General features: G+C 61.3%; 57 protein-coding genes and 3 tRNA genes (1 of these 60 only partly in view). 36 read left to right on the forward strand and 24 right to left on the reverse strand.

The genetic code is table 11. The features are described 5' to 3' along the window. The 3 genes from QMG56_RS17055 to QMG56_RS17065 all read right to left on the reverse strand — a co-directional run. Nucleotides 1–766: UTP--glucose-1-phosphate uridylyltransferase (locus tag QMG56_RS17055; protein ID WP_281823594.1), on the reverse strand; the 766-nt coding region annotated here is incomplete at its 3' end. 114 nt (nt 767–880) lie between these two features. Next, entirely contained in the window at nt 881–2,554 is a 1,674-nt protein-coding gene (locus QMG56_RS17060) for an MFS transporter (RefSeq protein ID WP_281823595.1), read from the reverse strand. A 50-nt stretch (nt 2,555–2,604) separates the two neighbouring features. Then, complete coding sequence (locus tag QMG56_RS17065) at nt 2,605–3,507, reverse strand: LysR family transcriptional regulator (RefSeq protein ID WP_281823596.1); 903 nt, start codon at nt 3,505–3,507, stop codon at nt 2,605–2,607. 113 nt (nt 3,508–3,620) lie between these two features. Here QMG56_RS17065 and QMG56_RS17070 point away from each other — a divergent pair, with 113 nt between their 5' ends. The 19 genes from QMG56_RS17070 to QMG56_RS17160 all read left to right on the forward strand — a co-directional run bounded on the left by QMG56_RS17070 (nt 3,621) and on the right by QMG56_RS17160 (nt 19,467). Next, entirely contained in the window at nt 3,621–5,720 is a 2,100-nt protein-coding gene (locus QMG56_RS17070) for a malate synthase G (RefSeq protein ID WP_281823597.1), read from the forward strand. A 109-nt stretch (nt 5,721–5,829) separates the two neighbouring features. Then, nucleotides 5,830–6,012: a CsbD family protein gene (locus tag QMG56_RS17075; protein WP_230187538.1), complete on the forward strand. Its 183-nt coding sequence runs from the start codon at nt 5,830–5,832 to the stop codon at nt 6,010–6,012. 298 nt (nt 6,013–6,310) lie between these two features. Then, nucleotides 6,311–7,021, forward strand: a complete 711-nt coding sequence (locus tag QMG56_RS17080) for a CoA transferase subunit A (protein WP_281823598.1) — start codon at nt 6,311–6,313, stop codon at nt 7,019–7,021. After that, nucleotides 7,018–7,653: a CoA transferase subunit B gene (locus QMG56_RS17085; RefSeq protein WP_281823599.1), complete on the forward strand. Its 636-nt coding sequence runs from the start codon at nt 7,018–7,020 to the stop codon at nt 7,651–7,653. The genes QMG56_RS17080 and QMG56_RS17085 overlap by 4 nt, the downstream gene beginning before the upstream one ends. Before the next feature lie 31 nt (nt 7,654–7,684). Continuing rightward, nucleotides 7,685–8,956, forward strand: coding sequence for a serine hydrolase (locus tag QMG56_RS17090; RefSeq protein ID WP_281823600.1), 1,272 nt, complete (start codon nt 7,685–7,687; stop codon nt 8,954–8,956). 10 nt (nt 8,957–8,966) lie between these two features. Continuing rightward, on the forward strand, nt 8,967–9,653 hold the full coding sequence (locus QMG56_RS17095) for a glutathione S-transferase family protein (protein WP_281823601.1): 687 nt from the start codon (nt 8,967–8,969) through the stop codon (nt 9,651–9,653). Nucleotides 9,654–9,718: 65 nt separating this feature from the next. Continuing rightward, nucleotides 9,719–11,155, forward strand: coding sequence for a 3-isopropylmalate dehydratase large subunit (leuC, locus tag QMG56_RS17100; RefSeq protein WP_281823602.1), 1,437 nt, complete (start codon nt 9,719–9,721; stop codon nt 11,153–11,155). A 31-nt stretch (nt 11,156–11,186) separates the two neighbouring features. After that, nucleotides 11,187–11,318 (forward strand): hypothetical protein, encoded by a 132-nt coding sequence (locus tag QMG56_RS17105; protein WP_281823603.1) that lies wholly within the window; start codon nt 11,187–11,189, stop codon nt 11,316–11,318. Further along, nucleotides 11,318–11,911 carry a 3-isopropylmalate dehydratase small subunit gene (gene leuD / locus QMG56_RS17110; protein WP_281823604.1) on the forward strand — a complete coding sequence of 198 codons (594 nt, stop codon included), beginning with the start codon at nt 11,318–11,320 and terminating at the stop codon, nt 11,909–11,911. The genes QMG56_RS17105 and leuD overlap by 1 nt, the downstream gene beginning before the upstream one ends. Before the next feature lie 171 nt (nt 11,912–12,082). Beyond that, nucleotides 12,083–12,406 carry a DUF1476 domain-containing protein gene (locus tag QMG56_RS17115; protein ID WP_230187545.1) on the forward strand — a complete coding sequence of 108 codons (324 nt, stop codon included), beginning with the start codon at nt 12,083–12,085 and terminating at the stop codon, nt 12,404–12,406. Nucleotides 12,407–12,416: 10 nt separating this feature from the next. Beyond that, a complete protein-coding gene (locus QMG56_RS17120; protein WP_281823605.1) occupies nt 12,417–12,650 on the forward strand; it encodes a BolA family protein in 234 nt (77 codons plus the stop codon). Nucleotides 12,651–12,686: 36 nt separating this feature from the next. After that, nucleotides 12,687–13,019 carry a Grx4 family monothiol glutaredoxin gene (gene grxD / locus QMG56_RS17125; protein WP_230187547.1) on the forward strand — a complete coding sequence of 111 codons (333 nt, stop codon included), beginning with the start codon at nt 12,687–12,689 and terminating at the stop codon, nt 13,017–13,019. 332 nt (nt 13,020–13,351) lie between these two features. After that, nucleotides 13,352–13,720: a BlaI/MecI/CopY family transcriptional regulator gene (locus QMG56_RS17130; RefSeq protein WP_230187548.1), complete on the forward strand. Its 369-nt coding sequence runs from the start codon at nt 13,352–13,354 to the stop codon at nt 13,718–13,720. Beyond that, on the forward strand, nt 13,717–15,336 hold the full coding sequence (locus tag QMG56_RS17135; RefSeq protein ID WP_281823606.1) for a M56 family metallopeptidase: 1,620 nt from the start codon (nt 13,717–13,719) through the stop codon (nt 15,334–15,336). Before QMG56_RS17130 ends, QMG56_RS17135 begins: the two co-directional genes overlap by 4 nt. Before the next feature lie 72 nt (nt 15,337–15,408). Continuing rightward, complete coding sequence (locus tag QMG56_RS17140) at nt 15,409–16,290, forward strand: MBL fold metallo-hydrolase (protein ID WP_281823607.1); 882 nt, start codon at nt 15,409–15,411, stop codon at nt 16,288–16,290. Then, nucleotides 16,287–16,901, forward strand: a complete 615-nt coding sequence (locus QMG56_RS17145) for a DUF4230 domain-containing protein (RefSeq protein WP_281823608.1) — start codon at nt 16,287–16,289, stop codon at nt 16,899–16,901. Before QMG56_RS17140 ends, QMG56_RS17145 begins: the two co-directional genes overlap by 4 nt. Before the next feature lie 16 nt (nt 16,902–16,917). Next, nucleotides 16,918–17,913 (forward strand): quinolinate synthase NadA, encoded by a 996-nt coding sequence (gene nadA / locus QMG56_RS17150; protein ID WP_281823609.1) that lies wholly within the window; start codon nt 16,918–16,920, stop codon nt 17,911–17,913. Next, complete coding sequence (gene nadC / locus QMG56_RS17155) at nt 17,910–18,755, forward strand: carboxylating nicotinate-nucleotide diphosphorylase (protein WP_281823610.1); 846 nt, start codon at nt 17,910–17,912, stop codon at nt 18,753–18,755. The genes nadA and nadC overlap by 4 nt, the downstream gene beginning before the upstream one ends. Beyond that, nucleotides 18,748–19,467 (forward strand): ribonuclease T, encoded by a 720-nt coding sequence (locus QMG56_RS17160; RefSeq protein ID WP_281823611.1) that lies wholly within the window; start codon nt 18,748–18,750, stop codon nt 19,465–19,467. The genes nadC and QMG56_RS17160 overlap by 8 nt, the downstream gene beginning before the upstream one ends. A 4-nt stretch (nt 19,468–19,471) precedes the next feature. Here QMG56_RS17160 and QMG56_RS17165 read toward each other — a convergent pair whose 3' ends face one another. From QMG56_RS17165 to aroA, 9 genes are all read right to left on the reverse strand, one after another. Beyond that, the gene (locus tag QMG56_RS17165) at nt 19,472–19,894 is read right to left on the reverse strand and encodes a DUF4112 domain-containing protein (RefSeq protein WP_230187555.1); all 423 of its coding nucleotides are present in this window, start codon (nt 19,892–19,894) and stop codon (nt 19,472–19,474) included. A 20-nt stretch (nt 19,895–19,914) separates the two neighbouring features. Continuing rightward, nucleotides 19,915–21,393 (reverse strand): ABC transporter substrate-binding protein, encoded by a 1,479-nt coding sequence (locus tag QMG56_RS17170; protein ID WP_281823612.1) that lies wholly within the window; start codon nt 21,391–21,393, stop codon nt 19,915–19,917. Between the two features lie 77 nt (nt 21,394–21,470). Then, nucleotides 21,471–22,400, reverse strand: a complete 930-nt coding sequence (locus QMG56_RS17175; RefSeq protein ID WP_281823613.1) for a DUF808 domain-containing protein — start codon at nt 22,398–22,400, stop codon at nt 21,471–21,473. 96 nt (nt 22,401–22,496) lie between these two features. After that, nucleotides 22,497–22,580 (reverse strand) — tRNA-Leu (locus QMG56_RS17180). Nucleotides 22,581–22,731: 151 nt separating this feature from the next. Beyond that, complete coding sequence (locus tag QMG56_RS17185) at nt 22,732–23,013, reverse strand: integration host factor subunit beta (protein ID WP_230187558.1); 282 nt, start codon at nt 23,011–23,013, stop codon at nt 22,732–22,734. Between the two features lie 251 nt (nt 23,014–23,264). Next, a complete protein-coding gene (gene rpsA, locus QMG56_RS17190; protein WP_281823614.1) occupies nt 23,265–24,983 on the reverse strand; it encodes a 30S ribosomal protein S1 in 1,719 nt (572 codons plus the stop codon). Nucleotides 24,984–25,155: 172 nt separating this feature from the next. Further along, complete coding sequence (gene cmk, locus QMG56_RS17195) at nt 25,156–25,791, reverse strand: (d)CMP kinase (protein WP_230187560.1); 636 nt, start codon at nt 25,789–25,791, stop codon at nt 25,156–25,158. Next, entirely contained in the window at nt 25,788–26,048 is a 261-nt protein-coding gene (locus tag QMG56_RS17200; protein ID WP_281823615.1) for a hypothetical protein, read from the reverse strand. The genes cmk and QMG56_RS17200 overlap by 4 nt, the downstream gene beginning before the upstream one ends. A gap of 148 nt (nt 26,049–26,196) precedes the next feature. Beyond that, nucleotides 26,197–27,537, reverse strand: coding sequence for a 3-phosphoshikimate 1-carboxyvinyltransferase (gene aroA, locus QMG56_RS17205; protein ID WP_281823616.1), 1,341 nt, complete (start codon nt 27,535–27,537; stop codon nt 26,197–26,199). 149 nt (nt 27,538–27,686) lie between these two features. On the opposite strand from aroA, the gene QMG56_RS17210 reads away from it, so the two are divergent. Next, nucleotides 27,687–28,025, forward strand: a complete 339-nt coding sequence (locus tag QMG56_RS17210; protein WP_230187563.1) for a TIGR02300 family protein — start codon at nt 27,687–27,689, stop codon at nt 28,023–28,025. Nucleotides 28,026–28,147: 122 nt separating this feature from the next. Then, nucleotides 28,148–28,223: transfer RNA gene (locus QMG56_RS17215), tRNA-Ala, on the forward strand. A 121-nt stretch (nt 28,224–28,344) separates the two neighbouring features. Here the strand turns inward: QMG56_RS17215 and bktB are convergent. From bktB to QMG56_RS17230, 3 genes are all read right to left on the reverse strand, one after another. Continuing rightward, nucleotides 28,345–29,523 carry a beta-ketothiolase BktB gene (gene bktB / locus QMG56_RS17220; RefSeq protein ID WP_281823617.1) on the reverse strand — a complete coding sequence of 393 codons (1,179 nt, stop codon included), beginning with the start codon at nt 29,521–29,523 and terminating at the stop codon, nt 28,345–28,347. Nucleotides 29,524–29,558: 35 nt separating this feature from the next. After that, a complete protein-coding gene (gene rimO / locus QMG56_RS17225; protein ID WP_281823619.1) occupies nt 29,559–30,935 on the reverse strand; it encodes a 30S ribosomal protein S12 methylthiotransferase RimO in 1,377 nt (458 codons plus the stop codon). A gap of 103 nt (nt 30,936–31,038) precedes the next feature. Then, nucleotides 31,039–32,049, reverse strand: a complete 1,011-nt coding sequence (locus QMG56_RS17230; protein WP_281823621.1) for an SPOR domain-containing protein — start codon at nt 32,047–32,049, stop codon at nt 31,039–31,041. A 197-nt stretch (nt 32,050–32,246) separates the two neighbouring features. On the opposite strand from QMG56_RS17230, the gene QMG56_RS17235 reads away from it, so the two are divergent. The 3 genes from QMG56_RS17235 to QMG56_RS17245 are packed head-to-tail and all read left to right on the forward strand — an operon-like array spanning nt 32,247 to nt 34,906. Next, complete coding sequence (locus QMG56_RS17235) at nt 32,247–32,966, forward strand: ParA family protein (RefSeq protein ID WP_230187567.1); 720 nt, start codon at nt 32,247–32,249, stop codon at nt 32,964–32,966. Between the two features lie 12 nt (nt 32,967–32,978). After that, the gene (locus QMG56_RS17240; RefSeq protein WP_281823624.1) at nt 32,979–33,569 is read left to right on the forward strand and encodes a hypothetical protein; all 591 of its coding nucleotides are present in this window, start codon (nt 32,979–32,981) and stop codon (nt 33,567–33,569) included. A gap of 17 nt (nt 33,570–33,586) precedes the next feature. Continuing rightward, nucleotides 33,587–34,906 (forward strand): SPOR domain-containing protein, encoded by a 1,320-nt coding sequence (locus QMG56_RS17245; protein ID WP_281823625.1) that lies wholly within the window; start codon nt 33,587–33,589, stop codon nt 34,904–34,906. 108 nt (nt 34,907–35,014) lie between these two features. Here the strand turns inward: QMG56_RS17245 and QMG56_RS17250 are convergent, their stop codons facing one another. The 4 genes from QMG56_RS17250 to QMG56_RS17265 form a co-directional block, all read right to left on the reverse strand. Then, on the reverse strand, nt 35,015–36,241 hold the full coding sequence (locus QMG56_RS17250; protein WP_281823627.1) for a dihydroorotase family protein: 1,227 nt from the start codon (nt 36,239–36,241) through the stop codon (nt 35,015–35,017). 112 nt (nt 36,242–36,353) lie between these two features. Then, on the reverse strand, nt 36,354–37,349 hold the full coding sequence (locus QMG56_RS17255) for an aspartate carbamoyltransferase catalytic subunit (protein ID WP_281823629.1): 996 nt from the start codon (nt 37,347–37,349) through the stop codon (nt 36,354–36,356). 48 nt (nt 37,350–37,397) lie between these two features. Further along, a complete protein-coding gene (ruvX, locus tag QMG56_RS17260; RefSeq protein ID WP_375713721.1) occupies nt 37,398–37,853 on the reverse strand; it encodes a RuvX/YqgF family protein in 456 nt (151 codons plus the stop codon). After that, the gene (locus QMG56_RS17265) at nt 37,853–38,974 is read right to left on the reverse strand and encodes a DUF3089 domain-containing protein (RefSeq protein ID WP_281823630.1); all 1,122 of its coding nucleotides are present in this window, start codon (nt 38,972–38,974) and stop codon (nt 37,853–37,855) included. Before QMG56_RS17265 ends, ruvX begins: the two co-directional genes overlap by 1 nt. 101 nt (nt 38,975–39,075) lie before the next feature. On the opposite strand from QMG56_RS17265, the gene gatC reads away from it, so the two are divergent. The 3 genes from gatC to gatB are packed head-to-tail and all read left to right on the forward strand — an operon-like array spanning nt 39,076 to nt 42,348. Beyond that, complete coding sequence (gatC, locus tag QMG56_RS17270) at nt 39,076–39,363, forward strand: Asp-tRNA(Asn)/Glu-tRNA(Gln) amidotransferase subunit GatC (protein WP_281823632.1); 288 nt, start codon at nt 39,076–39,078, stop codon at nt 39,361–39,363. After that, nucleotides 39,363–40,844: an Asp-tRNA(Asn)/Glu-tRNA(Gln) amidotransferase subunit GatA gene (gene gatA / locus QMG56_RS17275; RefSeq protein WP_281823634.1), complete on the forward strand. Its 1,482-nt coding sequence runs from the start codon at nt 39,363–39,365 to the stop codon at nt 40,842–40,844. Before gatC ends, gatA begins: the two co-directional genes overlap by 1 nt. Nucleotide 40,845: 1 nt before the next feature. Then, nucleotides 40,846–42,348 (forward strand): Asp-tRNA(Asn)/Glu-tRNA(Gln) amidotransferase subunit GatB, encoded by a 1,503-nt coding sequence (gene gatB, locus QMG56_RS17280; protein ID WP_281823636.1) that lies wholly within the window; start codon nt 40,846–40,848, stop codon nt 42,346–42,348. A gap of 43 nt (nt 42,349–42,391) precedes the next feature. On the opposite strand, the gene QMG56_RS17285 is transcribed toward gatB, so the two are convergent. Beyond that, nucleotides 42,392–42,784 (reverse strand): hypothetical protein, encoded by a 393-nt coding sequence (locus QMG56_RS17285; protein WP_281823638.1) that lies wholly within the window; start codon nt 42,782–42,784, stop codon nt 42,392–42,394. A gap of 242 nt (nt 42,785–43,026) precedes the next feature. Between QMG56_RS17285 and QMG56_RS17290 the strand changes: the two genes are divergently transcribed. Then, nucleotides 43,027–43,404 (forward strand): hypothetical protein, encoded by a 378-nt coding sequence (locus QMG56_RS17290; protein ID WP_281823640.1) that lies wholly within the window; start codon nt 43,027–43,029, stop codon nt 43,402–43,404. On the opposite strand, the gene QMG56_RS17295 is transcribed toward QMG56_RS17290, so the two are convergent. Next, on the reverse strand, nt 43,401–43,583 hold the full coding sequence (locus QMG56_RS17295) for a hypothetical protein (RefSeq protein ID WP_281823642.1): 183 nt from the start codon (nt 43,581–43,583) through the stop codon (nt 43,401–43,403). The two genes, QMG56_RS17290 and QMG56_RS17295, sit on opposite strands and share 4 nt — an antisense overlap. A gap of 126 nt (nt 43,584–43,709) precedes the next feature. On the opposite strand from QMG56_RS17295, the gene QMG56_RS17300 reads away from it, so the two are divergent. The 6 genes from QMG56_RS17300 to QMG56_RS17325 all read left to right on the forward strand — a co-directional run bounded on the left by QMG56_RS17300 (nt 43,710) and on the right by QMG56_RS17325 (nt 52,342). Next, a tRNA-Leu gene (locus QMG56_RS17300) sits at nt 43,710–43,794 on the forward strand. 78 nt (nt 43,795–43,872) lie between these two features. Further along, nucleotides 43,873–45,456, forward strand: coding sequence for a trigger factor (gene tig, locus QMG56_RS17305; RefSeq protein WP_281823644.1), 1,584 nt, complete (start codon nt 43,873–43,875; stop codon nt 45,454–45,456). Between the two features lie 24 nt (nt 45,457–45,480). After that, a complete protein-coding gene (locus QMG56_RS17310) occupies nt 45,481–46,452 on the forward strand; it encodes a glycosyltransferase family 2 protein (protein ID WP_281823646.1) in 972 nt (323 codons plus the stop codon). A 92-nt stretch (nt 46,453–46,544) separates the two neighbouring features. Next, nucleotides 46,545–47,189, forward strand: a complete 645-nt coding sequence (gene clpP / locus QMG56_RS17315) for an ATP-dependent Clp endopeptidase proteolytic subunit ClpP (protein ID WP_281823648.1) — start codon at nt 46,545–46,547, stop codon at nt 47,187–47,189. A 171-nt stretch (nt 47,190–47,360) separates the two neighbouring features. Further along, nucleotides 47,361–48,626 carry an ATP-dependent Clp protease ATP-binding subunit ClpX gene (gene clpX, locus QMG56_RS17320; protein ID WP_281823650.1) on the forward strand — a complete coding sequence of 422 codons (1,266 nt, stop codon included), beginning with the start codon at nt 47,361–47,363 and terminating at the stop codon, nt 48,624–48,626. A gap of 410 nt (nt 48,627–49,036) precedes the next feature. After that, the gene (locus QMG56_RS17325) at nt 49,037–52,342 is read left to right on the forward strand and encodes a TonB-dependent receptor (protein WP_281823652.1); all 3,306 of its coding nucleotides are present in this window, start codon (nt 49,037–49,039) and stop codon (nt 52,340–52,342) included. A 124-nt stretch (nt 52,343–52,466) separates the two neighbouring features. On the opposite strand, the gene mtgA is transcribed toward QMG56_RS17325, so the two are convergent. The 3 genes from mtgA to QMG56_RS17340 form a co-directional block, all read right to left on the reverse strand. Beyond that, entirely contained in the window at nt 52,467–53,114 is a 648-nt protein-coding gene (mtgA, locus tag QMG56_RS17330; protein ID WP_375713722.1) for a monofunctional biosynthetic peptidoglycan transglycosylase, read from the reverse strand. 173 nt (nt 53,115–53,287) lie between these two features. Beyond that, nucleotides 53,288–54,193 carry an RNA polymerase sigma factor RpoH gene (gene rpoH / locus QMG56_RS17335; protein ID WP_230187584.1) on the reverse strand — a complete coding sequence of 302 codons (906 nt, stop codon included), beginning with the start codon at nt 54,191–54,193 and terminating at the stop codon, nt 53,288–53,290. A gap of 65 nt (nt 54,194–54,258) precedes the next feature. Further along, complete coding sequence (locus QMG56_RS17340) at nt 54,259–55,218, reverse strand: RluA family pseudouridine synthase (RefSeq protein ID WP_281823657.1); 960 nt, start codon at nt 55,216–55,218, stop codon at nt 54,259–54,261. Here QMG56_RS17340 and QMG56_RS17345 point away from each other — a divergent pair. After that, on the forward strand, nt 55,212–55,643 hold the full coding sequence (locus QMG56_RS17345; protein WP_281823659.1) for a M67 family metallopeptidase: 432 nt from the start codon (nt 55,212–55,214) through the stop codon (nt 55,641–55,643). The two genes, QMG56_RS17340 and QMG56_RS17345, sit on opposite strands and share 7 nt — an antisense overlap. Nucleotides 55,644–55,754: 111 nt before the next feature. Continuing rightward, nucleotides 55,755–56,268, forward strand: the 5' portion of a protein-coding gene (locus QMG56_RS17350; RefSeq protein ID WP_281823661.1) for a histidine phosphotransferase family protein. 155 nt of this gene lie beyond the right edge of the window; 514 of the gene's 669 nt are visible here — the first part of the coding sequence; it begins with the start codon at nt 55,755–55,757; its stop codon lies beyond the right edge, outside the window.

A 56,268-nucleotide genomic window follows, 5' to 3' on the forward strand; every position in this document is an offset into this window, starting at 1 on the left:
ACCCGCAATCGTAGCGGTCGCCCTTGAACGTCATGCCGTGGAACGGCTGCGTGTCGATCAGCCTTGCCATCGAATCGGTGAGCTGGATTTCGCCGCCCGCGCCCTTGCCCTGCGTTTCGAGCAGCTTCATCACTTCAGGCTGCAATATGTAGCGGCCCGCGATGATGAGGTTGGACGGCGCGGTGCCGGCGGCGGGCTTTTCCACCAGACCCTTGACGACGGTCAGGTCGCCATTGGTGCCGGACGGATCGAGCACGCCATAGCTGGGCGTCTGTTCCATCGGCACTTCGAGCGCACAGATGAGGTTGCCGCCGACCTGCTCATAGGCGTCGACCATCTGTTTGAGGCAGCCGGGTTTGCCGTGCATGAATTCGTCGGGAAGGATGATGGCGAAAGGTTCGTCACCCACGATGTCGCGCGCGCACCAGATTGCGTGGCCGAGGCCCAAAGGCTCCTGCTGGCGAATGAAGACGGCGTTGCCGGGGGCGAGGCGCGTGCCTTCGAGCGCCGACATATCCTTGCCGCGTTCGCGCTGCGTCGATTCGAGTTCGAACGCCATGTCGAAATGGTCCTCGATCGCATTCTTCCCGCGACCGGTGACGAAGATCATCTGCTCGATGCCTGCTTCGATGGCTTCATCGACGGCATATTGGATCAGGGGGCGGTCGACGACCGCCAGCAATTCCTTGGGCACTGCCTTGGTAGCGGGCAGGAAGCGGGTGCCGAGACCGGCGACCGGGAAAACAGCCTTGCGTATCCGTTTCATACTATGTCCGTTTTTATGGAGAGCAGGACGATCGGGTGTGCCCATGTGCCGACTGAAATGCCGACAGCATGGCCGATTTCGTACCTAGGTCAAGATTTGCGATGCCGCGACTTGCTATTTCGCAACTGCGGTAGAAACCGCCCGGATCGGGGCAGGGCGTTGAAATTCCTGATTTGTCTCGATCACGCGGCCGCAATGCCGGGCATCGAGATGGTTTCGCAACACCTGCGTATTGCCATTTTGCCAGCGGGCCAGCGGGATGCCGAGCGGACGGAAGGCCGTCCGGTCGAAGATCGCGACGTCATAGCGGGCGCAGAGGCGATCCAGCTTCGCCGGATCCAGCAGAGGCAGCGACAGGACGATGGGGCGGGTAAAGACGCCGTGTTGCGGGCGGACGAGATCGGTCGCGAACACGCCGCCGCGCGGGTCCACCAAGACTGTATCGGCATCGGTCGCGCGGATCAGGCGGTCGCTTTGGGCATAAGGCGCGACATAGACATGCGCGCGCCATGAGAAGAAGCCGGTGGTGAACAGCGCGAGGACGCAGGCGACTAGTATCGGGCGGAGCAACAGGGCGCGCCTGCGCGTAACGGCGATCCAGCCATAACCCGCAAGCAGGCAGAAGCTGCCGATATAGCCATGCATATAGCGGAAGCCCCAGCCTGCGCCGATCACTGCGGCGACGGCGAGAGGCACGAGGAGCAGATTGTTCCAGACGATGAAGCGGACCGAATAGGCCAGCGGATACCATTTTTTGAGGACGCGAGTCGCGAGGCTGGACACCTTGTCAGCAACGCCAGCCGACGGGCGGATGTCACTGGCGGGGCCGAACAGGTCGATCAGCAGGCTGGGCCAGAGTTTCTGCCAGACCACGACGATCATCACGCAGACCGAAGCATGGAACGCCAGCGCCCACCAGCGGCGCTGCAGCGCGAACCAGATGAGAAAGCCGATGAGGAAGATCAGGATGAAATGCCATTGATGCATCCCGCCGGTAAGCAGCGCGATGGCAGCGGCGGCGATATGCCCGCGCCAGTCGCCCCGCAGCATGAAGGCCAGCCACAGCATGTTGAACGCGAAATGCCCCGTCATCGCATAAGGCGTCATCGCGGTGACGGTGAGCTGCGCTGAGGTGAGCCCCATCAGCATCGCGACCCACACGGCATCGGGGCGGTCGGGGAACAGGCGGCGCGCGCTGTGCCATAGGGCGCCGAGGCCGATGGCGAGCAAGGCAGGCGGCGCGAGATTGGCGTCGCCGATCCACGCGAAGGCAGCGCGGATCGCGCTGTTCACGGGCAGATAGTTGGCGGCCCAATAATGCGCTGCGCCGAAGGGGGAGTAGAATTCCGGCACCATCGCGCGGCGATAATCCAGCCATTCGGGCGGGATCGGCCAGGCGAGCCTGCCTGCGCCGAGATAAGCTGCGCCCAGTTCGGCCATTTCCTCGTCGCGGGAGAGGCTGTAATTCTGAAACACCAGATAGCGGCCTGCCCAGGCGACAAGCAGGGCAAGGAGGATGAGGCCGCCGATGCGCTTCCAGTCAGGGTCGGGCCAGGCATAAGCCGATGCGCGATTGGCCCATGGCGATAGCAGGGCGAGCACGGCAAGGCCGATCAGCAGCGCGGGAAAATCCTGATCGAGAAAGAAGATCTCCGTGATCCCGTGCCCAATGGCATAGGTGACATGCGCAAGAAACGCGCCGCCCGCGAGCAGCGCGAAGGCGAAGGTCCAGCCCAGCGTCCAGCGGGCAAACCCTCGTTGCTGCGATACTGTCGATGCCCCGGTCATGCGGGGCCTCTTTGCCGGGGGGGAGGGGGCGAGGCAAGAGGCGATGCGACTCAGTGCGCATCGACCTCCCACGGTGGGACGGGGCCGTAGGTCTCGCGCAGAAAGCCGATGAGGGCGGCGACGGTTGGCGGGATCGTGGGGACGGGGGGATGGACAGCGTAGATGGCGATGTCCGACGAACCCGACACGTCCGGCAGCACGCGCTGCAAGGTGCCATCGGCCAGTTCGCGGTTCACGTCCCACAGGGAGCGCAAGGCTATGCCGACTCCGCCGATGGTCAGTTCACGCACGACTTCGCTGGAATTGGTCCGCACGTGGCTGATGCCATCCCAGCTTGTCGTGCCCTTGGGGCCGGTCAGACGCCAGGGGAGCTGGCCGGTGGCGGCGAGCAGGCGATGGGCAGCAAGGTCAGGGATCGTCTCAGGCGTACCATGCGCGGCAATATAGTCCGGCGCGGCGCACAGGACGCGGGCGCTGCGGGCGAGGCGATGGGCGGTCAGGCTTGGCGGAACGTCGGCGGTGATTCGGATGGCGATGTCGATGTCGCCGGAGAAGAGATCGACGAAGCCGTCCGACAGATCGAGCGACAGGTCGACGCGCGGGTGGACGCGCAGGAATGCCGCGATATGCGGGGCAAGGTGCAGGCGGCCGAAGGAGGTGGGGGCGGAAACGCGCAGCGCGCCGCTGGGGACGTCCGTCTGGCCTTGCACCCGGCTTTCCGCTTCCTTGAGCGCGACAACGATTGCCTTGAGATCGGCGTGGAGGCGTTGGCCTTGCGGCGTGAGCGCCATCTTGCGGGTGGAGCGGTGGAGGAGGCGGGTGCCGAGGCGATTTTCCAGACGAAGCAGGCGTTTGGATACCATTGCTGGGGACGTGTTGAGGGTGCGTCCTGCGGCGGACAGGCTGCCCGCGGTGACGATCGCCATGAACAGGTCATAGTCGGGGTCCATCATGCGCCTGCCCCCATTATTGCATAAAAGGAAAAACTGTTGCTGATGTTTATCATCTACCGGCTGTAATGGCGATGGTCTATAGCGGCGGCATAGTGCAAGATCAGGAGTGTGACATGGGCATCGTTCAGAAGGCAGGCATCGGCGTCTCAACGGAGCTGGCGACCTTCGTCGAGACGCAGGCGTTGCCGGGCACCGGTATTGCGGCGGAGGCTTTCTGGCAGGGTGTGTCAGATATTTTCGCCAAGTTTGCGCCGAAGAACGTGGCTTTGCTGGCCAAGCGCGATGATATGCAGGCGCAGATTGACGCATGGCATCAGGCACGCGCAGGCAAGCCCCTCGACATGGCCGAGTATCAGGCGTTTCTGCGCGAGATCGGCTATCTGGTGCCGGAGCCTGCGCCGTTCGCGATTACTTCGACCAAGGTGGACGATGAACTGGCGACGCTGGCGGGGCCGCAACTGGTCGTGCCCATCCTGAATGCGCGCTTTCTGCTGAATGCCGCCAATGCGCGCTGGGGCAGCCTGTACGATGCACTGTATGGTACGGATGCTTTGCCGGGCAAGGCAGAAGGCAAGGGCTATGAGGCCGCGCGCGGGGCGCAGGTCATTGCGTGGGCGAAGGCGTTTCTGGACAAGGCTGTGCCGCTTGCGGCGGGGTCATGGGCGGACTGGACTGGCGGGGAACCGGCATTGCGCAATCCGGCGCAGATGGTCGGGCATAACGGCGACAATCTCGTGTTGCAAAACAATGGGCTGCACATCGAAGTTGTGATCGATGCTGCGCACCCCATCGGCAAGACCGATCCGGCGGGCATTGCCGACGTCATCCTCGAATCCGCGCTGTCGACGATCTGCGATCTGGAGGATTCGGTCGCGGCGGTCGATGCGGCGGACAAGGTTGCGGCCTACACCAACTGGCTGGGGCTGATGAAAGGCGATCTGGAGGACACGTTCGAAAAGGGCGGGGCGATGATGACGCGCCGGCTGAACGCGGATCGCAGCTATACGGCAGCCGATGGCAGCACCGTCACGTTGCCGGGACGCAGCCTTCTGTTCGTGCGCAATGTCGGGCATCTTATGACCAACCCTGCGGTGCAACTGGCCGATGGCAGCGAAGCGCCCGAAGGGATTCTGGATGGAATCATGACCAGCCTGATCGCGTTGCATGACCTGAAGCGCGCGGGCAACTTCGTGAACAGCCGCGCGGGTAGCATCTATATCGTGAAGCCCAAGATGCACGGGCCGGAGGAAGTCGCGTTCACCAACGACCTGTTCGATGCGATCGAGGATCTACTGGGGCTGGAACGTTACACGATCAAGGTCGGCGTGATGGACGAGGAACGGCGGACATCGGCGAACCTCGCCGCGTGCATCCATGCCGTGAAGGACCGGATCGTCTTCATCAACACCGGCTTCCTCGACCGGACCGGCGACGAGATGCACACGTCGATGCAGGCCGGGCCGATGATCCGCAAGGGCGACATGAAGACGTCTTCGTGGATCAAGTCCTACGAGGATCGCAATGTGCAGATCGGGCTGGCTTGCGGCTTGTCGGGCAAGGCGCAGATCGGCAAGGGCATGTGGGCCGCACCGGATCGGATGGCCGACATGCTGGAGCAGAAGATCGGGCATCCGATGACGGGCGCGAACACCGCATGGGTGCCTTCGCCGACCGCCGCTACTCTGCACGCGACGCATTATCACAGCGTCGACGTCTTCGCGCGGCAGGAAGAGCGCAAGGCGGAGCCGGTTGCCAGCCTCGACGCGCTGCTGACCATCCCGGTTGCTGCGGGCGTCAACTGGTCGGAACAGGACGTGCGCGACGAGCTGGACAATAATGCGCAGGGCATATTGGGTTATGTGGTGCGCTGGATCGATCAGGGCGTTGGCTGTTCCAAGGTACCGGACATTCACGACATCGGCCTGATGGAAGATCGCGCAACGCTGCGCATTTCATCGCAACATATGGCGAACTGGCTGCTGCATGGGGTGTGTTCGGCGGAGCAGGCCGATGCTGCGCTGGAGCGGATGGCGGCGAAGGTCGATGCGCAGAATGCAGGCGATCTGCTGTACCGCCCAATGGCCGGCAATGCAGAGACCAGCCTGGCCTATCAGGCGGCGCGCGCGCTGGTGTTCGAGGGGCTGACGCAGCCCAACGGCTATACCGAACCGCTGCTCCATGCCTATCGCGCGCGGGTCAAGTCGGCGGCGTAACGACCACTCAACTCGGCGCATTTCGAAAACTGCGCCGGGAACCGTCCCTAACCTCGATCATTCTTTATGCAGCAGGTCGATAACGACCTATACATGAAGGAGAATTCTCATGGGTGAACTGACCGACAAGGCCAAGGGTCTGGCGAACGAAGCGGCTGGCAATGTGAAGCAAGCCGTCGGCGACGCACGCAACGATCCGGGCCAGGTGGCCGAAGGCAAAGCCCAGGAAAAGAAGGGCGAGGCCCAGAACCTTAAAGGCTCTGTAAAGGGTGCGCTTGGCGACAAGGTCTGAGGATAGCAATCCTCGCCTGACGCAGAGTTAGGAAAGGGTCGCACCGGCTATGCTGGTGCGACCCTTTTTCTATGGCTCTCACCCTACGGGAGATGTACGTACAAACATGTATGTACATCATAGCGGATTTTACGTGTCGACTTATTGGCGACCGTATGGCGACGCCTGCAAACGGACGTCGTTTGGTCCGGAATAGCAACCCTGTTCAACGCGTTCGGCATTAGCCAAATTGACCCGCGCGTTTGTGCCGCTTATGGGCGTTTCATCTTCGCGATCTTTGAACAAAGGGGCCATGCCTATGAAGAAGCTGTATCCTGACGCCGCCGCTGCTCTGGAAGGTCTTTTGTTCGATGGCATGCACGTCTGCGCAGGCGGTTTCGGCCTGTGCGGTATCCCTGAGCGCCTGATCGATGCGATCCGCGACGCCGGGACGAAGGACCTGACCATCGCGTCCAATAATGCCGGGATCGACGGCGAAGGGCTTGGCAAGCTGCTGCGCACGCGGCAGGTGAAAAAGATGATCTCCAGCTATGTCGGCGAGAACAAGGAGTTCGAGCGGCAGTATCTGGCAGGCGAACTGGAAGTGGAGTTCTGTCCGCAGGGCACTTTGGCCGAGCGTTGTCGTGCTGGCGGCGCGGGCATCCCCGGTTTTTACACCAAGACGGGCGTCGGTACGCAGGTGGCCGAAGGCAAGGAAGTGAAGAATTTCGACGGTCAGGATTATATTCTTGAGCGCGGCATCTTCGCCGATCTGGCCATCGTCAAGGCGTGGAAAGCAGACGAGAGCGGCAATCTGATTTTCCGCAAGACGGCGCGCAATTTCAATCAGCCGATGGCGACCGCCGCGAAAATCTGCGTCGCGGAAGTCGAGGAAGTGGTGCCGGTCGGCAGCCTCGATCCGGACGGCATTCACCTGCCCGGTGTCTATGTGAAGCGCATGATTATCGGCGCGCCGTATGACAAGAAGATAGAGTTCCGTACCGTTCGCCAGAAGGAAGTTGCCGCATGAGCTGGACCCGTGACGAAATGGCGGCGCGCGCCGCAAGGGAATTGCAGGACGGTTTCTATGTGAACCTGGGCATCGGCATTCCGACGCTGGTCGCCAATCACATTCCTGAAGGCGTCGAAGTGACGTTGCAGTCCGAAAACGGGATGCTGGGCATCGGGCCTTTCCCGTTCGAGGGCGAGGAAGACGCGGACCTGATCAATGCCGGCAAACAGACGATCAGCGAATTGCCCAACACCGCCTATTTTTCCAGCGCGGATAGCTTTGCGATGATCCGTGGCGGGCATATCGATTTGACCGTGCTTGGCGCGATGGAAGTCGCGGAAAATGGCGACATCGCCAACTGGATGATTCCGGGCAAGATGATCAAGGGCATGGGCGGCGCGATGGATCTGGTCGCGGGCGTCAAGAAGATCATCGTGGTGATGGAACACAGCAGCAAGAATGGCGATCCCAAGTTCATTCCCGCTTGCACACTGCCGCTGACAGGCAAGAATGTGGTGGATATGATCATCACAGACATTGCCGTGTTCCAGCGCCCTGACCATGACAGCCCGTTCAAGCTGATCGAGATGGCGCCGGGCATCACGGCGGAAGACGTGAAGGCGAGGACGACGGCCCATTACATCGTATAAGATCAAACGTAAGGCCCCGAAACGGGGCATATTGTCCGGCGCACGTATCAAGATTGTCGCCGGGGTGTTGGCCGGTGGCGTCGTTCTGGGGCTGGCGGCGTGGCCATGGCGCGGGCCGATGGCTCCAGCAGTGCGGTGGCCGATTGAAGCCTTTGCCGCGCAACCCAAATTGCCGCTCAAGCCATCCGAGTGGCATGGCAAGATCGATTACCGAGCTTTCGACAGCCGGATCAGGGCCTTGATGCACGACCCGTCGATGACCGGGCTCACCGCTGCCGTGGTCGAGGACGGGCGGCTGTCCTTCGTGCAGGGCTATGGCCTCGCCTCCACCGAGACGGGCGAGCCAGTCGATGAGCGGACGACGTTCCGTTGGGCGTCGCTGTCCAAGGGAGTGGCAGGCACGCTGAGTGCGCGGCTGGCGGAGGACGGCGTTTTCTCGTTGTCCGATCCGGTCGGGAAATTCCCGACGAGCCTGCGTCTGCCCGGCGATGCGCAGCGCCGCCTGACGCTGGAGCAATTGCTGTCGCAGCGCACGGGCCTGCCCAAAAATGCGTATGACGACCGGCTGGAGGCTGGTCAGGAGCCGGTGGCGATCCGGCAGAGTCTGGCGAAGGTCGCCGATATGTGTCCGCCGGGGACCTGCCACAGCTATCAGAATGTCGCATATGACACGATCAGCGAAGTGATCGGCGCGTCGATGGGCAAGCCCTATGGTGCCGTCGCCAATGCGCGCCTGTTCCAGCCGCTCGGCATGTTCGGCGCGAGCGTGGGCCTGGATGGGCTGGTCAAATCGAAAAACTGGGCGCGGCCGCATCGGGGTCGGCGGATATTGCCGGTGCTCGATTATTATTACCGCGTTCCGGCGGCGGCGGGGGTCAATTCGACCATCGTCGATCTGGCGCGCTGGATGCAGGCGCAAATGGGTCTGGCGAGCGATGTGCTGCCTTCCGACGTGCTGGCGACGATCCAGGCGCCGCGGGTCAACACGCCGCGCCCTTATGGTAGTTCGGCTTTGGGCCGCGAGCTCAAAAGCCCCGGCTATGGCCTTGGAATGCGCAGCTTTACCTATAAGGAGCACCGCCTTGTTGGGCATAGCGGGGCGGTGGCTGGCTATCGGTCGGCGATGATGTTCGATCCGACGACGAAGACGGGTATCGTGCTGCTGTGGAACAGTGAGTCGTCCATTCCGTGGCGGTTGCAGCCGGAATTGTTCGACATGGCCTATGGATTGCCCTTCCATGACTGGCTGGATCTGAAGCCCGGTCTGGCGGACAAGGATGTGGCGCAGGTACAAACGCGGTAGGGGGACGCCGATGACATATACGCTGATTACTGCAAACCGGAATTATTCGAGCTGGTCGCTGCGTCCGTGGGTGCTGATGAAGGCGCTGGACATTCCCTTTGCCGACCGGATCGAACCGTTCACGGCGGATAGCAATTACGAAGCGTTTCGCGCCTTTTCCCCGACCGGGGCGGTGCCGTGCCTGATCGACGGCGCGCGGACGGTGTGGGATTCGCTGGGCATAGCGCTGTATCTGGCGGACCGGCACGCCGGCGTGTGGCCTGTCGATGAGGGCGCGCGGGCATGGGCGCAGTCTGCGGTTGCCGAGATGCACAGCGGCTTTTCAGCCTTGCGGAACGATTGCACGATGAATGTCGGCGTCCGCGTCGCGCCCAAGCCGATGTCGGCGGCGCTGCAGAAGGACATCGCGCGGATCGCAGAATTGTGGGGGCAGGGGTTAGCCGACTTTGGTGGACCATGGCTTGCAGGGCCAGCTTTCACGGTGGTCGATGCCTTCTTCGCGCCGGTCGCGTTCCGCGTGCGGACCTATGGGCTGGACGTGGGTGCGGCGGGGCAGGCGTGGGTCGACCGCATCATCGCCCATCCGGCCATGCAGCAGTGGGAGGCCGAAGCACTGGCCGAAAGCTGGCGTGAGGTCGGGCATGAGGCGGAGTTGGCCGCTTGCGGTACGATTACGGCGGACTATCGGACGGCGTAGAAATATTGTTACGCGCGGTGCCCCATCCTCTTTAACCATCGCAAAGTTGGCGCTAGAGGGACGGCATGACACAGCCTCGCACTCTTTATGACAAAATCTGGGACGCACATGTCGTCGAGCAACGTGACGATGGCACGGCCCTTATCTATATCGACCGGCATCTCGTCCATGAAGTGACCAGCCCGCAGGCGTTCGAGGCGCTGCGGATCGCGGGGCGCAAAGTGCGTCGCCCGGATCTGACGCTGGCCGTGCCGGACCATAACCTGCCGACCACCGCGCGCGTGGACGCGGCGGGCAACCGCATCCCCATCGCCGACATCGAAAGCGCGCAGCAGCTTGCCGCGCTGGAGCGTAATGCGCCGGAGTTCGGCATTCGGTATATCGGCGCGACTGACGTCAATCAGGGCATCGTGCATGTCGTGGGGCCGGAGCAAGGCTTCACGCTGCCCGGCATGACATTAGTGTGTGGCGACAGCCATACCGCGGCGCATGGCGCGCTGGGCGCGCTGGCGTTCGGTATCGGCACCAGCGAAGTCGAACATGTGCTGGCGACGCAGACGCTGTTGCTCAAGAAATCGAAGAGCATGGAAGTGCGCGTTGAAGGGACGCTGGGTTTTGGCGTGACGCCCAAGGACGTGATTCTGGCGATCATCGGCAAGATCGGCACGGCGGGCGGCACCGGGCATGTGATCGAATATCGCGGTTCCACCTTCGACGCGATGAGTGTCGAGGGGCGGCTGACCGTTTCCAATATGTCGATCGAAGGCGGCGCGCGAGCGGGATTGTTCGCGCCTGACGAAGCGACGTTCGCCTACATCAAGGGGCGTCCGATGGCCCCGAGCGCTGCCGATTGGGACGCTGCGGTTGCCTATTGGCGGACACTGCGCAGCCACGAAGGCGCTACATTCGATATGTCGGTCTATCTGGATGCGGCCGACATCGTGCCCAACGTCACCTGGGGGACCAGTCCGGAAGACGTGGTGCCGATCACCGGCACCGTGCCCGATCCCGATAGCTTCGATGATCCGTCGAAGCGGGCCGCGGCGCAAACTGCGCTCGAATATATGGGCCTGACGAGTGGGCAGCGGATGCAGGATGTCGGCATCCAGCACATCTTTATTGGAAGCTGCACCAATAGCCGGATCGAGGATTTGCGCGCTGCTGCCGCCGTACTGAACGGTCGGCATATCGCGAGCGGAATCAAGCAGGCGCTGGTGGTGCCGGGTTCGGGTCTGGTCAAAAAGCAGGCGGAAGCCGAAGGGCTGGACCGGATTTTCACAGAAGCGGGCTTTGAATGGCGCGAGCCGGGCTGTTCGGCATGCCTGGGCATGAACCCGGACAAGGTGCCTTCCGGCGAAAGCTGCGCATCGACATCAAACCGCAATTTCATGGGTCGGCAGGGGCCAGGCGCACGCACGCATCTCCTCTCGCCCGCCATGGCTGCCGCCGCCGCCGTAACCGGACGGTTGACGGATGTGCGCGAACTGACCACAGTCGATTGATGGTTAACGAGATTTTCGGGGGACGGGTCGCGTGAAGAAGGCATTCTGGTTGCTGGCGCTTGGTGCGCTGGCCAGCGCCGTGATGGCGGCAAGCATCGGTCGGGCGGAAGATACGACGCCGCGTAGCGAAGCTGCGGTGAGCAAGGAAAAGGCTGCGCACTGATGGAGCCTGTGACGACGATCGACGGTCGCGCCTATCCGTTCGGCGTGAAAAATGTCGACACCGACATGATCATTGCCGCGAAATGGCTCAAGACGATCAGCCGCGTCGGTCTGGGCAAAGGCGCATTCGAAGCGTTGCGCACCGACCCTGATAATGTGTTCGACAATCCGGAATATGTCGGCAGCCCGATCCTGATCGCAGGCGACAATTTCGGGTGCGGGTCTAGCCGTGAGCATGCCGCGTGGGCGCTGCTCGACATGGGCGTGAAGGCCGTGATCGCGCCGAGCTTTTCTGATATTTTCTCCAGCAATGCGTTCAAGAATGGCATATTGACGGTCGTATTGCCGCAGGAAGCGATCGATCGGCTGATGGACGTCGCGCAGACCGATCCGATCCATATCGATCTGGAGCATCAAACGGTAACAACGCCGTTTCAGGATCGCTTGACGTTCGAGATCGATCCGTTCCGCAAGGATTGCCTGATGGGCGGTCTGGACGAGGTAGGCCTGACGATGGCGCGCGGCGATGCGATCGGCTCTTACGAGACGCGGCGGACGGGCGTGGAGCCCTGGCTGGTGCCGGTAGCGGCCTAGTTTCCGGCGCAGCACGTACTTCCTGCGCAATAAGTCTTGCCTCCGGAATGACCCCTGGGTTCCTGCCTTCGCAGGAACAGGTGATTTCATAACTCTCCATCGTTGCCTATTGCCGCCCTGCGTTCTATCTGCAGAGCTACATTCTTTTTTCAGCCAGTGAGGCCACCGTCCATGACGACTTTCGACGATCGCGAACGCGCTTTTGAAAATCAGTTTGCGCACGATCAGGACATGCTGTTCCGCATTACGGCGCGCCGCAATCGCCTGTTGGGTGAATGGGCCGCCGTGAAGATGGGTCTGACCCCGGAAGAAACCGACGCCTATGCCAAGGCCGTGGTGCAGGCTGATTTCGAAGAAGCCGGTGACGAGGACGTAATCCGCAAGATCGTCGGCGATCTGACCTCTGCGGGTATCGATACCGACGAGCCCACCGTGCGCGCCGCGCTGGAGGACATGGCGGTCAACGCCCGTCGCCAGTTCATGGAACAGAAGTAGGTCCGCCGCGATGCCGATGGCCGCCGATGACATCACAGCGATGATCCAAGCCGCGATCCCCGATGCGCAGGTGGAGATCACCGATCTGGCAGGGGATGGCGATCATTATTCGGCGCGGGTCGTGTCGGAAAGTTTCCGCGGCGTCAGCCGGGTGAAACAGCATCAGGCCGTTTATGCTGCCCTAGGCGGCAAAATGGGCGGCGTGCTTCATGCCTTGCAACTCACCACTGCCGTTCCCAACTAGCGGCTATAGCAATTTTCGCATTGGAAGCATGACATTATGACCGAAGCCGTCGACACGCGCATCGCGCAGATTGTGAACAGCCACGACGTGGTGCTCTTCATGAAGGGTACGCCGCTGTTCCCGCAATGTGGATTTTCCAGCAAGGCCATCGCCATTCTGGAACATATGGGCGTCGATTACGACAGCGTCGACGTGTTGCAGGATCAGGAAGTCCGTCAGGGCATCAAGTCTTTCTCCGACTGGCCGACTATCCCCCAGTTGTATGTGAAGGGCGAGTTCGTCGGCGGCAGCGACATCATGATGGAGATGTTCGAAGCAGGCGAGTTGCAGGCCATGATGGATGAGCAGGGCGTCGCCAAGGCTGGCTGACCGTTTCTTCTGAAAGAATTTCAAGGCCGCAGCGTGAAAACGTTGCGGCCTTTTTCTTTGCCTTGGCATTTCGCTTGTCAGGGGGACGCGAAAGCGGAGACCAATCCGCCCGCATCCCCCCGGTTCTCGGGGAAGAGACATAGGCTGAGAGTGATGCAGGCAGTGTGCCAGTTCGGCTCAGCCCTGCTTTTGTGCGGGTGTTGGTGGTTAAGGCGATACTGTCGGGTCATCAGCATGTAAAAATTCCCGACGTTTTCGGCCCATGGATTTCACTGTTTACAGATGTAGTCGATTCGATTACACCTGTAGTCACAGAGCAGATGGGGTGAGCCATGTCGGAAAAAGTCAGCGACGCGGAATATGCCGTGATGGAAGCATTATGGGAGATTTCCCCCATGACCGCCGCCGACGTGACGGAACGGGTGAAAGAGTCGCGCGGCTGGAGCATCCAGACAGTGAAGACGTTGCTGTCCCGCCTGCTGGCCAAGGACATCATTGCCGCGGAGCAGGACGGTCGCCGCTTTCTCTATCGCCCCGTGGTCGAGCGCGAAGCCTATGTGACCGGGGAGTCGCGGCGTTTCGTGGATCGGCTTTTCGGTGGCCGCGCCGCGCCTTTGGTCGCGCATCTGGCCGAGCAGGATCAGTTGAGCCGCGAAGATATCGAAGAGCTTGAAGCGCTGCTCAAGGCGCTGAAATCATGAGCGGGCAGGATGTGACGCAGTGGTTCGTCGAGGCGCTAATGGCGTCGGCGATACTACTGGCGCTGGTGATGCTGTTGCGGCGTCCGGTGGCGCGTTATTTCGGCGTGCGTGCGGCCTATGCCTTATGGGCTTTACCGCTGCTGCGACTGATTCTGCCCCGCTTGCCGGAAGAGGCTAGCCCTTCCGCTTATCTGCCGGTGCACCATGCTCCGGTGCCAATCAGCTATGTGCGCGAAGCCGTGCAGGTGCCAGTGGCGCAGTTTCCGTGGATCGAAGCGGCGCTGATGCTGTGGATGGCAGGCGCGGTGGTGTTTCTGGCGGTGCAGGCCATTGGTTACTACAGGTTTCGGCGGCTAATGCTGTCGGACGGCACCTTTGTCCGCCGCGACGGCAAGGTCACGACATTGGAAAGCGTCCATGCCTCCGGCCCGCTGGCGTTCGGCATAGTGCACAAGCATATCGTGGTGCCGATCGACTTTGCCGATCGCTATTCGGTGCAGGAACAGGCGATGGCGCTGGCGCATGAACATATGCACCATCAGCGCGGGGACTTGCTGGCGAACCTGATCGCAGCGCTGTTGTTGGCGTTGCAATGGTGCAACCCGATTGCGTGGGTGGCGTATCGTGCCTTTCGCGTAGATCAGGAACTGGCGTGCGATGCGCAGGTTCTGGCGCGGCATGGCGCGATCCATGCGCAGGATTATGGCCGTGCGATCCTGAAAGCGGCAACGGCCACGCCGCTGAACGGGGGTAACCGTTTCAGCATCTGTCATCTCAACACTGTCGACACTCTCAAGGGGAGGCTGAAAATGCTTTCGACACACACAGACTCTTTGCGCCGTATCACCTGGGGCATGACTGCCGTGGCGGCAGTGACTGTATCCGGGCTGGCGCTGACTGCATCGGGCAGCCAGGTTGCCAAGGAAATGGCGAGTGTATCCACACGGCTGAGCAGCGCCAAGCTGACGAAGCTGGCAACGTTCATGCCGCAGGTTGCAACGGTGCCGGAAACGCCCGAGCCGCCCTATCGCCCCGAAATGACGGAGCCTTATCCTGCGCCCGAGACACCGGTGGCTCCAGAAGCACCGCTAGCGCCTGCAGCCATGGCTGCGCCGACTCCGCCAACGCCCCCGACGCCTCCAGCGGTGCCGAGCGGTGCGCGGCAGGTGAAGAGTGCGAGCGCGGACGGCGCGACCTCCTACCGCGCCATTGCTTATCCTTCGAAAGCCGAAATCGCGACGATGGTGCCCAATGTCCGCGTCGAACGTCGCTGCAATGGTGGGGAAGATGTGAGCACGCAAAGCTACACCGATGCTTGGGGTAACAGGCAGGTGCGGGTGAGAATCTGCCAGGAAGCGATCCAGCGTCAGGCCATGGCCGAAGCGCAAGCGGGGCGCGAGGAAGCACGGGCAGGAATCGCCGAAGCGAAAGTACAATTGGCGGAAGCGGAGCGCGCAGTCGCATCGGCGCAGTACATGTCCGCGCATGCCCGTGCGCAGGCAAAAGCTGAGCTTGGCCGTGCCCGCGCCGAAATGCGCCGGGAAATAGCAGAGATGGAACGCGAACGTGTTGAGGGGGCGCGGGAGAGGGCCCGAAGCCGCCGCGAGACGGATTGACGCAACCCGCTTTTTCGCGGCGACGGGGTCTGCGCGCTTGAAAATCGGTGGGGAGGTGGCACATGGGATGTCATGGATGCACCCTTTGACCTGAATAGCCTGCCCACCGGCGTATCGATGTCCCTGTCGCCACTGGTGTCACGGGTGCTGGCCCCCAATCCGTCGCCTTTCACCTTTACCGGCACGCAAAGCTATCTGGTGGGAACCACTGAAATCGCGGTGATCGATCCGGGTCCAGCCGATCCGGCACATCTGGAAGCGCTGGAAGCGGCCATCGCTGGCCGCCCTGTCACGGCGATCCTGTGCACACATACGCATCGTGACCATAGCCCCGCAGCGCGCCCGCTGGCCGAAGCGACCGGCGCGCCCATCATCGGCTGTGCGCCACTGACACTGGACGATGACGGCCCGCGCGCCGATGCGGCGTTCGATCCGCATTATGCCCCTGATCATGTGCTGGCCGATGGTGACACGGTGCAGGGGACAGGATGGACGCTGCAAGCCGTAGCTACGCCGGGACATACATCCAATCATCTGTGCTTTGCGTTGGTCGAGGAGCAGGCGCTGTTCACCGGCGATCATATCATGGGCTGGTCGACGACGGTGGTATCGCCCCCCGATGGCGACATGGCCGACTATATGCGGTCCATGCAGCGGCTGATCGACCGGGACGATGTCGTCTACTACCCTGCGCATGGCGAACCGGTGGACAAGCCCCAGCGGCTGGCGCGATCCATGATGGGGCACCGCCGCCATCGTGAAGGGCAGATCGTCCGGCATCTGCAAACCATCGGATCGTCCGCGATCCCCGATATGGTGGCCGAAATGTACAAGGGTGTCGATCCGCGCCTGCATCCGGCGGCAGGGCGTTCCGTGCTGGCGCATCTGATCGATTTACGCGCGCGCGGGCTGGCGCGTGAGCAGGATGGCCAGTGGGAAGCAATCGCCGCATGAAGGGCATGATCAAATGGATCGTCCTGGCGCTGATCGTGTTCGGGCTGGCGTTCGGCGGTGCGTATTTCTTTCAGCAGCGGGTGAACCAGCAGCTTGATGGCAAGGTCGAAACCATTGCGACCGCCAGTTTACAGGGGCTGCGCGAACAGGCGCGGCTGACGGCGTTCATCGCCAGTTTCGTGGCAGTGGTAAGCAGCGAGCAGGCGCGGTTCGGGCTGAAGGCCGAGCAGACGATGATTATGCCCGGGCTTGTCCGCTACGAAGTCGACCTCAATGCGCTAAAGCCCGCCGATGTGAAGTGGGATAAGGAAAACAACACGCTCAGCGTTGCGTTGCCGCCGCTGATCCTGTCCGGTCCCGAAGTCGACCTGTCGGGCATCCGCCAATATGATGGCGGGGGCATATTGATGGCGCTGACGAATGCCGAAGCGACGCTGGATGCAGCCAATCGGAAGCGCGGGCAGGACGAATTGCTCAAGCAGGCGAAGGGCGAAGTGCCGATGCGCCTTGCCCGCGATGCGACGCGCAACGCCATTGAGCGCAGTTTTGCTATGCCGCTGCGCGCAGCGGGGATAAAGGCAACCGTAGTGGCGACATTCGCCGACGAATAAGGAAGAGACAGCGAACATGGACGCCAGAGGTGGAATAGGTGGAAGCCTGAAAGGCGTGGACCTGCGCGCCGAAATCGAGCGGCTGCGCAAAGAGCGTAATGCCGTCATTTTGGGGCATTATTACCAGTCGCCGGAGATACAGGATCTATCCGACTTCGTCGGCGATTCGCTGGAGCTGTCGCGCAAGGCAGCGGATACCGATGCGGATGTCATCGCGTTCTGCGGCGTGCGTTTCATGGCTGAGACGGCGAAGATACTGAGTCCCGAAAAAATCGTGATCCTGCCCGACATGGACGCAGGATGCAGCCTGGAGGACAGTTGCCCGCCTGCACAGTTCAAGGCGTTCCGGGAGGCGCATCCCGATCATATGGCGCTGAGCTACATCAACTGTTCGACCGAAGTGAAGGCGCTGTCCGACATTATCGTGACGAGCAGCTCGGCTGAAAAGATATTGAGCCAGATTCCCAAGGAGCAGAAGATCATCTTCGGCCCGGACAAGCATCTGGGCGGCTATCTGGCGCGCAAGCTGGGGCGCGAGATGCTGCTGTGGCCGGGCGTGTGCATCGTGCACGAGGCGTTCAGCGAAACCGAATTGTTGAAGCTGAAGGCGCAGCATCCCGATGCGCCGGTTGCCGCGCATCCCGAATGCCCGCCCTATATCGTCGACCATGCCGATTATGTCGGGTCGACCAGCGGCATCCTCGACTTCGCCAAGACCATGCCGGGCGATACGCTGATCGTCGCGACGGAGCCGCATATCATCTACCAGATGGAAAAGGCAGTGCCGGAGAAGCAGTTCATCGGCGCGCCGGGCGCGGACGGTAACTGCAACTGCAATATCTGCCCGTACATGGCGCTCAATACGATGGAGAAGCTCTATGTCGCGTTGCGCGATTTGCAGCCGCGTATCGAGATGGACGAAGGCGTGCGTATTGCGGCACGCAGGTCACTCGACCGGATGCTGGAAATGGCGAGCGGCACGGTGGGGCAGGGCGATCTGGGCGCGCGATGACATTCGTTCTGGAGGGCTTTGACCTCGACGCATTCGTCGCCGCTACGCTGGCCGAGGATTTGGGGGAGGGCGGGGACATAACCTCCACCGCTGTGATCCCTGCCGACGCGCTGTTCGTGGGTGTGATGGATAGCCGCGATCCAGTGACGGTGGCGGGTTTGCCGATTGCCGAGGCATTCTTCCGCACGCTCGATCCGGATGTCGAGATCGACATGCTGGTCGAGGACGGGCAGCAGGTGGTGGCTGGCACCGAGTTGATGCGGCTGCGCGGTAAGGCGCGCGCAATGCTGACGGCGGAGCGGTCTGCGCTCAACACGGTTCAACATCTGAGCGGCATTGCAACGATGACGCGCAGCTATGTCGATGCCATCGTCGGCACGGGCGCGACCTTACTGGATACACGCAAAACGATTCCCGGGCTGCGACGGCTGGAGAAATATGCAACGCATATGGGCGGAGCGACCAATCATCGCATGGGCCTGTGGGATGCCGCGATGATCAAGGACAATCATGTGGCGGTGGCCGGATCGGTCGGCGAAGCCGTGCGGCGCGCGGTTGATGCCGGGATCGCCAGCATCATCGTGGAGGTGGACCGGGTCGATCAGATCGAACCGGCGCTGCAGGCGGGTGCCACGCATCTGCTGCTGGACAATATGGACCCGCCGACATTGCGCGGCGCCGTGACCTTGGTCGGTGGGCGCGTGCCGACGGAAGCGTCTGGCGGTGTGAAACTGGACACCATTCGCGTGATTGCGCAGACGGGCGTTACCTATGTGAGCGTGGGGCGTTTAACCCAATCTGCGCCCGCCGCCGATGTCGGACTGGATTTCGCGCATGTTTAGAATGATCTTCGCCGCTGCCGCGATGCTCACGCCGGTTGCGGCCGTCGCACAAGTCGAGCAGTGCAATGTGCCCAGCACGATCCCACGCCCGCGACCCGATCTGCCGTCGGACAGCCAGCCAAAGCGTGTGTTGCCAATCGGCGGCTATACTCTGGCGATCACATGGTCGCCGCAATATTGCGATGGCAAAAGCGGGGAGCGGGATGCTTTCCAATGTGGCAATCGGAATGCGCGGTTCGGTTTCACGCTGCATGGGCTGTGGCCCGATGGCGTGGGCAAGGACTGGCCGCAATATTGCCGCGCCACGTCGATCCTGCCTAGGGCCACGATTGCCCGCAATCTGTGCGTCACGCCGTCGGCACAACTGATCCAGCACGAATGGGCGAAGCACGGCACCTGCATGCGCGCCAATGGCCAGCCCATAAGCCCGAATGCGTATTTCAACCGGTCGCGAGCCATGTATGGCAAGCTACGCTTTCCCGACATGGCGGAACTGGCGCAGCGTGGGACGATGACCGCGGGCGCTTTTGCCAGTGCCTTTGCTGCCGCCAACAAGGGGCTGCGTGCGGACATGATGCGCGTCACCGCGACGCGCGACGGGTGGCTGGACGAGGTGTGGCTCTGCCTTGACCGTCGCTTCCGCAATGCCCGTTGTCCGACCCATCAGGGTGGACTGAAGCCTGCGGACACCCTGCGCATCAGGCCGCAATAGACGCTCAGCGGTCGATGGTGACCGTGCCGGGGTGATGTTTGTCCAGATGCTTTCGAATGATTTTCAAGTTCTTGGTGTTGGACTTGAAGAAAAAGTCGAAGGCATCCCCAACGAACGGAATTGCGCCAACCAAGGTGTCGAAACCGACATTGCCCGCCATTCGGGTGATTTGCCATTTCGACATGCCCAGATTGCGGGCTTCCCACACGATCCACGCGCCCATTGCGGCGGTCGCGATGTCACCGATCACCGGGATGAGGCCCACGATGCTGTCCAGCCCAACGCGGCGATTGGTGCCGGGCAGGACGAACATGCCTTCCAGCAATTGCTCCATTGCCTCGATTCGGCGGCGCACCGATGCGGGATCGCTGCCAAAGCCGGGGAGATCACGCGCAATGCGGTCGAACTGGTCTTGCGAAATCGGCAATTCTGTTACTCCTCTGCACCCTAATTGGTGGCGCGGAACAACTGGTTCAATGGGTGACGTGCACGGGAGGAGGGGGCGAACCCGTTGAGTGCACGGGTAGCCAGCGACCAGCGCACCGGCGTCGACAGCGGAATGTAGCCGTTATGGGCAGTCATAAGGTCGTACGCTTCCGCCAAACGTGCCTGACTGACCTCCAATGTCGGTGCCATTTCCGCTTCGATCAGGCGCTCTTGCGCGGCGGGATCGCAATGCACCTTTCGCGCACAACTTACGCGGCCCAGATACCAGGACGCACTGTCATATGCAGCGACTTCGTCGATCAGGCGCAGATCGGCATCGGCATCGCGCTCGACCTGCTGGCTTGGTACGCCGATGCGGCTGAGATCGGCGGCGATCAGGCTGTAGAGCAAGCGTGAGCCCGATCCCTTCGGCATGGCGATGCGCAGGCGCGGTATGGCGCCGTTGTCGTTGCGCCAGATCGCAATGGCGGCACGGGCGGTGCTGCGACGGTCGTCCATCGGCATGGCCGACCATGACGGCGCTGCAGGGGCAGCGGGCAGATCGAGCTGTTGCGTCATCAATCGGTCGGTGATGACCCATCCACTTAGGGCGAAGGCATCGGGCAAGGGTGTCCGATCTATGGCCATGTTCAGCGCTGCGCGCACCCGGTCATCGTTCAGAAAATCGCTGCGGCCGACCACGGCGAATCCGAACAATCCCTGTACGGGATCGACATGCACGTCGCGATTGTCGATGTCCGCGCGCTTGAGAAGCGGGATGTCGCTATAGCGGCCACCCAGTACGAGGGACGACAGCCCTTGTTTGAAGCGGGCGATGGCCATCGATCCGCGCTCGGCGCGCAGGACGCGATTCTCCCACGGGGCAATAGGCTCCTCGTCGTCCGCGTTGTCATCGACAATGGGGCGCAGGAACCAGGCTTCGCCTCGCTTTTCCTTTCGGTAGGGACCGGTGCCGCCGTCGCGCCGGGTGATCGCCATTTGCGGCTGGGCCAGCATTTGCAGCAGGTAGGGCCTGGGGACGGACAAGCGGATTTCCAGCACTTCGCCGGTCATCGAGGACACTTCCTGAATCGCCGCGAGATCGCCATGACTGTCGAGGGCGAGGTTGGCAGCGATCCGGTTCTTCAGCAGGGCTGCAACATCGACTGCTTTTATGCGCGCACCATTAGCCCAGCGCGCACGACGCAGGCGAAAAATGTAGCTGCGGCCGTCATCCTGAACGATCCAGCGTTGGGCAAGCGCAGGCAGGATATCGCCGCGCGCGTCGAAGGCGACAAGCCCCTGCGCCGTCGATTCCAGCATGAGCTTGCCCGCCGGGCTAAGGATATCGCGCATGGGATCGGCCAACTGACGGGGCGTGCCGATAACGCTCACGACCACTGGTCCGGATTGCTTTTCCGAACAGGCGGACAGCATCATGCCGCTCGCCGCCAGAAAGGCGGAGAAAGACAGCAAGACGGTGCGTGGACGGCGGGACATGAGCGAGGCGGTTCCTGAAAGCGGGGGCCGGTGATCCGGTCTAGCCTGCGCCGCCCGCCGCGCCAAGCCGCCAGTCCCTAATGTTTGAACTTGTGAAGCACCGCTACGATGACGCCGCCCACGATCAGCCCTACGATGCCCGATCCCAGCGCAGTGACCAACCATTCGGTTACGGCGTGCAGTGGACCGGTCACGGCGCCTGCTGCTGCCGCCAGATGGTGGAGGGTATCGGGAATCGCGGCCAGGCCGAACACCTCCAGCCCGTGCACGATGATCCCGCCGCCGACCCATAGCATGGCCGCCGTGCCGATGACCGACAGTGCGCGCATCAGTACCGGCATCGTATTGACCAGACCGCGCCCGACCGTCTGGTTGAACGACGATGGCTGTTGCGCCATGTGCAGGCCGATATCGTCCATCTTCACGATAAAAGCGACGGCGCCATAGACGCCTGCGGTAATCAGCACGGATACGACCGCGAGGACCAGAGCCTGTTCCCACAGGGGGACAGTCGATACCGAAGACAAAGCAATCGCCATGATCTCGCCCGACAAGATGAAATCGGTGCGTATAGCGCCGGAGACCTGACGGTCTTCCAACGCCGTTGGATCGGCAATCTCCGCGAGGTCTTCGATGGGTTCGTCATGCTGGCCGCTCATCGCTTCGAACAGCTTCTCGGCCGCTTCGAAGCATAGATAGGAGCCGCCCATCATGAGCAGCGGCGTCAACGCCCATGGCGCAAAGGCGCTGATCGCGATGGCGGCGGGAAGAAGGAACAGCAGCTTGTTGCGCAGCGACCCGAGCGCGATCTTCCAGATGATGGGCAGTTCGCGGTCGGGGGTCAGGCCCACCACATAACGGGGGGTGACTGCGGCATCGTCTATCACCACGCCGGCGGCCTTGCTGCTGGCCTTGGCGGCAGCGCCGGTGACATCATCCAGTGACGACGCAGCCAGCTTGGCAATCCCCGCGATATCGTCGAGCAGCGCAATCAATCCCGATGCCATATGAAACTGTTCCCCCAGCGCGTTCGTCAGCAGGCACGCAATAGCCGTAACTCAAGGCGATGCAACGTCGCGGTGAAAGCGTTTGTTCCAGAAAGCTGGTGCGGACGGCGGGACTCGAACCCGCACTCCATAGGAAACAGATTTTAAGTCTGTCGCGTCTACCGGTTTCGCCACGTCCGCACGTGCGAGATCTGCCGTCGCCGATGGGCGACGGGACGTGCCTTAACGGCATTTGTGTGGATTGAAAATGTTTCCTGTTCGTCACACGAAAAGGAGACCGGCTTTGCGGCAATCCCGATCCGATTGCCGCCTCCGCCATCGGGCCCAAAGACTATTTGGTGTTGAGCCGCTCGCGCATTTCCTTGCCAGGCTTAAAATAGGGGACGCGCTTTGCCGTTACCGGAACGGTTTCGCCCGTGCGCGGATTGCGACCCGTGCGCGCGTCACGATCGCGGGTGGTAAACGCACCGAAGCCACGTAATTCCACGCGACCGCCCGATGCCAGACGGTCGATTATTTCGCGGAAGAACAGATCGACGATCCGTTCGATTTCCTGCAACGTCAGGTCCACATTATCATCGGCAAGCTTCTGAACCAATTCCGAGCGGATCATTGCTTTCTCCCCCACTTAGGCTGCACCCCACATGCCGCCAGCAATTTGCCTTAATCAAAAGCAAGGCGGCTGACAACGCTGTAAGTGGGATAGACTATCGTGGAAAATCAAACGACTGTCTCATTTTCGCGCAACATGATTGCACCGGCGATGTTTCGATAACGCAAAATGGCGTGACGGGGATGCCGTCACGCCATTTTGTTACCGTTATCGGATGCGCCGTTGCAGGCGCCTCCGTCAGGATCAGGCTATCAGCCTTCGTTCTTTGCCTTGAGCGCTTCGCCCAGAATGTCGCCCAGCGATGCGCCGCTGTCCGACGAACCATACTGTGCAACGGCCTGCTTCTCTTCGGCGATCTGCATCGCCTTGACCGAGAAGTTAGGCTTCTTCGCACGGTCGAAGCCGATGACCATCGCATCGAACTTCTGACCGGGCTGGAAGCGTTCGGGACGCTGTTCGTCACGGTCGCGACCAAGGTCGCTGCGCTTGATGAAGCCAGTTGCGCCGTCTTCACCCGACTGCACTTCAAGGCCGCCATCGCGGACTTCAAGGACGGTCACGGTGACGATTGCGTTCTTGTTGAGGTTCGATCCGGCCGAAGCGGTGCCGCTGCTGCCGACGGCAGGAGCGCCCTTTTCAAGCTGCTTCATGCCAAGGCTGATGCGTTCCTTCTCGACGTCGATGTCGAGAACGATGGCCGTGACTGCTTCGCCCTTGCGATGCAGAGCCAGCGCGTCTTCGCCCGAAATGCCCCATGCGATGTCGGACATATGGACCATGCCGTCGACGTCGCCGTCCAGACCGATGAACAGACCGAATTCGGTGGCGTTCTTGACTTCGCCTTCGACGACGGAGCCGACCGGGTGCTTGTCTGCAAAGTCATCCCAGGGATTGGACTGTGCCTGCTTGAGGCCCAGCGAAATACGACGCTTTTCGCTGTCGACTTCGATAACGATGACTTCGACTTCCTGGCTGGTCGAAACGATCTTGCCGGGATGTACGTTCTTCTTGGTCCAGCTCATTTCCGAAACGTGGACCAGGCCTTCGATGCCAGCTTCCAGTTCGACGAATGCGCCGTATTCGGTGATGTTGGTTACGCGGCCCGTCAGCTTGGCACCGACAGGATACTTGGCCATTGCGCCTTCCCACGGATCGCTCTCAAGCTGCTTCATGCCGAGCGAGATGCGCTGCGTGTCGCGGTTGATGCGGATGATCTGCACGCGGACGGTATCGCCGATGTTGATCATTTCGTTGGGGTGGTTGATGCGCTTGTAGCTCAAATCGGTGACGTGCAGCAGGCCATCGATGCCGCCCAGATCGACGAACGCACCGTAATCGGTGATGTTCTTGACCACGCCTTCGATGATCTGACCTTCGGCCAGCGTCTGGATGAGGCCGGTGCGCTGTTCTGCGCGCGTTTCTTCCAGAATGGCGCGACGCGACACGACGATGTTGCCGCGACGGCGATCCATCTTGAGGATCTGGAAAGGCTGCGGAATGTCCATCAGCGGGGTAACATCGCGCACGGGGCGGATATCGACCTGCGAACCGGGAAGGAATGCTACGGCACCGTCCAGGTCGACAGTGAAGCCGCCCTTGACGCGACCGAAGATGACGCCTTCGACGCGCGCGCTTTCGGTAAATTCAGCTTCCAGCTTGTCCCAAGCGGCTTCGCGGCGAGCGCGGTCGCGGGACAGCATGGCATCGCCATGGGCGTTTTCGACGCGGTCGACATAGACTTCGACTTCGTCGCCGACCTTGATGTCAGCCTTCTGGCCGGGCATCGCAAATTCGCGCAAAGGTACGCGGCCTTCGCTCTTCAAACCTACATCGATGACGGCAAGGTCGTTTTCAATGGCGGTAACGGTGCCTTTTACGACGCGGCCTTCAAAGCCGCCGTCTTCGCCACCAAGAGAATCGTTGAGCATCGCTGCGAAATCGTCGCGCGACGGAAATGCCGTAGAGGCCATAAATGTAGTCCTTCATAGTCGTTGCTGGCCAACCGGTTGTCTCCGGTGGTCTTTGGCCAAAATGCCCGCAAAACCGTATGTTTTCCGGGCGTCTTCCAAGTGAATGCCATCGAGGGACGCACGATATAGGAAATGCGAAAAGGGCGGCGGGTGGTCCCGGCCGCTGCGCGCGTCATGCTTTTGCGTGACTGTCCAGTTGTGCGTCCACCAAAGCAATCGCCTGTCGGACGGCCGCATCTATAGTCAAATCGCTGGTATCTAGCAAGTCTGCGCCGTCGGCTTGCCGCAATGGGGCGTGATCGCGGCTCATGTCGCGAGTGTCGCGTGCCTGGATGTCGGCAATCAGCGTATCCATGTCGGGATGGCCGCCATGCGCGAGGGCGTCGGCAAAGCGCCTTTGCGCGCGCACAGAGACGCTGGCAGTAACGAAAATCTTGGCATCCGCATCGGGCGCGATGACAGTGGCAATGTCGCGCCCGTCGAGGATGGCGCCGCCCGCTTGCGTTGCGAAGTCGCGCTGGCGGGAGATGAGCGCGGCGCGGACGCTTTGGTGCACGGATACCCGTGAGGCCAGCGAGCCGACGGCTTCGCTGCGCAGAGCGGGTTCAACCAAGATGCTGTCGTCAAAATCGCAGGCTGCGAGTGCATCCGCTTCAAGATCCGGATCGCCGCCGGCCTGCAATACGGCCAATCCGACGGCGCGATACAGCAACCCGGTGTCGAGGCAGGGGAGGCCATAATGCGCGGCCAGCGCCTTGGCGATGGTGCCTTTGCCCGATGCGGCGGGGCCATCCACAGCGACGATCATGCCTTTTCCCCTCGCAGTACCTTGATAAGTCCGAAGACGGCGACAATGGCCCAGACGATTTCCATAGCCATCGACGCAACGTTGAAGTGCACAGTCAACGACGCGATCAGGAACAGCGAACCGATGAAGTTGAGCAGGTTGAAGAAGAGGAAGTTCATCGTCTTCACGACGTTGGAATAGGCATAGGCGTAGACCATCATCGCACTGCCGATCATGCCTATGACGTTCGCGGCGAAAGGGGAGAGGATTTGGGTCATGGGGTGGGCCTGCGACGCAAATACGCTCTCTTCAGATTGTCATTCCCGCTAAGGCAGGAAACCATCTCCGGACATAGCAAATTGGCGAGGGGCTGGAAGATGGATTCCCGCCTGCGCGGGAATGACGAGGGTGTTCGCACGAAAACGGTCACGCCACCGCACCCATAGCCCGGAGCAGATCGACGAACCCCGGAAAGCTCGTCGCCACGGGCCGCATGTCGTCCACCGTCACGCCATTACGCGATACCAGTCCCGCTACGGCGAAGCTCATGGCGATGCGGTGATCGAGCAGCGTTGCCACCGGTCCGCCGCCCGTCAGCGGTTCTCCGCCGGTGCCGTCGATGATGAGGCCGTCCTCGGTCTCTTCCACGCGCGCACCGATCAGGCGCAGGCCGTTCGCCATGGCGGTGAGGCGATCCGATTCCTTGACGCGCAATTCCTCCAGCCCGCGAAAGACACTGCGGCCCTGCGCCATCGCAGCGGCGACGAAGGCCACGGGATATTCGTCGATCATGCTGGGGGCGCGGGCCGGGTCTGGCTCTACGCCATTCAGCGCCGATGCGGTGACGATCAGATCACCGACCGGTTCGCCGCCCACATCGCGAGCATTCACGATTTCGATGTTCCCGCCCATCTCGCGCAACAGGTCTATCAGCCCCGCGCGTGTCGGGTTGAGGCCTACATTGCCGATCGTCACGCGCGATCCCGGCACCAGCAACGCTGCGACCATCGGGAAGGCAGCGGAGGAAGGGTCGCCCGGTACGACGATATTCTGCGGCTGCAATTCCGCTTCGCCGACCAGGCTGATGACGCGCGCACCGTCTGCGTCGATTTCTACCGTCAGGTCGGCGCCGAATCCCTTCAGCATCCGCTCGCTATGATCGCGGGTGGCAATGGGCTCGATTACGCGGGTGATCCCCGGCGTGTTCAATCCCGCCAGCAGCACCGCCGACTTCACCTGCGCCGATGCGACGGGCAGGCGGTATTCGATCGGCACGGTGGGCGACAGGCCACGCAATGTCAGCGGCAGGCGACCGCCGGGCGAAGCCGTAAATTCCGCGCCCATGGTCGAGAGCGGATCGATGACCCGGCCCATAGGACGCTTGCTGAGCGAAGCGTCGCCGATGAAGGTCGCGGTGAGATCGTGACTCGCCAGCAATCCCATCAACAGACGGGTCGACGTGCCGCTGTTCCCCATGTCGAGTGCAGTTTCCGGTTGCAGCAGGCCGCCCACGCCCACGCCGTGGATGTGCCACACGCCATCATCGTCGCGCACTATGTCGGCGCCCATTGCGCGCATTGCGGCGGCCGTCGCCAGGACGTCCTCACCCTCCAGCAAGCCTTCGACCCGGCTTTCGCCGATGGCGAGCGCGGAAAGCATCAGCGAACGGTGCGAAATGCTCTTGTCGCCCGGCACGGTAACGGTGCCCGAAAGAGGGGGCGCAGCGGTGAATGTCGCGGGCATCGCCGCGTCGTCATGGGAGTGCATGAAAGTCCGAACGTCATTAAAGGGTCAAAAAAATCGATCCGGCTTTTGACAGTGCGGCCTTGCTATGGCAATGCCCGCGTCGCTTCGTGCGCAGCCCCGCTGTCGCGCGCTTTTACCTATTTACTTTTATCAAGGATGGACGGCGGCACATGGTGAAGCCTGAATGGGGCACGAAACGGACTTGCCCGAAATGCGCAACGCGCTTCTACGATCTTGGCAAGGAAAACCCGGTTGTCTGCATCAACTGCAACAATCCTTGGGATCCAGAGCCTGTTCTGAAATCCAAACAGCCGGTTCCCTATGAGGAAATCGTGCCCAAGAAGGTCGTCGAGACGGCTGACGGCGCGGTCGAGGCTGTGGACGACGATCTGGACGTCGATCTGGATATCGATGAGGACGACGACTCGCCGGATAACGACGTCGATCTGGGTGGCGATGACGACCTGGGCGTCGAAGCTGCCGGCGATGAAGGCGACGACGACAATTAAGCACTTGCAAAGGGGGGCGCTGCTCGTTTAAGGGCAGCGCCTCGCCAGCGAGATCGGCCCTTTGGGGCGGTTCACTCTGGTAGAACGATGCGCCGAATCCCACGTTGGCGCAGTGAAGAGATGGGGCCTTAGCTCAGCTGGGAGAGCGCTTGCATGGCATGCAAGAGGTCAGCGGTTCGATCCCGCTAGGCTCCACCATTTCCTGACATTATGCGCGATGCAACGCCGACAGGCGGGCGAAACGCTGTGCTCTGTGACAGGGTCGCAAGGTATCCGTGCGGGACCGAAATCCCGCACGATGTTTTTTACACCCGTTCGATCACACCCGCTCGATGACGAGTGCGATGCCCTGACCGCCGCCGATGCACATGGTGATCAGGCCATAGCGGCCCCCGGTGCGCTGCAATTCATACATCGCCTTCACCGTGATGATCGCGCCGGTCGCGCCGACCGGATGGCCAAGCGATATACCCGATCCATTCGGATTGACCTTTTCAGGATCGAAGCCGAGCGTTTTCGACACGGCGCAGGCTTGCGCGGCAAAGGCTTCGTTCGCTTCGATCACGTCGATCTGGTCGAGTGTCAATCCGGCGCGTTCGAGCGCGATTGGCACCGCCTTCACCGGGCCGATGCCCATGCGGGAAGGTTCGACGCCTGCAAAGCCCCAGCCCAGAATCTTGGCCATCGGCTTCAGCCCATGCGCGTCAACGGCCTTTTGCGAGGCGAGAACGACCGCTGCGGCGCCGTCGTTGATGCCGCTGGCGTTACCCGCCGTTACCGAGCCGTCCTTCTTGAACGCAGGGCGCAGGGCGCTTAGGCTCTCTGCGGTCGTTTCGCCGCGCACATGCTCATCCGCCGCAAAACTAACGACGCCCTTGCGGGTCTTGATGTCGATGGGCAGGATTTGATCGGTGAACCGGCCATCTGCCTGTGCCAGAGCGGCGCGTGCGTGGCTCTGCGCGGCGGTGGCGTCTTGCTCTTCGCGGCTGATGTCATAGTCCGCAGCGATGTTTTCCGCGGTGATTCCCATGTGGAACCCTTCGAACGGGTCACTCAATGTGGCGATCAGTGCATCGACCATTTCGACCGAGCCCATTTTCTGACCAAAGCGTGCCGCCGAAACATAATGCGGGGCACGACTCATGACTTCTGCACCGCCCGCAACGGCGACATCGCATTCCCCAAGGGTCAGCATCTGCGCGGCGGAAATGATCGCCTGAACGCTCGAACCGCACAGGCGATTGAGGGTAAGCGCTGGCGCTTCGATCGGTACGCCTGCATTCACGGCAGCGACGCGCGCGAGGTACGCATCGTTCGGTACGGTCTGGATTACCTGACCCATCACGACATGCTGGACATCAGAAGCGGCGATGCCCGCGCGGCTGATCGCTTCGGCAATGACTTTCGCGCCGAGATCGGCAGGCGTGTGATCCTTCAGGCTCCCACCGAAATCACCGATCGCGGTGCGTACGCCGGATACGATATAGACTGCTTCCAATTATATTCTCCCTCTGCACAGTGGGTGTTCGAATATCAGCGATACTCTTGCACAGGCACGCCGAAAAGGTCGTGCTCATCGGCGTCTTCTATTTCCGTATATACGATGTCGCCGGGTTGCAGACCTGACGTATCGCGCAGGAAAACATTGCCGTCGATTTCCGGTGCGTCCGCCTGAGACCGAGCGGTCGCGCCGACGCTGCCATCGTCTTCGTCCGGTTCGCCGACTTCATCGACGATGACGGGAAGGATGCGACCGATCTTCGCCTGCAACTTGGCGGCGGAGATGGCAGCGGTTTTTTCCATGATCCGCTGGTAGCGTTCTTCCTTGACCTCTTCGGGGACCGGGTCGGGCAAGGCGTTGGCGGCCGCACCCTCGACAGGCTCAAAACGGAACGCGCCCACGCGGTCGAGCTGCGCTTCATCCAGCCAGTCGAGAAGATACTGGAAATCGGCTTCGGTCTCGCCGGGGAAGCCGACGACGAAGGACGAACGAATGGCGATGTCCGGGCAGATGGTGCGCCAGTTCTTGACCCGCTCCAGCACCTTGGCTTCATTCGCCGGGCGCTTCATTCGTTTCAGCACATTGGGCGCAGCGTGCTGGAAAGGAATGTCGAGATACGGCGTCAGCAACCCTTCGGCCATCAACGGGATGACCTGATCCACATGCGGATAGGGATAGACATAATGCAGGCGCACCCAAGGAGTCTGACCCTCGGCAGTGCGTAGCTGGCCCAGCTCGCGGGCCATGTCGGTCATGTGCGCGCGGACCTCGCGGCCCTTCCAGTTGCGCGTTTCGTGCCGGGTGTCGACGCCATAAGCCGACGTGTCCTGGCTGATGATCAACAGTTCCTTCGTACCTGCCGCGACCAGCTTTTCAGCTTCGCGCAACACCGCGTCGATCCGGCGCGAGACGAGATCCCCGCGTAGCGAAGGAATGATGCAGAAGGCGCAGCGATGGTTGCAGCCTTCGGAAATCTTGAGATAGCTGTAATGGCGCGGCGTGAGTTTCAGACCACCTTCGGGGACCAGATCGACGAACGCATTGGGGACGGGGGGCGATGCTTCATGCACCGCATTCACCACATCCTCATATTGATGCGCGCCGGTGATCGCCAATACGCTGGGGAAGCGTGCACGGATCAGTTCGGCTTCATTGCCCATGCAGCCGGTGACGATCACGCGACCGTTTTCAGCGATTGCCTCACCGATCGCTTCAAGCGATTCCTCCTTCGCGGAGTCGAGAAAGCCGCAGGTATTGACCAGCACGACGTCGGCCCCCGCATAATCGGGGGACATCTGATAGCCATCGGAGCGCAGTTTCGTCAGGATGCGTTCGCTGTCGACGAGCGCCTTGGGGCAGCCAAGCGAAACCATGCCGACCTTGGGCGCGGGGGGAAATGTCGTTGCCATGATGCCGCGCACATAGGGTGTTGCGCGTGTAATGTCACGGGGCAGCGATATGAAGCGACCTACGCCTAACTACCGTCATTGCCGCCTGTGCGGGAATGACGGACTATCCCTTCTTCGGGATGCACACATTCCCGGTCGCCTTGACCGACTGGCACAGCTTTTCGGCTTCTGCAGACGAAGGCAACGGGCCGACCTGAAGTCGGGTAACCGCGCCGCCCTTCACGTAAAAAGGTTGATAGGCGGACAGGCCGCTAACCTTTTTCGACAGGGTTGCCCATAAAGCGGTCGCGCGGCTTTCCTCGCCGAATGCGCCCAACTGGATGCGCCATTCGCCCGATGGCGTCGCAGCGGCGGGTTTCGGCGCAGGTGCAACCTTGGGTTTTACAGGCGCGGCGGCTACCTGAACGGGCTTCGCAGGCTCAGATGGCGGAATGGCGGCCGATTTAATCGACTTGGGTGCCGGACGCAGTACCGGCATAGGTGGGTCGAGGGCTTTTGTCGCTGCCGCCAGCGTCATAGCGTTCCTCTTTTCCAGCTCGGACGCCAGCGCCAGTCCCTTCTTGCGCTGATCGGCGGGAATGTAATTGTTCATCTGCTCCAGGCTGGCGGTTGCCTGGGAAAGCCCGGAAGCCGAAGCGCGGGTCATCAGCGCATAAGCCTGCACCCAGTCTTTGGTCACGAATTCGCCGTTGAACAGCGCGGTGCCGAGAATATATTGCGACCGCGCTTCGCCGCGCTCTGCGGATTTGCGGATGTAGGGCAAAGCCTCTTCGCGGCGGTTCTGTTGAAACAGCAGCAGGCCGTAATTGTCCTCTGCGCGCAAATGTCCTTGCTCCGAAGCCTTGCGGAACCACTCCAGCGCGATGGGTACATCCATCGGCACACCGCGCCCCAGCTTGTACGCTTGCCCCAGATTGAACTGCGCATCGGCATCGCCTGCGTTCGCCAGCGGACGCCAGTCGTTCACGGCCTTGACGTAATCGCCCTGCGTCCACGCATCGACGCCGGTCTTTACGTCGGCTTGTGCCGGGCCGGAGAACATCGCGCCATCCAGCACCAGCGCAGCGACTGGCGCGGCCAGTGCCACCGCTCCACCTATCAGGAAATGCTTCATGCTGTCGCTCCGCCCGCAAGTATAGATGCGCCTTACTGGCGGAACATACTTAATCAATCCTTACCACAACTGCGCACGATTCGGCTATGCCATCGCTTATCCCCCTACGGCGTCAACAGGATCGCCAGCGGATTAACCATTTCTTAGGTGCGGGCGTGGCAACTCTATAACCAATTCCATGGTTTCGGGGGTAATTCGTGCGGGTATTGGCACTGGCATCGCAAAAGGGTGGGTCTGGAAAGACGACACTGTCAGGGCATCTGGCGGTTCAGGCGCAGCGCGCCGGGGCAGGGCCAGTCGTTCTGATCGATATCGATCCGCAGGGGTCGCTTGCCGACTGGTGGAATGAGCGAGAGGCGGAATTTCCCGCCTTTGCACAGACGACCGTTGCGCGCCTTGCCGCCGATCTTGAAATCCTGCGCCAACAGGGGTTCAAGCTGGCCGTCATCGACACACCGCCTGCCATCACCATGGCAATCCAGAGCGTTATTTCCGTTTCCGAACTCATCGTCGTGCCGACTCGCCCCAGCCCGCATGACCTGCGCGCTGTGGGTGCCACTGTCGATCTGTGCGAGCGCGCGGGCAAGCCACTGATCTTCGTGGTCAACGCGGCCACCCCGAAAGCCAAGATCACGTCCGAAGCCGCCGTTGCGTTGTCACAGCATGGCACCGTTGCCCCGGTCACCTTGCACCATCGCGTCGATTACGCTGCGTCGATGATCGATGGCCGCACCGTCATGGAAGTCGATCCCAACAGTCGTTCCGCTCAGGAAGTGGTGCAGCTCTGGTCCTATGTTTCCGATCGGCTGGAAAAGAACTTCCGCCGCACGGTCTTTTCCGTGCCGAGTGGAGCCGGGCAATCCGGCGCGCTCCGTCCGTTGGGCGGGGGCTTCGGCCGCCGCGTCATCGGCCAGTAAGAGGTGGCACAGATGGCCGAACCCAAGCCTTTCGCCTCACTGACCTCGGGCCTGCTCGCGCGCAAGGGCGCCGCGTCTCCCGCCATGCGTCGCCAGGTCATGCTCAATGGCATGACGGGCGCTGCCGCCATATCCGATCCCCAGCACCAGGATGATCTTGGATGGAACGACATGGGCGAGGACAGCGTCCGGCAGAGCGATCCGCTCGCCGTCGCAGGCCTCACGCCGATGGGGGGCTCGCCCCTGTCGATCACGCCTGCGCCGATCGTCGACCAGATGCCGGTGCCGGAGGACGCACCCGTGCCCGTGGTGATCGAACAGCGCCGCGTTCTTTCCGAAAAGCTCTCTCCCGTTTCGCCTGAGCCGACTATCGCGGCACCTGTTCTGCCGACAGCCCCGCTGAAGCAGACGGCGCGTAGCAAAGCGGCCTTCACGCTGCGTCTCGATCCGGAACGCCATCTGCGCCTGCGCCTTGCCTGCGCCGTGGCCAATCGGTCCGCGCAACAGATCGTCACGCAGGCGCTCGACGCCTTTCTCGACAGCCAGCCACAGATCGACGCGCTGGCCGAACAATTGCCGCGTCCGCGCGGCACTGACAGATAATTGGGGTGGACTGGACCATGAAACGCAGTTTGCAGAACAAGGCTCTTTTGAAGATTGCCGTCTCGTCGCTGATCGTCGGTGTGACGATGGTGGGCTGCACGGGCGGTGCCGCGATGATGGCGCAACCGGGCGCAAAGATGAATGCCATCGAAAAGCAAGCTGGGGCATCCGCCACGACCGCCGAAAAAGCGCTGGCAAAGCGCGATGTAGCACTTGCCTTGTCATCCGCTGAGGCTGCTGTTGCTGCCAAGCCTGACAATGCCGCCTATCGCGTTCTGCTAGGCCGCGCCTATCTGGCGGACGGTCGCTTCACGTCTGCCGAAACGGCGTTTTCCGACGCGATGACGCTGGGCAATACCGACACCCGCACGGTGGTCAGCCTTGTGCTTGCCAAGGTCGCTCTGGGCAAATCGACCGATGCCCGCGCGCTGCTCGTCACGCATATGGATACCGTGCCTGCAGCCGATTACGGCCTTGCGATGGCGATGGCGGGCGATCCGCAGGAAGCGATCCGCATCCTGACTGCCGCTGCGCAAGAACCCGATGCGACGATCAAGACGCGCCAGAACCTCGCTTATGCCTATGCGCTCGCCGGTCAGTGGCGCGAAGCGCGCTTGATGGCGGCGCAGGATCTCGATCCGCTTGCTGCTACGCAGCGCATCATCGGTTGGGCGCAGAATGCGGAGCCGGGCGCTGAACCTGCGCGCGTGGCTGCGTTCATCGGTACGAAGATGCGCGCTGACGACGCCGGGGTGCCCCTGCGGCTGGCCCTGGCGCCAGCGCCTGCGCCCGTGGTTCAGATGGCGCAGGCCGAAGCGCCAGCAGCAGAAACATTAGCCGCTTCGCCAGAAGCAGCCCCCGAGCAGGCGCCCGTTGAAATCGCGGCCGCTCCGGTTGAACAACCCGAAACGCCGGTGATCCGCGCACCCGAAGCGCCGGTTCGCACCGCAGTCGTCCCGGTTGCCACGCCTTTGGCAACGGCCACGACCATGATGCGCAAGGCCGCTGCGTTCGAAATCATTGCGCCCTCCACCACGACCAAATGGGCCGTGCAGCTTGGTGCGTATGACAGTGCCGCCATCGCCAAGGAACGCTGGCAGCATATGGCGCGCAAGAACGCCGTCCTCAGCAAATTCCCGGTGGCGTACACGACCGCCAATGTGCAGGGCCGCGTCTATCATCGCCTCTCGCTCGGCGGCTTTGCCGATCGGGGAACAGCCGATCAGATGTGCCGGACCGTCCGCAGCCAGGGCGGCGCGTGCTTCATCCGTGCGGCCGCACCGACGATGCGCTGGGCATGGGCCACCCCCAAGCGCCAGCAACTCGCCTCGCGCTAAATTCGAAGATTATACCTCAGTCCGTTCGGGCTGAGCTTGTCGAAGCCTGTCCTTCTTTGAGGAAGAAAGACCCTTCGACAGGCTCAGGGCGAACGGACTCTTGGCCGGTTAAAGGAACTGACCGCCCTTCATGATTCGGCGCACCCGGCCCTGTACCGGCACCTTGTCGAACGGGGTATTGCCTGCCGCCGCTTCCATCCGCGCCGAATCGACGATCCACGGCGTTTCGGAATCGATGAAGATGATGTCGGCGGCATAGCCCGGCGCGAAACGCCCCGCCTTTACACCTAATATCTTAGCGGGATTGGCGCACAGCAACGTCATTAGCGCGTTCATCGTCAGATGCCCGTCCCGCACGAGGTTGAGCGACAGTGCCAGCAGCGTCTCCGCGCCCGCCATGCCGGGGCTGGCATCGGCGAAGGGCAGGCGCTTGTCCTCTGGACCGCGTGGATCGTGGCTGGAGGTGATGACGTCCACCGTTCCATCCGCCACGGCCCTGATCGCGGCTTGCCGGTCATCCTCGCTCCGCAAAGGCGGCGAAAGATGCGCGAAGGTGCGGAAATCGGTAACGGCGATGTCCGACAGGAACAGATAGGCCGGACTGATGCCGCAGGTAATGCGCAACCCTTCCGCTTTGGCCGCGCGGATCAGCGCAAAGCCCGCCGCTGTCGTCACCAACCGGAAATGGATCGCCGCGCCGGTTTCCCGCGCCAGCATGATGTCGCGCGCAATGGCCATCGCTTCGGCGCAGGCGGGAGCCGCTGCCAGACCCAGCCGGGTCGCCGTTTCGCCGGCGGTAGCGACCGCCTTGCCGGTCAGGCCGCCGTCCTCGGCATGGGCAATGACGGTCAGCCCCAAAGCCGAAGCGTAGGACAAAACGCGCAGCATCACCCCGGAGTCCGCGATCCAGTGCCGCCCGGTGCTGACGGCGCGCGCGCCTGCGGCCTGCATCATGCCGATCTCCGCCAGTTCGGCCCCATGCAACCCGCGCGTCGCAGCGGCGAGGGGGTGGACCCAGAAATCGGGCTTGCCGGCGCGCGTTGCGTGCCGGATCAGGCCGACATCGTCCAGTGGCGAGGACTGGTCGGGCATCAGCGCCGCGCGCGTGATGCCGCCGAATTTGAACGCAGGCTTGTCGGTCCGGAACACGCCCAGATCGACGAGACCGGGGGCGACAAGCATCCCCTTGGCGTCGACCTTCTCGGCATCCAGCGGGATCGCGATGTCCCCCGCCGCGACGATGCTGTCGCCTTCGATCAGGATGCTGCCGGAAGTGACGGCTTGTCCGTCCGGATCAGCGAGGAGCGCGTTGGCGATGGCAAGGATGCGGGTCATCGTGCTGTCTCTTCCGTCATCCCTGCGAAAGCAGGGATCCCGCTTCTATTGCTACGGTCGAAAGAAAAGTGGGATCCCTGCTTTCGCAGGGATGACGGAGAGAAGGAGCGCATCACGCCCAACCCTCCACACCGCGCGCCCGTCGGGTCAGCACGTCCAGACATGCCATACGCACGGCAACGCCCATCTCCACCTGCTCGGTAATCGCCGACCGTTCAGGATGATCGGCGACGATGCTGCTGATCTCCACGCCGCGATTCATCGGGCCGGGGTGCATCACCAGCGCATCGGGCTTGGCCTTCGCCAGCCGCTCCGGCGTCAGTCCGTACAGCATATGATATTCGCGCGGGGAGGGGATGAATGCTCCGTCCATCCGCTCGTTCTGAAGGCGCAGCATCATCACCACATCCGCGCCGTCCAGCCCTACGTTCATGTCGGTATAGGGCGTCACGCTCATCTGATCGATGGCGGCGGGCATCAGCGTCGGCGGCGCGATCACGCGCACCTGCGCGCCCAGGGCGCCAAGGCATAATATGTTCGACCGCGCGACCCGGCTGTGCAGCACATCGCCACAGATCGCCACGACCAGCCCCGATATCCCGCCCTTGCGCCGCCGGATGGTGAGCGCGTCGAGCAATCCCTGCGTCGGATGCTCATGCCAGCCATCGCCTGCATTGAGGACGGGGCAATCGACCTTCTCCGCGATCAGCCGCACTGCTCCCGAACTGCCGTGACGGATCACGATGACATCGGCGCGCATGGCATTGAGCGTCATCGCTGTGTCGATCAGCGTTTCACCTTTCTTCACGCTCGATTGCGCGGCGTGCATATTGACCACGTCCGCGCCCAGCCTCTTACCCGCAATCTCGAACGAGAGGAGCGTACGCGTGCTGTTTTCGAAGAACGCGTTGATCTGCGTCAGGCCGCCCAGCCGGTCGTCATGCTTGCGGCTGTGCGCGCGGTTGACGCTGACCCAATGCTCGGCCTCATCCAACAGGAAGGATATTTCCCACGGCATCAGCGCGGAAATCGCCAGCAAATGCCTGTGCGGGAACTGTTCGCGACCGATAAGGCCGGTGGGTATGGTCTCGCGGGTCTGCTGCGGCATGACGGGAGGCCTTAAAGCGAATTTGCGGGCGAGGGAAGGGGGTAGGCTTTACCCCCGCAAAGCATCAATCGCACCTTGCAGAATGTAACTCGCCGCCAGCTTGTCCACCAGCACGTCGCGCCGCGCGCGGCTGGCGTCCGCGTCGATCAGCGTCCGGGTCACCGCCTGCGTCGACCAGCGTTCGTCCCACAGTAATATAGGCACGCCCATATCGCCCATATTCTGCGCGAAGGATTTCGACGACTGACTGCGCGGCGATGCGCTGCCGTCCAGATTGAGGGGCAGGCCAATGACGATGCCCTTCACGAACTGTTCGCCCATGAACGTCGCAATGGTCGCCTTGTCCTTGGAAAATTTGCCGCGCGTGATCGTGTGCGCGGGGCTGGCGATCACCCATTGGGCATCGCACAGCGCCAGCCCCACTGTCTTGGTGCCGACGTCCATGCCGATCAGCCGCCCACCATCGGGCAAAGCATCCCGAAAGGCATTGCGGTCTGCGGTCATCAGGGCTTTTTCAGAAATGTCGTCAGCCTTTCGCGCGCGTCGGCCCGGATATTCGCCCAGAACAGCGCATAGTCATACACATGATAATTGTTGCCGGGGAGGGCATAGGGGCCAAGGTCCGGCGCATCGCCGATCAGCAGGAAACCGTCCTTGCCGCATCGCGCCGGGACTGCACCCGGCACCAGTGTCGGACTATCTTCCTTATCCCGCCCGTCCAACGTACCGAGATTGCGGCTGGCAGGTGCGGTGGCGTCGGCTGTGCCGGTGAGCGGATTGGTGCAGAGCATCTTCGTCCCCCGGCGCGGCTTGCCCGTGAAGCCTTTGCCGCCGTCAAACACCTTCTGAACGGCGGACGGATCTGCCGGTTCGGCAAAGCTCTGCCAGCTTAGCACGCAGTTGGCCTGTCCCTTCATCGTGCAGGCGGGAAGGCCCAGGGCCGGGATGTCCGCTTCCATCGAAACCGGCCAGCCGACGACATAGGCCGCCACGATCCGCGCCGCGATGGGCGTCCCGGCCACCTTGTCATGCAGTAATCGCAACAGGTGAAGCGACCCTTGGCTATGTCCGGCCAGAATGATCGGCCCGGACGGATTGGCGGCGAGAAACGCATCGAACCCCTGCGCCACATCGCGATAGGCGGCGTCGATGGCCTTCTGCCCATCGGCATTGTCGGTCAGGAATGCACCATAATGCGCCTGCCGGTATCGCGGTGCCCAGATCGCGCCGACGCCGTTGAAAGCGCTCGCCTGACTGCGCACGAACCGCGCAGCCATGTCCTGCGACTCGCGGTCGCTGAGTGGCGCGTTCCACTGCGCTTGGGTTGCCAGCGCCAGATAGCTTGTGGGGTGGATGAAGAAGACTGCTGCCCGTGCGGGTTCCGCCGCCTCCTTATAGCCCGCGGGTCGCCAGAGCGCCGGATTGTTCTTCACAACGTCGGGTCGCGCAATCCAGTGGTCCGCCTTCGCGTAAGCGTCCGCCGGGGCGGGGGGCGGCGCACTGAACGCGCCCTTGGGCACCATCGTCGCGTTGATGAGCTGCTGTCCGAAAATGCGATATGCAAAAGCGGACGCAATCGCCAACACGATCAGGGCCGCAATGACATAGAGAAACTTACGGGCCAAAGGGCGCTCCACATGCGTTTGTTACGATCGCGCCTATCCTGTTGCGCCCAATCGGGCAATCGCGCTTGATGGAGCGGACGCGCAATGCTAGCGCCGCGCGCATGTCCATAGACCTGCAAACCGTCAAAAAGATCGCCAGCCTTGCGCGCATTTCCGTCACCGACGGCGAAGCGCAGGCACTGGTGCCTGAACTCAACAACATCCTTGGCTGGGTGGAGCAACTGGGCGAAGTCGACGTCACCGGCGTAGAGCCGATGACCGCCGTCATCCCCAACACGCTGCGCCTGCGCGACGATGTCGTCACCGATGGCGACGTGCGCGAAAAGGTACTGGCCAACGCACCGCAAGCCGAACAGGGCTTTTTCGCGGTGCCTAAGGTGATCGAATAATGAGCAACGTAACCGATCTGACCGTCGCTGAAATCCGCGACGGTTTCCGCGCAGGCAATTTCACCGCGCGCGAAGTGGCCGAAGGCTTCAACGCGAATGTCGCCGCGGCCAAGGCGCTGAACGCCTTCATCGTCGAAACGCCCGACCACGCGCTTGCCGCGGCGGACGCTGCCGATGCGGCGCGCGCTTCTGGCGATCTCAAGCCGCTTTCGGGCGTGCCGATCGGGATGAAGGATCTGTTCTGCACCAATGGCGTGCAGACCACGGCGGCCAGCCACATCCTCGAAGGCTTCGTGCCTACCTACGAATCCACCGTATCGGGCAAGCTGTGGGATGCTGGCGCGGGGATGCTGGGCAAGCTGAACCTCGATCAGTTCGCCATGGGCTCCTCCAACGAAACCAGCTTCTTCGGCAACGTCATTTCCCCGTGGAAGCGCAACGATGGCGGCAATGTCTCGCTTGCGCCGGGTGGTTCGTCAGGCGGCAGCGCATCGGCGATCTCGGCGCGGCTCTGCCCCGCTGCGACCGGCACCGATACCGGCGGCTCGATCCGTCAGCCCGCCGCATTCGTCGGCATCAGCGGCATCAAGCCCACCTATGGCCGCTGCTCGCGCTGGGGCGTGGTGGCGTTCGCGTCGTCGCTCGATCAGGCGGGACCGATGGCGCGCACCGTGCGCGATAATGCGATCCTGCTTGAAGCGATGACGGGTTTCGATCCCAAGGATTCGACCTCCCTCGATCTGCCTGTCCCCGCGTGGGAGGCGGGATTGTCGAGTAATCTCAAGGGTAAGCGCATCGGTATTCCCAAGGAATATCGGGTCGACGGTATGCCCGCCGAAATCGATGCGCTGTGGGAAAAAGGCATCGCCTTCCTGAAAGATGCAGGCGCGGAGATCGTGGAAGTCTCGCTCCCGCACACCAAATATGCGCTGCCGACCTACTACATCATCGCCCCGGCAGAGGCGTCGTCCAATCTGGCGCGCTATGATGGCGTGCGCTTCGGCCTGCGCGATCTGCCCGATGGCGCGAACTTGCAGGATATGTACGCCGCCACCCGCGCCGCCGGCTTCGGGCCGGAGGTGAAGCGCCGCATCATGATCGGCACCTATGTCCTTAGCGCCGGGTTCTACGACGCCTATTACACACAGGCGCAGAAGGTCCGCACGCTCATCTCCCGCGATTTTGACCGCGCCTGGGAAAGCTGCGACTTGCTGCTCACGCCCACGGCACCGTCCGCCGCTTTTGCGCTGGGCGAGAAGCAGGCCGATCCCTTGGCGATGTACCTGAACGACGTCTTCACCGTGCCTGCTTCGCTCGCCGGTCTGCCCGCGATGTCGGTCCCCGGCGGTCTCGACGCGCAGGGGCTTCCGCTGGGTCTGCAGATCATCGGCAAAGCGCTCGACGAACAAAGCGTCCTCAACGCCGCGCTGGCTATCGAAGAGCGCGCAGGCTTCACGGTACGCCCGGACAAATGGTGGTAACATGACTGAATCAACCTATCGTATCCACGGCGACACCGGCGATTGGGAAGTCGTCATCGGGCTGGAAGTCCACGCCCAGATCACCTCCAACGCAAAGCTGTTCTCCGGCGCGGCGACCGCGTTCGGTGCGGAACCGAATACGCAGGTATCGCTGGTCGATGCTGCGATGCCGGGGATGCTCCCCACGCCCAACCGCGAGTGCATCCGGCAGGCGGTGCGCACCGGCATGGCGATCGAAGCGCAGATCAACAAATATTCGCGTTTCGATCGGAAGAACTACTTCTACGCCGATTTGCCGCAGGGCTATCAGATCAGCCAGCTCTATCACCCCATAGTGGGCGAAGGGCAGATCACGGTCACGCTGGACGAGAAAGACCCGAACAGCGCCACCAAGACCATCGGCGTGGAACGCATCCATGTCGAGCAGGATGCGGGCAAGCTGATGCACGACCAGCATCCGACGCGCAGCTATGTCGATCTCAACCGGTCGGGCGTGGCGCTGATGGAAATCGTGTCGAAGCCGGATATGCGTTCTCCCGTCGAAGCAGGGGCTTATGTCCGTAAGTTGCGATCCATTCTGCGCTATGTCGGCTCGTGCGACGGCAATATGGAAGAAGGCTCCATGCGCGCCGACGTGAACGTCAGCGTCCGCAAGCCGGGTGAGGAATTTGGCACCCGCACGGAAACGAAGAACGTCAACTCCGTCCGCTTCGTCATGGCCGTGATCGAGCATGAAGCGAACCGGCAGGTCGATGTCCTCGAAGCCGGTGGCAAGATCGTGCAGGAAACCCGCCTCTACGATCCGGACAAGAACGAAACCCGCTCCATGCGGTCGAAGGAAGACGCGCATGATTATCGCTACTTCCCCGATCCCGACCTGTTGCCGCTGGAACTGGACGATGCGTTTCTGGCCGAATGCCGCGCGTCGCTCCCCGAACTGCCCGACGCCAAGCGCACGCGTTATGAGACCGAACTCGGCCTCTCCGCCTACAACGCCGCGACGCTGACCGCCGAAGTCGAAACCACCCGTTGGTTCGAGTCTCTGGTGAGCGAAAGCGCCCGCGCACAGGGCAAGAGTGAAAGCGACGTCGCGAAGGCCGCCGCCAACTGGCTGCTGTCCGAACTGTTCGGCGCGCTCAACCGTTTGGGCAAGGATCTGGAAACAAGCCCCGTCAGCCCCGCGCAGGGCGCTGAATTGCTCGCCCTCGTCGCAGACGGCACGCTGTCGGGAACGCTTGCAAAGCAGGTCTTCGAAATCATGCTCGAAACCGGCGACGCCGCCGGCAAAATCGTCGAGGAAAAAGGCCTCAAACAGACCAGCGACACCGGCGCCATCGAAGAAGCCGCCGCCAAGGTCATCGCCGACAACGCCGACAAGGTGGAGCAGTATCGCGGCGGCAAGGAAGCCCTGTTCGGCTTCTTCGTCGGCCAGACGATGAAAGCGATGGGCGGGAAAGCTAACCCGAAGGTCGTGAATGAGATTTTGAAGAAAGCGTTGGGCTGATCTGACGAAAAGGGCGACCCACGTCGGGCCGCCCTTTCGGATATTATTGCGTTACGGGCGTTTCAGCCGCCTTGAAACGAATGGCCGTGCCCGTTCCCTTTACGCTGCCCCAGCTCATCAGCGTCACACGCGCGTCGCCATATTGCGCCTTGATTACGGCATCCGCCCCAAGTTTCTGGCCGCGCTCCCAAAGCTCCTTGTAGACCTTGGCCTGAGAGGCTTCCTTGCTGAAGATGGTGCCTTTGCGCACCTCAGCTTTGACTTCCCCGATCACTTCATAGGGACGGTCGGTAATGTCGTTGGGAAATACCGGTACGCCGACATCCTCGTTCACAACCACATAGGGTTTTGCAGGCGTGTCTTTGGCAGTGGCCGGACCGCTAGAAACCGTCATTGCCGCGGCAATCATGGCGGCACTTACGAACTTATAAGTCATCAATGGAATCCCCCTCCAAAACAGGAGCGAATTCCTATTACGCGGCTTTGCGATTGGCAACGGTATGATCTAACATTCGCCGACATGTACATGGGGGCAGTATGAAACGAGTGGGTTTAGGGTTTACGATTGCGGTCGGTGTGCTTTGTCTATCTCAGCAGAGTCTCGCGCAGAGTGATGTTAGCCCCGCTTCTCCGCCTCCCGCCGCAGCGGCCGTGAATGCTGGGCCACGCATAAAATTAATGGTGCTGCGTGAGGTCAATTCGAGCCAGGCCAAGGCGGGCGACGTCGTCAAGCTGATGGTGGATGAGCCGTTTCAAACGAAAGGCGTAACCATACCAGCCGGTTCGCCTGCGTTTGGAATCGTTCGTGAAGCCAAGGACGCAGGAGCCGGACTGAAGCGCGGTCGTCTTGAAGTCCAGTTAACCTACATTGCCGTAGGGGACAGGCAACTGCCGCTCACCGGCGAGCTTCTGGACAAGGGGGAGGGTGGCAAGGGCGACGACGCTGCGAAAGTTTTGCTTGCGCCCATCTACATCCTGTTCGCCCGTGGGAATGTGGCAAAGCTGCGCGCAGGCGAAATTGTCTACGGGCAACTGGCGCCACAACCCAATAGCTAAACCTCGTCCGGCCCGCGTCCCGGCTCGTCGATATTCGGCGTTTCCGGCGCGATTTCCGGGGGTTCGCGATAGGGGGTTTCGTCGGGCGTGTCGATCTGCGGCAACTCTGGGGGCGATTGCGGTTCGATCACATCGGGCGGTGGGATTTCGGCGGGGTCGTGGTCGGGGCGGCTGGCCATGGGATCGTCTCCTTGCTCCTTCATTAAGCACCAGAGGCGAGGAAGGTTCCGCACGTATCGGGTTATGGCCACTATCCCTTGCCCTTCGCGCAACCTTGTTCTATGGCCCGCCGACCGGCGACCGATGCGGGCGTGGCGAAACTGGTAGACGCGCCAGATTTAGGTTCTGGTATCGCAAGATGTGGGGGTTCGAGTCCCTTCGCCCGCACCAGTAACGCCTGTGCTTGCTGGTTAGTCCTTAAGATGGATGTTGCCACCGATTTCAGCTTTAGAAAGCGTTGTTAGAAAAATGCAGACTGTCGAGACGTTGAACGAAGGCCTCAAGCGCGCCTACACCCTGACCATCACGCCTGCTGACATCGACGCCCGCGTCGATCAGGAAGTGAAGACCATGGCTCCGCAGGTCCGCATGCCCGGTTTCCGCCCCGGCAAGGTGCCTGCCAATCTCGTCCGCAAGATGCACGGCGAACGCCTTCAGGGCGATGCGCTGAACACCGCGATTCAGGAAGGCGTGCAGAAGATTCTGTCCGACAACAAGCTGCGTCCCGCGATGCAGCCTTCGGTCGAACTCGACGAAGGTTTCGAATTCGGCAAGGACGCGCAGATCAAGGTCGCACTCGAAGTGCTGCCCGAAGTCGCTGCGCCCAGCATCGACGGCCTCAAGCTGGAACGCCTGACCGCCGAAGTGACCGACGAACAGGTTGACGAAGCCGCTGGCAAGATCGCATCGCAGCAGGGCGCATTCGAAGAATTTCCCAAGACGCACAAGGCGAAGACCGGCGACACTGTCGTCGTCGATTTCGTCGGTAAGGTCGATGGCGTCGCGTTCGACGGCGGCACGGGCGAAGACATGAAGGTCGAAATCGGATCGGGCAACCTGATCCCCGGTTTCGAAGACCAGTTGATCGGCGTGAAGACCGGCGACGAAAAGGTGCTGAACGTCACCTTCCCCGAAGACTACAATGCCGAAAATCTGAAGGGCAAGGCCGCAACGTTCGACATCGTCGTGAAGTCCATTCTCGATTCCTCGAAGCCCAAGCTGGACGAAGATTTCGCCAAGGGTCTGGGTCTTGAAGGTCTCGACAAGCTGAAAGAGCTGTTGAAGGGCCAGATCGAGCAGGAACATAACGGCCTGACGCGCACCCACATGAAGCGCAAGCTGCTCGATCAGCTTGCCGCCGCGCATGATTTCGATGTTCCCCCCAGCATGGTCGAAGCCGAATTCAATCAGATCTGGGCGCAGCTTGAGCATGAAGCCGGGCATGACGAAAACCCCGGAGCCGCGCTGGCCGAAATGGAAAAGGACAAGGACGATTATCGCGCCATCGCGGTCCGTCGCGTTCGCCTCGGCCTGTTGCTGTCGGAAATCGGTCAGGCCAACAATGTTCAGGTCAGCGACGCCGAAATGAACCGCCTCATCATGCAGGCCGCGCAGCAGTACGGTCCGCAGGATCGTGAGCGTTTCATGCAGTATGTCCGTCAGGAACCTATGGCCGCTGCTCAGCTTCGCGCGCCGCTGTATGAAGACAAGGTCGTCGACTTCCTGTTCGACAAAGCCGAAATTTCCGAGCGCACCGTCAGCCGCGCCGATTTGGAAGCGGCCATCGAGGAAGAAGACGGCGATCTGAAGCCGCACGTCCACGGTCCCGATTGCGGCCATGATCATGACGAAAAGCCCAAGGCAAAGAAGGCTTCGGCCAAGAAAGCCGCTGAACCTGCCGCCGAAACGGTAGAAGGCGAAGCTGAAGCCAAGCCCGCTAAGAAGGCACCGGCGAAGAAGGCTGCCGATGCGGACGCAGAGCCTGCTGCAGAAGAAAAGAAGGCGCCTGCCAAGAAGGCAGCGCCGAAGAAAGCTGCTGCAAAAGCTGAATAAGCTTTGACCGGACGGGGGGAAGTCATGCCCGCCTCATCGGAGGCATCAGCCATTCCCCCCGGTCTGCGCATCGCCGTTCTCCTGCCTTGTTACAATGAGGCAGAGGCGATCGCACAGACGGTGCGGGACTTTGCGCAGGCGCTGCCCGGCGCCGACATCTACGTTTTCGACAACAACAGCACCGACGACAGCCGCGCCATCGCTGCGTCGGCTGGTGCCATCGTCCGTTCCGTCCGCCAGCAGGGGAAGGGGCATGTCGTCCGCCGCATGTTCGCGGATGTGGACGCTGACATCTACGTCATGGCCGATGGCGATGCGACCTACGAAGCCGCCGCTGCGCCTTGCATGGTCGCCGCGATGCTCGCCAACAATTTCGACATGGTCGTCGGCGCGCGCAAGTCCGAAGTCGAGGCTGCCTACCGCCGGGGTCATCGCCTCGGCAACGCGGTCCTCACCGGCCTGCTACGTCGCCTCTTCGGTCGCAGCTTCACCGATATTCTCTCGGGCTACCGCATTTTCTCCCGCCGTTTCGTCAAGAGCTTTCCCGTCCTTTCGGCGGGGTTTGAGATCGAAACGGAAATGAGCGTCCACGCACTCGAACTCGCCATGCCTGTGGCCGAAGAATTGACGGCCTATGCCGCGCGCCCCGAAGGATCGGTCAGCAAGCTGTCCACCTATCGCGACGGCTGGCGTATCCTGCGTACCATCGCTCAGCTCTATCGGATCGAGCGGCCGGTCGTGTTTTTCGGGGCAATCGGGGCGCTGTTCGCGCTGGCGGGCCTCATCCTCGCGGTACCGCTGTTCATCACTTATCTGGAAACGGGTCTCGTCCCGCGCTTCCCCACCGCCATCCTGATCACCGGCCTGATGATCATCGCGGTACTGAACGGCATGTGCGGCCTCATCCTCGATACCGTAGTGCGCGGTCGCCGCGAAGTGCGCCGCTTGGCCTATCTCACATTTCGCGCCCCCAGCGATTTTGCGCGCGACCGTTAATTGTCCGTCCGGACTTAACCGTTAAGCCCCTTGAACCTGTCCTGCTTTGCCCCGATGTAGGGCAGGGCAAAAGCACTCACCGAAAGAGCACAATGAGAGACATGATTTCCGGGCATCTGAACGACACCCTCGCAGCAATGGTCCCCATCGTCATCGAACAGTCGAGCCGCGGCGAGCGCAGCTTCGACATCTTCTCGCGCCTGCTGCGTGAGCGCATCATTTTCGTGACCGGTCAGGTCGAGGACCAGATGGCGTCGGTGATCGTGGCGCAGTTGCTGTTCCTCGAATCGGAGAATCCGAAGAAGGACATCTATATGTACATCAACTCGCCGGGCGGTGTCGTCACAGCGGGCATGGCGATCCACGATACGATGCAGTATATCCGGCCCAAGGTCGGCACCGTGTGCATCGGTCAGGCCGCTTCGATGGGCAGCTTCCTGCTTGCCGCCGGTGAGCCGGGGATGCGAGTCGCATTGAGCCAGGCGCGCATCATGGTGCATCAGCCATCAGGCGGCGCGCAGGGCATGGCGTCGGACATCGAAATTCAGGCCAAAGAAATTTTGCGCATCCGTGCGCGTCTCAACGGTCTTTACGCCCAGTATACGGGCAAGCCGATCGAGGAGATCGAGAAGGCTATGGACCGCGATACCTTCATGGAAGCGGACGAAGCCAAGGCTTTCGGACTGGTGGATGAAGTGTACGGCAAGCGTCCCGCAGCGGCCGCATTGCCGGAATAATGCAATGAAATCCTTGGCGACGTCCGCGACGCTAAGGGAGTATTTACGTGGCTGTCACATAAACGTCTCTTGTGAAACGCGCGTAACGCGGTCTAGACTGGACCGTGGACATGAAAAGTCCGGCGATGCGGGGTGGGTCCGCCGCCCCCCGCCGGGCCAGGAAAGACCGTAATGACAAAGCTTCAAGGCTCCGATTCCAAGAGTACGCTCTACTGCTCCTTCTGCGGCAAGTCGCAGCATGAAGTGCGTAAGCTCATCGCCGGGCCAACTGTGTTCATCTGCGACGAGTGCGTGGAACTGTGCAACGACATCATCCGGGAGGAGACCAAGGGCGGTCTCGTCGGACGGAAGGATGGCGGGGTGCCGACGCCGCAGGAAATCTGCGACGTGCTCGACGATTATGTGATCGGCCAGAATCGCGCCAAGCGCGTTCTTTCCGTCGCGGTCCACAACCATTACAAGCGCCTCAACCACGGCACGAAGACGGGCGAGGTCGAACTCGCCAAGTCGAACATCCTGCTCGTCGGCCCCACCGGCTGCGGCAAGACGCTGTTGGCGCAGACGCTGGCCAAGACCTTTGACGTGCCTTTCACAATGGCCGACGCGACGACACTCACCGAAGCGGGCTATGTCGGGGAAGATGTCGAGAACATCATTTTGAAGCTGTTGCAGGCGTCCGACTATAATGTCGAAAAGGCGCAGCGCGGCATCGTCTATATCGACGAAATCGACAAGATCAGCCGCAAGGCCGAAAACCCGTCCATCACCCGCGACGTATCGGGTGAAGGCGTGCAGCAGGCGCTGCTCAAGCTGATGGAAGGCACCACGGCGTCCGTCCCGCCGCAGGGTGGCCGCAAGCATCCCCAGCAGGAGTTTCTGCAGGTCGACACCACGAACATCCTGTTCATCTGCGGTGGCGCGTTTGCGGGTCTGGAAAAGATCATCGGCGATCGTCTGGAGGCCAAGTCCATCGGCTTCGGCGCGCATGTCGCCGCGCCCGAGGAACGCCGCACCGGCGAGCTGCTGCGTCAGAGTGAGCCGGAAGATTTGCTCAAATTCGGCCTGATCCCTGAATTCGTCGGCCGCCTGCCCGTCATCGCGACGCTGGAAGACCTCGACGTCGCGGCACTGGTCAAGATCCTGGGCGAACCCAAGAATGCCCTCGTAAAGCAGTATAAGAAGCTGTTCGAGATGGAAGATGTCGAACTGAGCTTCACCGACGAAGCGCTGGTCGCCATTGCCCGCAGGGCCATCGAGCGCAAGACCGGCGCACGTGGCCTCCGCTCGATCCTCGAATCCATCCTGCTCGACACCATGTTCGACTTGCCCTCTATGCAGGGCGTGGGCGAAGTCGTGATCGACAAGGATGTGGTCGCCGGCAGCAAAGACCCCGTCCGCGTGTTCAGCGAACAGCGCAAGGCCGGCGACGCCGCCTGACATTCTCTATCGTTAAGTAAACATGGGGTCGGCAGCAATGTCGGCCCTTTTTTTTGTGATATGCGCATAGGGCGGTTCCGCCCTTCACACACTTGTAACACAAATTATCTGCAGCGTTGCAAAATTGCCGCAGTTGTTCACTCTTGTTACGCACCCGCACAAAAACCCGTGATTTATGGCCGTTCGCGCGTTAGCGACGGCACAGGAGACGCCCCTGCCTGCCCCCATATCGGCGGGCACTGCAGGTACGATGACACAGCGCAGCGCGGCATCGTCACAAAACTGCAACCACAACATCACAGGGGCGACGTCATACGCCCCCACATGCAGCGGGCGAGTCACACATACAGTTATTCGAATGTCCCAAACTTAGAAGGTTGGGACACTCACAAAGCCAAGGGAACAGGGAAATGCGGGACCTTAAGTTATTTCTTGCCGCCAGCGCGGCATCGATCAGCTTGGCCACAGCCATAGCGACTCCTGCATTTGCGCAGGAAACCACGTCATCGGTACGCGGCACCGTCGTTGCAGACGGCGTACCGGTAGCTGGCGCAACCGTCACCATCGTAAACGTGCCGTCAGGTACGACGTCGCGGGCGACGACGGATGCAAACGGCAGTTTCAACGCCTCTGGCCTGCGTGTCGGCGGACCCTACACCGTAACGGTTGCGGCCGATGGCTATGACGGCTTTCAAGTCACCGACATTTATACCGTTGTGGCGCAGCCCTATGAGCTTCCCGTCGCTCTTACCTCGGCAGGTGACGCAATTGTCGTTACCGCTTCGAAGGTTGTGGGCGCAGGAACGGTCAGTTCCGGTCCGGCAACTGTCTTGACCGCCGAGCAGATTTCGCAGGTTGCGTCGGTCAATCGCGACGTGCGCGACCTTATGCGCCGCGATCCCTTCGCGCGTCTGGATTATGCTGAAGGTTCCGGCCGTGCCGTTTCGTTCGCGGGTCAGAACGCGCGCTTCAATCGCTTCTCGGTGGACGGCGTTCCAGTTACTGACAACTTCGGCCTTAACCCCGACGGTCTGCCTACGCGCCGTTCGCCCGTTCCCTTGGATGCCATTGGCCAGTTCCAGACCAAGGTCGCACCATTTGACGTTCGGGAAGGCAACTTCCAGGGCGGCGCTATAAATGCCATTTTGAAATCCGGCACCAACGAATTCCACGGCACCGGCTTTTACGCATATTCTTCGGACGAATTGACGGGCAAGGAAACCAAGGCCGGGCCGGGCGTTCCCACCGGTCGCGTTGCGCTTCCCAACTTCAAATATGAAAACTACGGCGCTCAAATCTCCGGCCCGATCATCAAGGATCGACTGTTCTTCATGGTTGCGGGGGAACGTATTCGCGCCGGAACGCCGATTGCCGAAGGCACGCCAAACGACAATGCAGGCACTGTTATACCGAACATCACCGATGCACAGGTCGATCAAATCTCTCAGATCGCGCAATCGCGTTACAACTATGCCACTGGCGGTGTGCTGAACAACTCGAACGATCGCGACGATCGCTTGGTGGCCCGTCTCGATGCGAACATCTCGGACACACAGCGCGCCTCGCTGACATATATTTACACCAAGGATTCGATCCAGTTCAACCAGAACACCTTTGCCACCGGAACGCCGGGGCTTGGTCTGGAATCGAACGGTTACGTATCGTCCAACCGCCTGCATACTGGCGTGTTCCAGCTCAACTCCGAATGGAGCGATGATTTCTCGACCGAAGTCCGCGCATTCTACAAGGACTATAAGCGTGGTCAGGATCCGGTTCTTGGCCGTGGCTTTGCTCAGTTCCAGGTTTGCAGTGCGCCGACCTCAGATCGCGCCAATCCGGGCTCTGCAGGCTCCGGTGCTTCGACGGCATGTGCTCCCGGCTTTGGCGTCGTGAGCTTCGGTCCCGATGTGTCGCGCCAGTCGAACGAACTTTCCAGCCGCACCTACGGTGGCCTTATTCAGGCACGACTGAATCGCAACAACCACGATCTCCGCTGGTTCTTCGATTATCAGGATACGAAAATCCTCAACCTGTTCCTTCAGCGGACTGCGGGTGACTATTACTTCGACTCCATTGCAGACTTCCAGGCAGGTAATGCCCAGCGTATGCGGTATCAGAATGCCGTTCCATCGCTCGATCCGGCCGAAGCCGCGGCGCGCTTTGGCTATCAATCCTATACTTTCGGCATTCAGGATACATGGCGGATCAATGACATGCTGACGCTGTCTTACGGTGCGCGTTACGATGTGTATGGTGGCAACAGCCGCGCTGCGCTCAATCAGGCGTTCACCAACCGCTACGGCTTCACCAATCAGGCGTTCATCAACGGTCGTGGCGTATTTCAGCCGCGTATCGGTTTTGACTTCAAGCCTGTGAACGATGTGACCATTCGTGGCGGCGTTGGCATTTTCTCTGGCGGCTCGCCCGATGTCTATGTCTCGAACAGCTTCTCGAACACGGGGTTCCTTGCGAACACGATCGACGTTCGTCGCAACAATGACGGCTCCATAACGGGCACGACAGCGGCCAATGGCGACGCGATCCTGAACAACGTCAACGGTGCGACCATTCCTTCTGCGGCCAACACCGTATTGAACAACGTCGCATCCTCCGCGACTGCACCGACCAACGCATTGGATCCCAAGTTCAAGGTGCCGTCGCAGTGGCGGGGTACATTGTCCGCTGACTATGCACCTGCAGGCAGTGGCTGGCGCTTTGGTGCCGACTTGTTCTATTCGGCTGTGCGCAATCAGGTGTTCTTTACAGACCTGCGCGTGAAACCCACGTCCTCGCTAACGCCCGATGGTCGTGTACGCTATGCTTCGGTCACGACCTTTGCTGACACCAACTCCGATCTGTTCCTCACCAACACCAAGAAGGGACGCAGCTACATTGCTGTTGCCCGCGTCGATAAATCGTTCGATTTCGGCCTCGATCTAGGTGCCAGCTACACGTGGCAGGACGTGACCGATCAGGCTCCAGCAACGTCTTCCACGGCCTCGTCCAACTACGGCAACGGGGGGTTCCTGGATGCCAATGGTGCAGCGTACGGAACGTCGAACGACGAAGTGAAGCATAACTTCAAGTATAACGTTACATACAAGCATGCGTTCTTCGGTGACTACAACACCACATTGTCGCTGTTTGGCGAAACACGCATTGGCCGTCCGTACAGCTACACGTTCCAGGATATCTCCACTGCACGCAGCGGTATCTTCGGCACGATCGGATCGAACTCGCGTTATTTGATGTACGTCCCGACGTCCACAAATGACCCGCTCGTCTCCTATGATAGCGCCGCTACGCAGACCTATCTCGATAATCTGATCAACTCGACGGGCCTCGACAAGTATCGTGGCAAGATCGCGCCGCGTAACGCATTCAACGGAAAGTGGTTCACAAAGATCGATCTGCACTTCGATCAGGAAATTCCGACCGGTCTTGGCGGTTCTCGCGTAACAGTATTTGCGGACATCGAAAACTTCACCAACTTCCTGAACAAGAAATGGGGCCAGATCCGCGAATACGCTTTCCCGTATAACGTGATTGCCGTTCGTGCGCAGTGTTTGCAGGCTCCAGGCGGCGCTGCCACCACCACCACCGCGCAACCTTGCGCACAGTATCGCTACTCTGCGCCGACCGCGACGCCGACTGACACGATCTACTCGCGCCAGTCGCTCTACACGATCCGCGTGGGCGCTCGCTTCAGCTTCTGATCGCGTAACATCGCTATAGAAAAAGGGCGCGTCCTGCGGGATGCGCCCTTTTTCATGTCTGTTGGAATTGTTGGATCGGCCTTGCCCCGTACGTGATATGAGCGACCTTAGAAAAGTTACGCGGCTACTTAAGGCAGCTATCCAGCCCATCGCGCTGCACCACGCCGATCCGCGCGGCGATGCTGTTGCCATAGCGGCGGGTAAAGCCCTTGGGCGCGACGGCGCCGCGCTTCTTGGGTAGCGGCAGGATCGCGGCGATCCGCGCCGCCTCCGTTCGTGACAGCCGGGATGCCTCATGCCCGAAGTAGCGCATTGCCCCGGCATTGGCGCCATAAGTGCCCAAGCCCGTCTCCGCGACGTTCAGATACACTTCCATGATCCGCCGCTTGCCCCACAGCGTCTCGATCAGCACCGTGAACCACGCTTCCAGTCCCTTGCGGACGAAGCCGCCGCCTTGCCACAGGAACACGTTCTTCGCGACTTGCTGGCTGATCGTCGATCCGCCGCGGATCCGCCCGCCGCTGGCATTGTGCCGCATCGCCTGCGCAATCGCGAGCGCATCGAACCCGTGATGCGAACAGAACTTTCCATCCTCCGCCGCAATCGCCGCACGCGCCATATCCGGGTCCATCGTCGATAGGCTCATCCAATCCTTGGTAAAGCCCCGCGGGTCGAACAGCATGGTCAGCGTAACCGGCGGCGGCACGAAACGGAACAAGGCCACCGGCAGAAGCGAGAGGATCAGAAACGCCAGCACCAGCTTGACGATCATCCGTTTCCAGCGAAAGCGCTTGCGGGGTTTTGCGGTAGGGGAGGAGAGAAGGGCTTCTGTCATGGCGCCAACCTAGCGTGACCTGCCCGTGCCGTCACCCGTCCTCTATGCACCAAGAAAAGGCCGCCGATCCTGCGATCGACGGCCCATCCGTTTACATTAACTGTGGAGTATCAGATCGCGGACAATCTCAGCTTGTCGCCTGCAATCCGCATCATGGCCTTCTGCAGCTTCTCAAAGGCACGCACCTCGATCTGACGAACGCGCTCACGCGACACGCCATAGACCTGGCTGAGATCTTCGAGCGTCTTGGGCTCTTCTGCCAAGCGACGCTCCGCCAGAATATGCTTCTCGCGCTCGTTGAGATCGCGCATCGCTTCAATCAGCATGCTGTGGCGCAGGTCGCGTTCCTGTGCGTCGGCGACCCGTTCGTCCTGCAGAGGATCGGTATCCTGCAGCCAATCCTGCCACTGACCTTCACCATCTTCACGGAGCGGCACGTTCAGCGACGTGTCGCCACCCATCGCCATACGACGGTTCATGCTGACGACGTCGTCTTCCGATACGCCCAATTTGGTCGCGATGTGCGTCACGTCTTCCGGACGCAGGTCACCGTCCTCGAACGCTTCGATGTTGTTCTTCATCCGACGAAGGTTGAAGAACAGCTTCTTCTGCGATGCCGTGGTACCCATCTTGACGAGGCTCCACGAGCGCAGAATGAATTCCTGTATCGACGCACGGATCCACCACATGGCGTAAGTCGCAAGACGGAAACCACGCTCCGGCTCGAACTTCTTCACGCCCTGCATCAGCCCGATATTGCCTTCGGAGATCAATTCGCTGACCGGAAGGCCATAGCCACGATACCCCATCGCGATCTTCGCCACGAGACGAAGATGGGAGGTCACGAGTTGCGCTGCCGCTTCGGGATCCTGGTGCTCGGCGTAACGCTTCGCGAGCATATATTCCTGTTCGGGGGCCAGGATCGGAAATTTGCGGATTTCGCTCAAATAACGGTTCAGGCTCGCGTCGCCGCCGAGTGCGGGGATCGTCGCGGGGACATTGCTTCCCTTTGCCATGACAACTTTCTTCCCTTCCGTGAACCGGACCCTCCAATAGGCATCCGGACACTAATCAACTTCCATTATAGTACGCGAAGCTGGCTTAACAGTTCCTGCATGTCAGCCGGTATTCGGCTTTCGAACGATAAAGCATTGCTACTGAGCGGGTGGATAAACCCCAGCGTTCTAGCGTGCAATGCCTGACGTTTGAAACCTAGCGTTTCCAGTATCGATTTGAAATGTTTTTTTGATTTACTGTAAACGGGATCGCCGATCAGTGGATGCCCCAGATGCGCCATATGTACGCGAACCTGGTGCGTTCTGCCGGTTTCTAGCTTGCATTCTACAAGCGATGCCTCGCGCAATGGTTCCAATGTCCGGTAATGGGTAACGGCGTGTTTGCCGCGTCCTTCAGGCTGCACCGCCATCTTCTTGCGGTCGCCATCCGATCGGCCGATCCACTGCGACACGGTGCCGGCAGGGGGGATCAAGCGCCCGGCAACGATCGCTGCGTAGAGGCGTTCGATGCTGTGATCCTTGAACTGTCGCGACAGCCCTTCATGCGCCTTGTCGGTTTTCGCGGCCACAAGAAGACCGGACGTGTCTTTATCGATGCGATGCACAATGCCAGGTCGGGCAACGCCACCGATTCCCGAAAGCTGCCCTGCGCAATGGTGGAGCAGGGCATTCACCAGAGTTCCGTCGGCATTGCCCGCAGCCGGATGGACGACCATTCCTGCAGGCTTGTCGACAACGATGAGATCCGCGTCTTCATAGACCACGTTCAAGGCGATATTCTGGGCCTGGGCCGCAGATTCGGTGGGGGCGGGCACGGCTATTGAAAATGTCTGGCCGAAAGCGACTTTCAGAGCCGGATCGGATACGCGCTGTCCTGCAGAGCCAACAACGCATCCTTCCAAAATCAACGCTTTTACCCGCTCACGCGAAAGGTCCGGCAAGAGCATGGCAAGCGCCTTGTCCAGCCTTGTCCCGGCGCATTCCGCCGAGATCTTAGCGTATAATGTGGAAACCCCCGATGGCATCGGATAAGGATGTGGTGATGGCCGTCAAATTATCAAGGTCGCTTTATGACCGGATCATATGCCTGGCGCGCGCCGAACCGGAGCACGAGGTTTGCGGTCTGCTGCTCGGCAACCTCACGCACATTACGGACATACGCCCTGCTCCGAACGTAGCGGAGGATGCTTCCGTCCGGTTCGAAATCGACCCGGCCATATTGTTGGCGACGCATCGCGAAGCCCGCGCGAATCGTACCCCGGTCGTCGGACACTACCACTCACATCCCAACGGCAGCAGCGCTCCGTCAGTGGCAGATGGTGCCGATGCGGGTGCGGACGGACTACTCTGGCTAATAGTGGGCCACGATGATGCACGGCTTTGGCGGGCTGTGGGACAAGGGCTCCATAATTGCTTTCAGACGGAGGATTTGATCCTATTACCCGGCTAAACGGTCGTCTTTGGCCGCATCGTGGCTTGCATCGCAGGCTGCCTCCCGGCAAGAGGGCCCATCTGTTGCCTATACGCAGGCCCGTTTCTCGATCCGCCCGGAAGCCTTAGCATGACCGATCTGCCGAACGACCAAAGCCTTGAATTTGCTGCGCTGCTATGTTCGCGATTGTGCCATGATTTGCTCAGCCCCGTCGGTGCGCTGAACAACGGCCTGGAATTAATGGCCGACGAGACCGACCCGGAAATGCGTCAGCGTTGCCTGGAATTATTGGGCGACAGTGCGCGAACGTCGGCCAATAAGCTAAAATTCTTCCGCCTGGCCTTCGGATCTGCCGGGGGTTACGGAGACAGCGTCCCTGCCAGCGAAGCACAAACCGCCATCGAGGGGATGTTTGCAGCGACGGGTCGGGTAAAGCTCGGCTGGATGGTTTCGGAGGACAGTCTGCCGAAACTACCCGCCAAGATACTGCTTAACCTCGCCCTGATCGCGGGCGACGCACTGGTGCGGGGTGGCCAACTGGATATCGGCGCGGAACAACGTGCCGGCATCACGGAAATTGTTGTCCGTGCAGAAGGCCCGAAAGTCATTCTGGATCCTGAATTGCGCGCGGCTCTGGGCGGCT

Origin of the sequence: Sphingobium sp. BS19 (genome assembly GCF_027925545.1) — a bacterium.
Taxonomy (GTDB): domain Bacteria; phylum Pseudomonadota; class Alphaproteobacteria; order Sphingomonadales; family Sphingomonadaceae; genus Sphingobium.

Excerpts from the sequence above, each read along its gene's own strand:
- QMG56_RS17095 (WP_281823601.1), top strand. The coding sequence starts at position 8,967 with ATGACATATACGCTGATTACTGCAAACCGGAATTATTCGAGCTGGTCG.
- mtgA (WP_375713722.1), bottom strand. The coding sequence starts at position 53,114 with ATGATCGTCAAGCTGGTGCTGGCGTTTCTGATCCTCTCGCTTCTGCCG.
- QMG56_RS17140 (WP_281823607.1), top strand. The coding sequence starts at position 15,409 with ATGGATGCACCCTTTGACCTGAATAGCCTGCCCACCGGCGTATCGATG.
- nadA (WP_281823609.1), top strand. The coding sequence starts at position 16,918 with ATGGACGCCAGAGGTGGAATAGGTGGAAGCCTGAAAGGCGTGGACCTG.
- QMG56_RS17185 (WP_230187558.1), bottom strand. The coding sequence starts at position 23,013 with ATGATCCGCTCGGAATTGGTTCAGAAGCTTGCCGATGATAATGTGGAC.
- QMG56_RS17060 (WP_281823595.1), bottom strand. The coding sequence starts at position 2,554 with ATGACCGGGGCATCGACAGTATCGCAGCAACGAGGGTTTGCCCGCTGG.
- QMG56_RS17135 (WP_281823606.1), top strand. The coding sequence starts at position 13,717 with ATGAGCGGGCAGGATGTGACGCAGTGGTTCGTCGAGGCGCTAATGGCG.
- QMG56_RS17240 (WP_281823624.1), top strand. The coding sequence starts at position 32,979 with ATGGCCGAACCCAAGCCTTTCGCCTCACTGACCTCGGGCCTGCTCGCG.
- QMG56_RS17285 (WP_281823638.1), bottom strand. The coding sequence starts at position 42,784 with ATGACTTATAAGTTCGTAAGTGCCGCCATGATTGCCGCGGCAATGACG.
- QMG56_RS17250 (WP_281823627.1), bottom strand. The coding sequence starts at position 36,241 with ATGACCCGCATCCTTGCCATCGCCAACGCGCTCCTCGCTGATCCGGAC.
- QMG56_RS17230 (WP_281823621.1), bottom strand. The coding sequence starts at position 32,049 with ATGAAGCATTTCCTGATAGGTGGAGCGGTGGCACTGGCCGCGCCAGTC.
- gatA (WP_281823634.1), top strand. The coding sequence starts at position 39,363 with ATGAGCAACGTAACCGATCTGACCGTCGCTGAAATCCGCGACGGTTTC.
- gatB (WP_281823636.1), top strand. The coding sequence starts at position 40,846 with ATGACTGAATCAACCTATCGTATCCACGGCGACACCGGCGATTGGGAA.
- gatC (WP_281823632.1), top strand. The coding sequence starts at position 39,076 with ATGTCCATAGACCTGCAAACCGTCAAAAAGATCGCCAGCCTTGCGCGC.
- aroA (WP_281823616.1), bottom strand. The coding sequence starts at position 27,537 with ATGCACTCCCATGACGACGCGGCGATGCCCGCGACATTCACCGCTGCG.
- QMG56_RS17065 (WP_281823596.1), bottom strand. The coding sequence starts at position 3,507 with ATGATGGACCCCGACTATGACCTGTTCATGGCGATCGTCACCGCGGGC.
- QMG56_RS17295 (WP_281823642.1), bottom strand. The coding sequence starts at position 43,583 with ATGGCCAGCCGCCCCGACCACGACCCCGCCGAAATCCCACCGCCCGAT.
- QMG56_RS17345 (WP_281823659.1), top strand. The coding sequence starts at position 55,212 with ATGGCATCGGATAAGGATGTGGTGATGGCCGTCAAATTATCAAGGTCG.
- QMG56_RS17325 (WP_281823652.1), top strand. The coding sequence starts at position 49,037 with ATGCGGGACCTTAAGTTATTTCTTGCCGCCAGCGCGGCATCGATCAGC.
- QMG56_RS17070 (WP_281823597.1), top strand. The coding sequence starts at position 3,621 with ATGGGCATCGTTCAGAAGGCAGGCATCGGCGTCTCAACGGAGCTGGCG.
- QMG56_RS17175 (WP_281823613.1), bottom strand. The coding sequence starts at position 22,400 with ATGGCATCGGGATTGATTGCGCTGCTCGACGATATCGCGGGGATTGCC.
- QMG56_RS17085 (WP_281823599.1), top strand. The coding sequence starts at position 7,018 with ATGAGCTGGACCCGTGACGAAATGGCGGCGCGCGCCGCAAGGGAATTG.
- QMG56_RS17120 (WP_281823605.1), top strand. The coding sequence starts at position 12,417 with ATGCCGATGGCCGCCGATGACATCACAGCGATGATCCAAGCCGCGATC.
- QMG56_RS17170 (WP_281823612.1), bottom strand. The coding sequence starts at position 21,393 with ATGTCCCGCCGTCCACGCACCGTCTTGCTGTCTTTCTCCGCCTTTCTG.
- rpsA (WP_281823614.1), bottom strand. The coding sequence starts at position 24,983 with ATGGCCTCTACGGCATTTCCGTCGCGCGACGATTTCGCAGCGATGCTC.
- QMG56_RS17245 (WP_281823625.1), top strand. The coding sequence starts at position 33,587 with ATGAAACGCAGTTTGCAGAACAAGGCTCTTTTGAAGATTGCCGTCTCG.
- QMG56_RS17145 (WP_281823608.1), top strand. The coding sequence starts at position 16,287 with ATGAAGGGCATGATCAAATGGATCGTCCTGGCGCTGATCGTGTTCGGG.
- tig (WP_281823644.1), top strand. The coding sequence starts at position 43,873 with ATGCAGACTGTCGAGACGTTGAACGAAGGCCTCAAGCGCGCCTACACC.
- clpP (WP_281823648.1), top strand. The coding sequence starts at position 46,545 with ATGAGAGACATGATTTCCGGGCATCTGAACGACACCCTCGCAGCAATG.
- leuD (WP_281823604.1), top strand. The coding sequence starts at position 11,318 with ATGGAGCCTGTGACGACGATCGACGGTCGCGCCTATCCGTTCGGCGTG.
- QMG56_RS17340 (WP_281823657.1), bottom strand. The coding sequence starts at position 55,218 with ATGCCATCGGGGGTTTCCACATTATACGCTAAGATCTCGGCGGAATGC.
- QMG56_RS17160 (WP_281823611.1), top strand. The coding sequence starts at position 18,748 with ATGTTTAGAATGATCTTCGCCGCTGCCGCGATGCTCACGCCGGTTGCG.
- QMG56_RS17080 (WP_281823598.1), top strand. The coding sequence starts at position 6,311 with ATGAAGAAGCTGTATCCTGACGCCGCCGCTGCTCTGGAAGGTCTTTTG.
- QMG56_RS17115 (WP_230187545.1), top strand. The coding sequence starts at position 12,083 with ATGACGACTTTCGACGATCGCGAACGCGCTTTTGAAAATCAGTTTGCG.
- QMG56_RS17075 (WP_230187538.1), top strand. The coding sequence starts at position 5,830 with ATGGGTGAACTGACCGACAAGGCCAAGGGTCTGGCGAACGAAGCGGCT.
- QMG56_RS17290 (WP_281823640.1), top strand. The coding sequence starts at position 43,027 with ATGGTGCTGCGTGAGGTCAATTCGAGCCAGGCCAAGGCGGGCGACGTC.
- QMG56_RS17255 (WP_281823629.1), bottom strand. The coding sequence starts at position 37,349 with ATGCCGCAGCAGACCCGCGAGACCATACCCACCGGCCTTATCGGTCGC.
- clpX (WP_281823650.1), top strand. The coding sequence starts at position 47,361 with ATGACAAAGCTTCAAGGCTCCGATTCCAAGAGTACGCTCTACTGCTCC.
- QMG56_RS17210 (WP_230187563.1), top strand. The coding sequence starts at position 27,687 with ATGGTGAAGCCTGAATGGGGCACGAAACGGACTTGCCCGAAATGCGCA.
- leuC (WP_281823602.1), top strand. The coding sequence starts at position 9,719 with ATGACACAGCCTCGCACTCTTTATGACAAAATCTGGGACGCACATGTC.
- cmk (WP_230187560.1), bottom strand. The coding sequence starts at position 25,791 with ATGATCGTCGCTGTGGATGGCCCCGCCGCATCGGGCAAAGGCACCATC.
- ruvX (WP_375713721.1), bottom strand. The coding sequence starts at position 37,853 with ATGACCGCAGACCGCAATGCCTTTCGGGATGCTTTGCCCGATGGTGGG.
- rimO (WP_281823619.1), bottom strand. The coding sequence starts at position 30,935 with ATGGCAACGACATTTCCCCCCGCGCCCAAGGTCGGCATGGTTTCGCTT.
- rpoH (WP_230187584.1), bottom strand. The coding sequence starts at position 54,193 with ATGGCAAAGGGAAGCAATGTCCCCGCGACGATCCCCGCACTCGGCGGC.
- nadC (WP_281823610.1), top strand. The coding sequence starts at position 17,910 with ATGACATTCGTTCTGGAGGGCTTTGACCTCGACGCATTCGTCGCCGCT.
- QMG56_RS17200 (WP_281823615.1), bottom strand. The coding sequence starts at position 26,048 with ATGACCCAAATCCTCTCCCCTTTCGCCGCGAACGTCATAGGCATGATC.
- QMG56_RS17130 (WP_230187548.1), top strand. The coding sequence starts at position 13,352 with ATGTCGGAAAAAGTCAGCGACGCGGAATATGCCGTGATGGAAGCATTA.
- QMG56_RS17310 (WP_281823646.1), top strand. The coding sequence starts at position 45,481 with ATGCCCGCCTCATCGGAGGCATCAGCCATTCCCCCCGGTCTGCGCATC.
- grxD (WP_230187547.1), top strand. The coding sequence starts at position 12,687 with ATGACCGAAGCCGTCGACACGCGCATCGCGCAGATTGTGAACAGCCAC.